Source organism: Roseomonas sp. HF4, assembly GCF_005222755.1.
Lineage (GTDB): Bacteria > Pseudomonadota > Alphaproteobacteria > Acetobacterales > Acetobacteraceae > Neoroseomonas.
Map to the genome: position 1 here is coordinate 55249 of NZ_STGD01000006.1, position 56225 is coordinate 111473.

Here is a 56225-nt window from a genome sequence, read left to right on the forward strand (position 1 = left end):
CGTCGAGGTCGAGCCCGCGGTGCCCGACGCGGTGCGCGGCGACCTCGCCGCGCGCGGGCACGACGTCGCGCGCCTGCCCCATGTCGGCGGCGGCATGTGCGCCATCGCCTTCCACCCGGATGGCGTCATGGAAGGGGCGGCCTGCTGGCGCGCGGACGGCACGGCGGTCGGCGTCGGCGGCGGGCTGGCACGGCAGGGGGTGCGGTTCTGGCCGGATTCGGCGGGAGCACAACGGGTATAGCAGGAGGGGCGCCGCCCCGCCCGCACCCTCCCCGCCAAAGAGCCGGAAGGCCTTTGGAAACCGGGACCTGGCTTTGCCTAGGCGGGGTCGAGCCGCAGGATGCGGCCCTCGGTCTCATCGGTCAGCAGATAGAGCCGGCCGTCCGGCCCGGCCAGGACATGGCGCAGCCGCGCCATCCCGGTCAGCAGCCGTTCCTCGCCGACCACGCGGTCGCCCTCGGTCGTCAGGCGCACCAGGCCCGGCGTGTTCAGCGCGGCCACGAACAGGCTCCGCCGCCAGCCCGGGAACGCCGTCCCGTCGTAGAAGGCGATGCCGGAGGGGCTCACCGCCGGCGCGAAGACATGGATCGGGTCCTCGAGCCCCGGCGCGCTGACTTCCCGCGAGATGCGCGGCCCCCAGTATTCCCGACCGTGGCTGACCACCGGCCAGCCGAAATTGGCACCGCGGCGGATCACGTTGATCTCGTCCCCGCCGCGCGGGCCAAACTCGGCTTCCCAAAGGCTGCCGGTCCAGGGGTTGAAGGCGAGGCCCTGCGGATGCCGGTGGCCATACGACCAGATCTCGGGCCGCACGCCCTGCTGGCCGACGAAGGGATTGTCGGCCGGCACGCGCCCGTCGCGCGTCAGGCGGATCACCTTGCCGGCCAGGTCGTCGAGCCGCTGCGCGCGGGCGCGCTCGTTGCGCTCCCCGGTCGAGAGGAAGACGTGCCCCTCCGGCCCGAAGGCAATACGGCAGCCGTAGTGCAGCTTGCCCGAGGACTGCGCCGGCGTCGCATCCAGCAGGCGGCGCAGCCCGACCAGCGCATCCCCGGCTGGCGAGAGCCGCGCCGCGACCAGCCTGGTCAGGGAACCGCCCTCGACCAGCGCCGCCTGGCAGAAGAAAACCTCCCGCGTGCGCGCGAAGTCGGGGGCGAGGGCGATGTCGAGCAACCCGCCCTGCGACCCGGAATCGACCTGCGGCACGCCGCCGAGCGGCGCCGAGACGCGGCCATCCGTGCCGACCCGGCGCAGCCGGCCGACGCGCTCGGTCACGAGCAGGCTGCCATCCGGCAGGAAGGCCCCGCCCCAGGGGCGTTCGAGCCCCGTGGCGAAGATCGTGACGCGGAAGGCAGCGCGCTCCGAGGCGACCGGCGCCTCCTGCGCCAGGGCGGGGGCGGCGAGGAACGGCAGGGCGAGAAGGGCGCGACGGATCATGCGCCGGAAGTGGCCCCGGCCCGCCCGCCGTGCAACCGCCCGCGGCTTCCGCCCCCGGCCATCCCGGTGCAGGCTGCCGGCAACGGAGGAGACCACCATGCAGGACAACACCCGCTTCGACGGCCGCGTCGCGATCGTCACCGGCGCGGGCTCGCGCCCCTCGGGCACCGACGCGACCACCATCGGCAATGGGCGCGCCATCGCCGCCCTTCTCGCGCGCCGCGGCGCGCGCGTGCTGCTGCTGGACGTGGAGCGCGACTGGCTGACCGGTACCGAGGAGATGATCCGCGCGGAGGGCGGCACCTGCGCCGCCGCCATCGCCGACGTCGCGAAGGCGGCCGACTGCGCGGCGGCGGTGGCGGAGGCCGTGCGGCAGTTCGGCCGGCTCGATATCCTGGTGAACAACGTCGGCATCAGCGGCCCGCCCGGCGACGCCGAGGCGGTGGACCCGGACGCCTGGGACCACGGCATGGCGGTCAACGTGAAGTCCGTAATGCTGATGGCGAAATACGCGGTGCCCGAGATGCGCCGCGCGGGCGCCGGCGCGATCGTCAACCTCGCCTCCATCGCCGGCCTCCAGGGCGGGCATCCCGGGTTGCTCTACGCCACCACCAAGGGCGCCATCGTGCAGATGACGCGCGCCATGGCCGCGCATCACGGCGGCGACCTGATCCGCGTGAACGCGGTGGCGCCGGGCTATGTCTACACGCCGATGGTCGCCTCCCGCGGGATGGGCGACGAACTCCGACAGCAGCGCGCCAGCGCGGGACTGCTGAAGGTCGAGGGCACCGCCTGGGACGTGGCGGAGGCGGCCTGCTTCCTCGCCTCCCCCGCCGCGCGCTGGATCACGGGCGTCACGCTGCCGGTCGATGCCGGGCGCTCGGCCGGCAATGTGGGCGCGACGCCGAAGCCCATGGGGCTCACGCGCTGACGATGGAGGCGCCGGCCCGCACGCTGGCCGTGACGCGCGCCGCCGCGCGGTTCTGCGCGCTGCGCGGCTGGGCGCCGCTCGAGCAGGTGCCGCTGCCCGACGGCCGCCGCGCCGACATCCTGGCGCTGCTGCCGGCCGGCGGCTTCGCGGTGATCGAGGTGAAGTCCTGCGCGCGCGACTACCTGGGCGACGCCAAATGGCCCGACTACCGCGCCTGGTGCGACCGGCTCTACTTCGCCGTGGACCTCGACTTCCCGCAGGCGCTGCTGCCCACGGAGGTTGGGCTGATCGCAGCCTGCGACGGCGAGGCCGCGCTGCTGCGCGAGGCACCGGAACACCGACTGGCCCCGGCCCGCCGCCGCGCGTTGCTGCACCGCTACGCGATGCTCGCGGGCGGGCGGCTCGCGGCGCTGGCGGACCCGGCGGGGGCGGCGGAGATGCGGGCGGCGCTTAGGGTCGAATGAGGGACGGGTCTGGAGCCCGGGAAGGCAGGTGGGGGGAGGAGAACCTCCCCCGAGCCCCCTCCCTTCTTTGGCACTTGGCGCAGGTCCTGGAAGGCGGGCGCCAAAGGACAAAAAAGGTTGAGGGGGGTCCGGGGGGAGAAGTTCCCTTCTCCCCCCGCATTTTCGTCGCAGGTCCATCCGGTATCGCCGCCACAGGCGGCCAGCATCACCCCTTGATGCGCGCGACCGTGGCCGTGGTCGAATTGCCCGGCAGCAGCGCGGCGAGGCGCACCTGCCCGCCGTAATCCTGGACGAGGTCGCCGCCAACCACCTGGTCGGGCGTGTAGTCCGCGCCCTTCACCAGCACGTCCGGACGGATCAGCCGGATCAGCTCGACCGGCGTGTCCTCGTCGAACAGCGTCACGCAATCGACGGTCGCGAGGGATGCCAGCACCGCCGAGCGCGCCGCCTCCCCCTGGATCGGCCGTGCCGCGCCCTTGAGGCGCTTTACGCTTGCATCCGTGTTCAGCCCGACGACCAGCCGGTCGCACCAGGACCGCGCCTGTTCCAGCAGGTGCACATGGCCCGGATGCAGCAGGTCGAAGCAGCCGTTCGTGAAGCCGATGCGCCAGCCGCGGCGGCGCCAGCGCTCCACCTGCTCGATGGCGGCGGAACGCGACATCACCTTGCGCAACGCGCCGCGCTCGGGCGTCAGCGCCTCGATGATCTCTTCCTCCCGCGCCACCGCCGTGCCGACCTTCCCGACCACGATGCCGGCGGCGATGTTGGCCAGCCGCGCGGCCACCGGCAGCGCCAGCCCGGAGGCCAGCCCGGCCGCGAGCGTGGCCACCACCGTGTCGCCGGCGCCGGAGACGTCGTGCACCTCCGCCGCCTCGGCCGGGAAATGGTGCAGGCGGGCACCGTCGAGCAGCGTCATGCCGTCCTCGCTCCGCGTCACCAGCACGGCGCCGAAGCCGTGCGCGGCCTGCAGCGCGCGCATGGCGGCGACGACGCCGTCCTCGGTGTCGACCGACAGGCCGGTCGCCTCGGCCAGCTCGGCGCGGTTGGGCGTGACGATGTCGGCCCCGGCATAGCGGGAGAAGTCGCGACCCTTGGGGTCCACCACCACCGGGCGGCCGGCGGCACGCGCCGCGTCGATCAGCTGCCGCGCGGTGTCGCCGTCGAGCACGCCCTTGCCGTAGTCGGACAGCACGAGCACGGCAGTCGCGGCCACCGCGTCGCCCGCGATCTTGATCATGCGGTCCGCGAGGCGCGGGTGGATCGGCTGCACGACCTCCTGGTCGGCGCGCAGGATGTGCTGGCCGTTCGCGAGGAAGCGCGTCTTGGTCGTGGTGTGGCGGCCGCCCTGCACCAGCAGCCAGGGCTCGACGCCCGGCTGGCCGCCGATCAGCCCGGTCAGGTCGCTGCCCGCTTGGTCGTCGCCCACCACCGAGACGAAGGCGACCGCGGCGCCGAGCGCCGTCAGGTTGCGCACCACGTTGCCCGCGCCGCCCGGCATGGCGAGCTCGCGCTCCACGGCCAGGACGGGCACCGGCGCCTCGGGACTGATGCGTCGCACCGCGCCGAAGACGTAGCGGTCGAGCATGGCATCGCCCACCACCAGCACGGTGCCGCGGCGGAGCTGCCGCACGGCGGCAACGAGGTCGGCCACGGGGATCTCCGGCATCGGTCGGTCGGAGTCGGTCACGGGGCCTTCCATACGGGAAGCCGTAGCCCGGCCATGTGCTGCAACGCAAGGTAACGGTCGCGGCCGAACCGTTCCGCGGGCAGCGCCGGAAGCCTTGGCGATTGCCGCCACCGACCGGCGCCGGATGCCGCGCCGATGGGCGCAGCCCCTTCCCGTCCCTCAGCCTCCCGCCATCGTCAGGCCCTCGACGCGCAGCGTCGGCGCGTCCGTGCCGCGGCGGAAGCGGAGGTCGTTCGCCGGCGTGATGTGCAGGAACATGTCCTTGAGGTTGCCCGCGATCGTGACCTCGCTGACCGGCTCGGCCAGCTGCCCGCCGCGGATCATGAAGCCGGCCGCGCCGCGGCTGTAGTCCCCGGTCACGCCGTTCACGCCCATGCCGATCAGTTCCGTCACGTAGAGCCCCTCGGCGATGTCCGCCATCAGGGAAGCGGGCGTCAGGGGGCCGGGCTCGAGCCAGAGGTTCGACGGCGCCGGGCCGGGCGCGCCGCCGGTCCCGCGGCTGGCATGGCCGGTCGAGGCGAGGCCCAGTTGCCGCGCGCTCCGCCAGTCGAGCAGCCAGGTGGTCAGCACGCCGTCCGCGACGATGGCGCGGCCCTCGCCCGGCATGCCTTCGCCGTCGAAGGGGCGGGACCGGAGGCCGCGCGGCCGCAGCGGGTCGTCGCGCACCGTCAGGCCCGCCGCCAGCACGCGGTCCCCCATGCGGTCCTTGAGGAAGGAGGTGCCGCGCGCCACCGCCGCGCCGCTGATCGCACCCGCCAGGTGGCCGAGCAGGCTGCCGGCGACGCGCGGGTCGAACACCACAGGCAGGCGCGCGGTGCGCGGCCGCGTGGGGTTGAGGCGGCGCACCGCCTGCTCGCCCGCCCGCCGGCCGATCGCGACCGGGTCGTCGAGGTCGGCAAGGTGCACGGTGGAGGACCAGTCGTAGTCGCGCTCCATCCCCGTCCCGGTCCCCGCCAGCGCGGTGGCCGATACGGAATGGGACGTGCGCGCGAAGGCGCCGGCGAAGCCGTTGGAGCCGACCAGCGCGATCCGCGTGCGGGCCCAGCCGGCCTCGGCGCCCTCGCTGTTGGTGACGCCGGCCACGGCCAGCGCGGCTTCCTCGGCCGCCGCGGCGCGCGCGAGCAGCACCTCGGCCGCGGGCTCGGCCGGGTCGTCGAGGTCGAGCGCCCGCGATGGCGTCGGGACCGCCTCGGGCAGGCCGGCGAAGGGGTCCTCCGGCACCACGCGGGCCATCGCGACCGCGCGCTCGGCCAGGGCGGCGAAGCCCTTCGGGTTGGGGTCGGTCGAGGAGACGATGGCGACGCGCCGGCCGAGGAAGACCCGGAGCCCGAGGTCGCAGCCCTCCGACCGCTCGAGCTGCTCGATCTCCCCGAGGCGACGCTTCACGGACAGCGAGGCGGAGGCCACGAGCAGCGCATCGGCGGCGTCGGCGCCGGCGCGCCGCGCCGCGGCGATCAGGTCGGAAAGGGTGCTGAGGCGGTCCATCTCGCGTCCTTGCTGGGGGCTGCCGCGCCCGGGGGTCAGTCGCGGCGGTCGCCCCTGTTACCTAGGCGAAGGCGCCGCCGCCGCCCAGGGCCAGCAGGCGACGGGCGCCGCCGGCCGGGGGCGGTTCGACCCGACCCGGCGCTGCTCTGGCGTTCCTGGCGCACCGCATGAGGGCCGGGATGCCGAAGCGCCGCGGGCCAGCCGCCCATCTCCCGCGCGCCGCATGACGGGCGCCTGGCGCGCCGCCCTCGGCGCGACGCTGCTGATGCAGGTCGTCGCCTCCTTCATGGCGCGGAGCCTGCCGGTCGTGGCGCCGCTGCTGACCGCCAGCCTCGGCCTGGCGGCGGCGGCGATCGGCAACCTCTCGGCGCTGAACGCCCTCGGCACCGTGCTGTTCCTCGCCTTCGGCGGGCCGCTCCTGGCGCGGCTGGGGCCGGTCAGGATGCTGCAGGCGGGGGCGGCCATTTCGGCGGCCGGGCTGCTCGCGCTCTCGCTCGGCAGCGTGCCCGCGCTGATGCTGGCCGCGATCCTGCTCGGCATCGGCTATGGGCCGAGCCCGCCGGCGGGCAGCCGCATCCTGGCCGCGACGGCGCCGCCGGCGCACAGGACGCTGATCTTCTCGGTGAAGCAGGCGGGTGCGCCGATGGGCGGCATGCTGGCCGGCCTCGTGACCGCGCCGGGCGTGGCGGCCTTCGGCTGGGGCACGGCGCTGGCGCTCTGCGCGGCGACGGCGCTGGCCTCGGCCGCCGCCATCCGGGGCCTGCGCCCGCGCCTCGATGCCGAACGCGACCCGGCGCGGCCGATCGGCCCGCGCGCCGTGCTGGCGCCGGCGACGCTCGCCGCGCCGCTCCGGGCGCTGCGAATGGCGCCCGCGCTGCTGCCGCTGACGGCGATCGCGGTCTCCTTCGCCATGGTGCAGGGCTGCCTGTTTGCCTTCACCGTGACCTGGCTGGTCGAGACGCGCGGGCTCTCGCTGGTCGAGGCCGGGGGTGTCTTCGCCGCCATGCAGGGGGCGGGGGTGGTGGCGCGCATCGCCCTCGGCTGGCTCGCGGACCGCACCGGGCGGCCGAGCGTCAATCTGCTGGCGCAGGGTGCCGCGGCGGCCGCGGCGGTGCTCCTGCTGAGGACGCTGCCCGCCGCCCGCGCCCGGCGGAAGCCTCGATCCTCGCGGGTCTCGCGGGCTTCGTGGCAGCCAGCTGGAACAGCATCCACCTAGCGGAGGTCGCGCGCCTGGGGCCGCGCGAGCAGGTCTCGGACGGCGAACCTCGGGTTCCACGCTGCTGACCTTCCTCGGCGACGTGGCGGGGCCGGCGCTCTTTGCCCTGCTGGTCCGGGCGAGCGGCGGCTGGGACCTGCCGATGATGGCCGTGGCGGTGCAACTCGGCGTCGTGAGCCTGCTGGTGGCGCCGGCGCTGCTGCGCGCGGGGCGGTAGGGCGCCGCCGCGTCAGGCCCGCGCCATGCGGATCACGAGTTGCGCATGCAGCACGCGCTCGGGCAGGCTGTCGCGCGCGACGAGGTGCCGCGGCGTATCGGCCTTCGCGACATGGCCGAGCGGCACGACCAGATCCTCCCGCACGCCGAACACAGCATCGCTGTCGAGGCAGGGGTCGTCCTCGGGAAAGAGCTCCGTCACCAGGGGGCGATATCCGGCGGCCTCGGCGATCACGTGCAGGTGCGCCGGCCGCCCGGCCTTGCGGCCGAGGGCGCGCAGCATGTCCCCGGCCGGGCCGTCCTCCGGCACGCTGTAGGGCTGCGGGCGCGTCGTGCTGAAGGCGAAGCGGCCATCGGGCGCCGCGTGCAGCGTGCCGTGGTAGTTCTTCGCCGGCTGGCCGGCATCCTGCACCGCATAGAGCCCGTTGTCGGCATTCTGCCAGAGGTCGAGCGCGGCGCCGGCCACGCCCTCCCCGGTCGCGGCGTCGAGCACGCGGCCGGTCACGACCATCACCTCCCCCGGCTGGCCCTTCCAGAGGTCGCCGCCGTCGGGCAGGGCCGGCGCGCCGCGCTGGTGGAAGGGGCCGAGGTTCGAGCAGCTTGTGGCGCCCGGCGGCGTGTTCACCATGTCGACCAGCGCCGAGACACCGAGCAGGTCGCTGAACAGGATGAACTCGTTGCGCTCGGGCGTCGTGATCTCGCCCGCACGCACGAGTGCCGCGAGGCCGGCGAGCCATTCGGCATGGGTCAGGCGCGTCTCCTTCACGAAGGCATGGAGGTGCCTGGCCAGGCTGCAGAACACCTCCCGCGCGCGCGGGTCCGCCGCGTCCGCGGCATAGGCGGCGAAGGCGTCGGTGATGGTCTCGGGTGTCACGTCGCGCATGTGCGTTCCTTCAATCGGCCTGTGCGCCGGAGGCGCGGACGACGCCGGCCCATTTCTCGATCTCGGCGCGGATATAGGTGCCGAAGGCGCCGCGCGACCGCGCATCCGCGACGAAGCCGAGCCGATCGAGCATCTGGCGCACCTCCGCCGAGGCGAGCGCGCGGTTAACCTCGGCATTCATCCGGTCGGCGATCTCGGCGGGCGTGCCGGCGGGCGCCATCAGGCCGAACCAGGTCAGGGCCTCGAAGCCCGGATGGCCCTGCTCGGCGACCGTGGGCACGTCCGGCAGGGCCGGGTCGCGCGCCAGGCTGGTGACAGCGATGCCGCGCAGCCGGCCTTCCCGCACCAGCGCCAGCGCCGGCGGCAGGGAGGTGCTGCCGATCGGCACCTGGCCGCCGACCACGGCGATCACGGCCTGCGCGGGGCCGAAGGGCACGTGCTGCACCTCGACCCGCTCCAGGGTGCGGAACAGCAGTTCCATGCCGAGATGCGTCGTCGTGCCGTTGCCCGAGGACCCGTAGTCGAGTGGCCTCGTGCGCGCCGCCGCGATCAGCTCCGGCAGCGTGCGGACATCGAGCCGCGCCGGGTTCACGGTGATGATGTTGGGCGTGCTGGCCAGCAGCGCGACGGGCTCGAAATCCGCCGCCGCGTCGTATCCGGCGTTGCGATAGAGGCTCGGATTCACCGCGAAGGCGACCGAATGGGCCAGGAAGACCTGGCCGTCGGCCGGGCTGCGCTTGACCTGGACGGTCGCGATGTTGCCGCCGGCGCCGGGGCGGTTCTCGACCACCACCGGCTGGCCGAGCACGGGTGTCAGCGCATTGGACAGCGCGCGCGCCAGCACGTCGGTCGAGGAGCCGGGCGGGAAGGCGACTAGGATGCGCACCGGGCGCTCCGGCCAGGCGGCATGGGCGACACGCGGGGCCGCGAGCAGGCCGGCCGCGGCGGACAGCGCCGTGCGGCGCGTAAGCTTGGACATTTGTTTCCTCCCTACCATTCGCCGATGATCACGCCGTTCGCGCGCGCGCCATCGGTGCGCGCCTCCACATCCGCGTCGCTGACGGTGATACGGTTGCGCCGGTCGGCCAGGCGCGCGAACAGCATCGCGTGCAGTTCGGCACGCACCGCCGCGTGCCCGGCGCTCCGGCCGAGGTCGGTCAGCTCGTCCGGATCGGCGTCCAGGTCGAACAGCTGCGCACGATCGAAGGCCTTGAAGGCCACGTATTTCCAGCGCGCGGTGCGGATCATCCAGCAGCGCGCATCCTGCACGCCGAGGCAGAGCGTCTTGCGCGCGCGGTAGAAGGCGAAGTCGAGCTCGCTGAACACCGCGTCGCGCCAGGGCGGGTCGGCGCCGTGCAGCAGCGGCAGCAGCGACCGTCCTTCCAGGCGATGCGTCGGCAGCGCGACGCCGACGGCGTCGAGGAAGGTCGGCACCAGGTCGATCGCCTCGACGAGGCGATCGTCAACCGTCCCGCGCGTCGCATCCGCCGCGGCCGAGGGGTCCACCACGATCAGCGGGATGCGCAGGCTGCACTCGTGGAACAGCTCCTTCTCGCCCATCCAGTGGTCGCCGAGGTAGTCGCCATGGTCGGAGGTGAAGACGACCATCGTGTCGTCGAGCCGCCGGGCGGCCTCGAGCGCCGCCATCAGCCGGCCGACATGGTCGTCGATCTGTTTCACCAGGCCCATGTAGGCGGGCAGCACATGGGCGCGCACCTCGTCGCGGCCGAAGGCCTGCGCGGCATCCATCGCGAGGAAGGCGCCATAGACCGGATGCGGGTCCTCGCGCTCGGCTTCGTGCTTGACGACCGGCAGGAACTGCGTGGGGCCGTACATCGCGTGGTAGGGCGCGGGCGCGATGTAGGGCCAGTGCGGCTTGATGTAGGACAGGTGCAGCAGCCAGGGCCGGTCGCCGCTGTCGCGGATGAAGTCGATGGCGCGGTCGGTCATCCACGCCGTCTCGCTGTGCTCCTCCCGCACGCGGGCGGGCAGGTGGCAATGGCGGAGCGACCAGCCGGACAGCACCTCCCCATCCGGGCCCTCGGCGGAATTCGCCCAGGAATGCCAGGGGTTGTCGCTGTCATAGCCCTGCGCGCGCAGGAACTGGTTGTAGCGCAGGTCGGGGCCGGTGCGGCGGTCCGGGTGTTCGCCGTCGTCGCGCTCGAAGGGCTCGAAGCCGCCCTCGGCGATGGTGATGCCGGGCTCGGCCTCCCGCGCGAGGCCGACGCGCGCCATGCCCTCGGCGTCCGCGTGGATGTGGGTCTTGCCGGCGACGGCCACGCGCATGCCGGTGGGGCGCAGATAGTCGCCGAGCGTGTATTCGCCGATCGGCAGCGGCACGAAGTTCCAGGTCGCGCCGTGGCTGTGCACGGTGCGCCCGGTGTAGAAGGACATCCGCGACGGGCCACAGACAGGGGACTGCACGAAGGCGCGCCCGAAGCGCACGCCGCGCCGGGCCAGCGCGTCGATATGCGGCGTGTGCAGGTGCGGATGGCCGTAGCAGGACAGGTGGTCCCAGCGCAGCTGGTCCGCCATGATGAACAGGATGTTGCGCGGCCGGGCCATGGTCGTGCTCAGTCCGCGGTCGCGCCGACGAGGCGCACCACCTCGCCCCAGGTCGTCGCTTCCCGCCGCACGAAATCCTGCGCCGCGGCGCCGGCCAGGCCGGTCGTCGTCAACCCGGCGGCGGCCAGGCGGTCGCGCAGCGCCGGGATGGCGAGCACCTGGGTGCAGGCCGCCTCGATCCGCGCCGCGCCGGCGGCGTCGAAGCCACGCGGCGCGAACAGGCCGTTCCAGGCGCCGACATCGAAGCCCGGGAAGCCCTGCTCGGCCACCGTCGGCACCTCCGGCAGCGCCGGATCGCGCTGCGCCGAGCCGACCGCGAGCGCGCGCAACTGCCCGCCGCGGATCAGGCCCATCGCGGTCGGCAGCGCCACCACCGCCATCGGCACATGGCCCGAGACCACGGCGGTGACAGCCTGCGCCGGCGGGAAGGCCACATGCTGGACCTCCACGCCGGCGAGCCGCCGGAACAGCAGCTCGGCACCCAGCCGCGGCACCGTCCCCGCGCCCGAGGAGGCGTAGTCGAGCGGGCGCGCGCGGGCCATCTCGAGCAGGTCGCGCAGGCTGCGCGCCGGGCTGTCCGCGCGCACCACGAAGGCCGCGGGCGTGGTGGCGATGATGGCGATGGCGGCAAAATCCTCGACGCCATAGCCGGCGGCGCGGAACAGCGCCGGGTTCACCGCGAAGGCGGCGCCATGGACCAGCAGCGTATGGCCGTCCGTGGCCGCGCGCACCGCGGCGGTCGCGATGTTGCCGCTTGCGCCGCCGCGGTTCTCGATCACGACCGGCTGGGCGAGCAGCGGCGCGATCGCCTCGCCGAGCAGGCGGGCCGCGGCGTCCGTCGCGCTGCCGGGCGGGAAGGAGACGACGAGCCGCACCGGCCGCTCGGGCCAGGCCGCCAGGGCTGGCCGCGGGCGGACGGCAAGGGCGGCGGCGGCGGCGGCAAGCGCAGTACGGCGCCCGAGGGCATTGCGCGACATTCTTGCTTGTCTCCTCCCGTGCGGGCGCCGTTATCCCGCGAAGGCGGGGTCGTCCGCGATGGTGTTGCGCAGCACGCCGATGCCCTCGACCTCGACCTCGACCACCATGCCGGGGGCGAGGAAGAGCGGCGGCTTGCGCGCATAGCCGACACCCGAGGGCGTGCCCGTGGCGATCACGTCGCCGGGCTCGAGCGTCATGACTTCCGACAGGATCGCGATGCAGCGGGCAACGGGGAAGATCATGTCGCCGGTCGTGCTGTCCTGCACCGTCGCGCCGTCCACGCGCGCCGCGATGCGCAGCGGCGCGGCGCCGGGCGGCAGTTCGTCGGGCGTCACGAGCTCCGGCCCGAAGGCGCCGGTCGCGTCGAAGTTCTTGCCCATGGTCCATTGCGTGGACCTGCGCTGGTAGTCGCGCACCGACCCGTCGTTGAACAGGCTGTAGGCGCCGACGTGATCGAGCGCCTCGGCCTCCGTCACGCAGCGCGCAGCCTTCCCGATGACGATGGCGAGTTCCGCCTCGTAGTCGAGCTTCGTCGAGCAGCCCGGCCGCAGCATCGGCGCATCCGGCCCGACGAGGGAGGACTGCACGCGCAGGAACACCGCCGGGTAGTCCGGGATGGGGTTGCCGCCTTCCCTGGCGTGCAGGGCGTAGTTCAGGCCGATGCAGACGACCTTGCCCGGGCGCTCGACCGGCATCAGCAGGCGCAGCCCGGCGAGCGGCCGCCGCGCATCCGACGCCCTCGCCGCCGCCAGCACGCGTGCCCGCATCGCCGGCCCGCCGGCCAGGATCGCGACGGTGTCCTCCGGGCAGCCCTGGAGCGCCGCGACCGGCACCACAGCATCGCCCAGGCGGACGCCGGTGGCCGCGCGGCCACCATCGTCGAAACGCAGGAGGCGCATGGCCGATTATTCCTCTCGGTGAAACTGGCGTAAGCAGATTTTTATCGATAAAATTAAAACATGCAAGCGATCCTCGACGACGGCCTGACCCTGCAGGTCCACCGCCGCCTCCGCCACGACCTGCTGCAGGGCCGCATCGCGCCGGGCACGAAGCTCAAGGTGCAGGCGCTGGGCGCGGCCTATGGCGCGGGCGCGAGCCCGGTGCGGGAGGCGCTCTCCTCCCTCGCCTCGGAAGGCCTGGTGCAGCGCATCGACGGGCGCGGCTTCCGCGCCGCCCCCGCGACGGTCGAGGATTTCGACGAGCTCGTCCGCGCCCGCTGCTGGCTCGAGGAAGTCGTGCTGCGCGAGAGCATCGCTGCCGGCGGCCCGGCATGGGAGGACGCGCTGGTGGTCGCGCGCTGGCGGCTCGCGCGCATCCCGCGCTCGGGCAGCACAGGGGGCTTCGCGCCCAACCCGGACTGGGAAGCCGCCCACACCGCCTTCCATCGGGCGCTGCTGGCCGGCTGCCCTTCCTCCACGCTGCGCGACATGGCCGAGACCCTGCGCGAGCGTGCGGAGCGCTACCGCGCGCTGGCGAACCGCATCGCCTATCCCGGCCGCGACGTGGCCGCCGAGCACGAGGCGATTGCCGAGGCGGCGCTGGCACGCGACGCGCCGCGCGCGGTCGCGCTGCTGCAGGCGCATTACCGCACGACGGCGGGCTTCCTGCGGGATGCGCTGGCGGGCTGAAGGCGGTTCAGGCCGCGAGCTTCTCCATGATCGCGGCCACGTCCGGCACATGCTCCGCCGGGCCCATGGCGGCCAGCGTCGGCCGCGCGCGGAACATCGCCGCCGCCGCCTGCTGCACCTGCTCGACCGTCACCGCCGCGATCTTCGCCTTGGTCTCCTCGACCGGGATGACGCGGCCGAAGACCTGGAGTTGCCGCGCGAGCTGCTCGCAGCGGCTGCCGGTCGATTCCAGCGACATCAGCAGGGAGGCGCGCAGCTGCGCCTTGGCGCGCGCCAGTTCATCCTCCGTCACGTCGCGGCTGACGGCGCGCAGCGCCTCGATCGTCACGGGCATCAGTTCCTTGGCCTCCTGCTCCCCGGTGCCCGCGTAGATCTGGAACAGGCCGCCGTCGCGAAAGGGGGAGGCGAAGGAATAGATGGAATAGACCAGCCCGCGCTTCTCCCGGATCTCCTGGAACAGGCGGGACGACATGCCGCCGCCGAGCAGCGTGGAGAGCAGCTGCGTCGGGTAGTGCATCGCGTCGCCGTGCTTCACGGACGGGAAGCCGAGAACGATGTGCACCTGGTCGAGGTCGCGCGTCTCGCGGAACTCGCCCCCGGTGTAGCGGGACGGCTCCGGCGTCGCGGCGGCGGTCGCCGGCAGGTCGGCGAAGTGCGTGCGCACGAGGTCGAGCAGCGCGTCGTGCTCGACGGCGCCGGCGGCGGCAACGACCATCGCCCCGGGCCCGTAATGCGTGCGCAGGTAGCCGGTCAGCGCGTCGCGGGTCATGGCCTTGATCGTTTCCTCGGTGCCAAGCACAGGGCGGCCCATGGCCTGCGCGGGGAAGGCCGTCTCCTGGAAATGGTCGAAGACGATGTCGTCCGGCGTGTCGTTCGCCTGGCCGATCTCCTGCAGGATCACGCCGCGCTCGCGCTCCAGCTCCTCCGGCACGAAGGTGCTGTGCGTCAGGATGTCGCCGATGATGTCGACGGCGAGGCCCGTGTCCTCCTTCAGCACCTTGGCGTAGAAGGCCGTCTGTTCGCGCGCGGTATAGGCGTTGAGGTGGCCGCCCACGTTCTCGATCTCGCGCGCGATGGCCGCGGCGTCGCGCCGCGCCGTGCCCTTGAACGCCATGTGTTCCAGGAAGTGGGAGACGCCGTTGACCTCAGGCGCCTCGTGCCGCGTGCCGGCGCCGACATAGGCGCCGACCGAGACGGTCTCGACGCGCGGCATGGTCTCGGAGACGACCGTCAGGCCGTTGGGCAGGCGGGTGACGCGGACGGCATCGGACATGGGCGGTGGGGGCTTCCTTCAGGCGGCGTTGCGGCGGGCATGGGCGCGGACAGCGGCCTCGACGGCGGCGAGGTCGTTCGGCAGGACGCCGAAGCGCTCCTTCCGGTCATATAGGTCGGCGAGGCGCGAAGGCAGGGGGGGACGGACGCCGGTCGCGCGTTCCACCGCATCGGGGAACTTCGCCGGATGCGCCGTTGCGGCGACGACGACCGGGATGCCGGGGTCCGCCGGCGCCAGCGCGCGGGCGGCCGCCGTGCCGACCGCCGTGTGCGGGTCGGCCAGGTATTGCTGCCCCTGCCAGAGGCGCCGGATCTCGGCCAGCGTGCCGTCATCGTCCAGGGTGAAGCCCTGGAACAGCGCGGTGGCGTCCCGCCAGGCAGCGTCGGGGACGGGCATGCGGCCCTCGGTGCGGAAGCGCGTCATGGCGCCGGCCGTGGCATCCGCGTCGCGGTCCATCAGCTCGAACAGCAGGCGCTCGAAATTGCTGCTGACCTGGATGTCCATGGACGGGGAGAGCGAGGGCTCGACCGGCCGCGCGCTCATGTCGTTGGAGGCGAGGAACCGCGCCAGGATGTCGTTGCGGTTCGAGCCCACGATCAGGTGGCTGATGGGCAGCCCCATCCGCCGCGCCGCCCAGGCCGCCAGCACATTGCCGAAATTGCCGGTCGGCACGCTGAAGGCCACTTCACGGTCCGGCGCGCCCAGCGCCAGCGCGGCCGCGGCGTAATAGGGGATCTGCGCCGCGATGCGCGCCCAGTTGATGGAATTCACAGCGGACAGCCGCATCTCGGTGCGGAAGGGCACGTCGTTGAACATCGCCTTCACCAGGTCCTGGCAGGCGTCGAAATCCCCCTGCACCGCGACATTGGCGACATTGGGGGCCAGCACCGTCGTCATCTGCCGGCGCTGCACCTCGCTGGTGCGGCCCTCGGGATGGAGGATGACAATGTCCACGGCGCTGCGGTCGCGGCAGGCCTCGATCGCCGCCGAGCCGGTATCGCCGGAGGTGGCGCCGACGATCGTCACGCGCTCCCCGCGCTTGTCGAGCACATGGTCGAACATGCGGCCCAGCAGCTGCAGCGCCATGTCCTTGAACGCGAGCGTCGGGCCGTGGAACAGCTCGAGCGCGAAGCTCCGGTGGTCGAGCTGCACCAGCGGCACCACGGCGGGGTGGCCGAAGCCGGCATAGGCGTCACGGCACATCGCCTCGAGCGGCATCCCGCCGGCGCCGAACAGCGCCAGGATGCGGGCGGCGATCTCCGGGTAGGGCAGGCCACGCATCGCGCGCCATTCGGCGGGGCTCAGCTCCGGCCAGGATTCGGGCACGAACAGGCCGCCATCCTCGGCGAGGCCCGCGAGCAGGACGGCCTCGAAATCACGGGGGGCGGCCTGGCCGCGGGTGGAGACGTAGCGCATGGGGGACGCATAGCGCGGCAGGAAAGGCGGGGGGAGAAGGGAACTTCTCCCCCCGGACCCCCCGCAACCTTTTTTGGCACCTGGCGCCTCCCTTCCCGGGGCGGCGCCAGGTGCCGAAGAAGGGAGGGCTTGGGGTCCCGGATCAGGGGAGGTTCCCCTCCCCCGACCTACGCTTCGAGATACCGCCGGGTCAGGTGCTCGGTGAAATCGGCGGGATCCAACGGCTTGCCAGTCGCCGCGCGCAGCAGGTCCTGGAAGCCGAGCAGCGAGCCCTTCCCGTGCACGTTCCGCCGCAGCCAGCCGAGCAGCGGCGCCATGTCGCCTTCCGCCAGCGCATCGTCGAGCCCGGGCTCGGCCATGCGCGCCGCCTTCATCAGCTGCGCCGCCGCCATGGCGCCGAGGGTGTAGGAGGGAAAGTAGCCGAAGGCCCCGTCGTGCCAGTGGATGTCCTGCAGGCAGCCGCGCGCGTCGTCGGGCGGCACGATGCCGAGCGACTTCCTGAGCCCCTCGTTCCAGGCGCCCGGCAGGTCGGCCACCTCAAGCGCGCCGCCGATCAGCGCGCGTTCCAGCCGGAAGCGCAGGATGACGTGGGCGGGGTAGGTGATCTCGTCGGCGTCCACGCGGATGAAGCCGCGCGCCACGCGCCGCCAGTTCGCGGCCAGGTTGGCCGGCGCATAGGGCGCGGGGGCGCCGCCGAAGGCCGCGTGCAACTCACGCCCGAGGAACAGAAGGAACGGGTCAGACCGGCAGGCCTGCATCTCGACGATGAGCGACTGGGATTCGTGCGCCGCCATGCCGGCCGCATCCCCCACCGGCTGGCGCGCGAAGGCTTCCGGCAGGCCACGTTCGTAGAGCGCGTGCCCCGTCTCGTGCAGCACGCCGAGCAGCGCCTTCGAGACGTCGTCCTCGTCGTAGAACGTCGTCAGCCGCACGTCGGCCGGCGTGCCGCCGCAGAAGGGATGCAACGATTCGTCGAGCCGCGCGTGGTCGTAGTCGAGCCCGATGCGCTCCGAGAGGCTGCGGCAGAGCATGCGCTGCACCTCGACCGGGAAGGGGCCGGGCAGCGGAATCGGCGGCGGCTTCGCGGCCTGGATCGCCTCGGCGCGCGGCAGGGCATCAGCCAGGAAGGCCTCGTAGGCGGCGAAGACCGGTTCCACGTCGGCCGCGGTCACGCCGCGCTGGTAGCCGTCCATCAGCGCGTCGTAGGGGTCCATGGACAGCGCGGCGCCGAGCGCCCGCGCCGTCTCGCGCTGCAGGCGCACCACCTCCTCCAGCGCCGGGCGGACCAGGGCGAAGTCGGCACGCGCCTTGGCCTCCCGCCAGATCTTCTCGCAGGCCGAATTGGCGCGCGCGGTCGCCTCGACCAGGTCGGTCGGCAGGGCGATGGCGCGGGCATGGGCGCGGTCCATCAGGGCGAGGTTCGCCTCCTCCCAAGCGCCATCTGACTGCGCGATCTCGAGATCCTCCTCGACCACCGGCGCCGTCAGCAGTTCGTGCGCGAGCCCAGCCAGCGCGGCCAGCTGCTCGCCACGTGAATGGCCCCCGCCCGGCGGCATCATCGCAGCCGCGTCCCAGTGCAGCATGGAGGCGGCCTCCCCCAGCGCGGCGATGCGCGCGAAGCGGGCCTTCAGGCGCTCATAGGCGAGGTTGTGCATCCGGTGTTCCATCCTTCAGCCGCCGCCGCGCCCAGACGAGGAAGACGCCGACCAGCGCAAGCGCGGTGCCGTACCAGGTGATGACATAGCCGAGATGGTTGTTCGTCGGGCGCGGCAGGGTGCGCGCGGGCGCCGGCAGCCCCGGCCCCTCGCCCAGCGCCACCAGCCCATAGGGCGCGACCGCGGGCAGGCCGAGCGCCACGCCGATCGCCGCCGGGTCGAAGGTGTGGAAGTGCCGGCCGGGGATGTCGTCGCGCGCGGCGGCGAGGCCCGCCGTCTCCGCCGGCCGCACCCAGCCGGTCACGCGCTGTTCGCCCTCGGGCCGCGCCAGGGGCCGGTCGCGCTGCAGCGGCACCCAGCCGCGGTCCACCAGCACCGGGGGCGCGTCGTCGCGCAGCAGCGGCGTCAGCAGGCGCGCGCCGAGCACGGTGCCACGCAGCTCGAGGCCGAGCAGCGCCTCCCGCCCATGGTCGAACCGGCCCGTCGCCTCGACCTTGGCCAGCGGCTGCGGCGGGTCGATGAGCGGCACGGGCGGCGCCGCCTCGGCCGCGGCGATGCGGGCAATGAGGTCGGTCTTCCAGGCCAGCCGCGCGACCTGCCACGTGCCGAGGCCGAGCAGCAGCGCGAGCACCGGCAGCATCACGAGGGTCGGCACCAGCAGCCGGCGAAACCCGGCATGGGAAGGGGCGGTCGGGGACATGTCCGGTCGCTATATGGGGTCGCGCAGCGGGCCGGAAGTCGGCTTCGTGCCCCGGCTCAGCCCCGGTCCTGCCGGTGGCGCCACTGCAGGAGGACGAGCGCGGCCTTCGCCACGCGCATGGTCAGGACCGAGAGCGGCAGCACCACCGCCGGCCACAGCACCGCGTGGACCCAGAGCGGCGGCTCGAAGCGCACATCCACCCAGATCGCCATGCCGACCGCGAAGGCGCCGATTAGGAAAATCGCGGCGACCGCTGGTCCGTCCCCGGCGTCATGGGCCCGGAGGTCGAGGCCGCAGGATTCGCAGGCGTCCCGTACATCCAGCAGCCCGCGGAACAGCCGCCCCTTGCCACAGCGCGGGCAGCGCCCGAGCAGCGCGGCGGCGATCGGCGAGGCGCCTTCGGTCATCGGGACCCCCCATCCAAAAGCCCACCGAGGGCAGCGACAACGGCACCGCCCCAGGAAACGCAATCGGCCGGTCCCCGCGGGGACCGGCCGGGAGCGCAAGGCGCGACCGCGCCCAGTTCTTCAGCTGGCACCGGCGTACCGGTGCGCTGCGCGAAGGCAAGCGGCCCGGACGGGTCGCGCCCGCCGCCTGAGGGCCAAAAGAATCAGTGCCGCGCGATTTCGCCGGCGCCGAACCAGTAGATGCAGATGAAGAGGAACAGCCACACCACGTCGACGAAGTGCCAGTACCAGGCCGCCGCCTCGAAGCCGAAATGCTTCTCGGGCGTGAAGTGGCCCTTGATGGCGCGGAACAGGCAGACCGCGAGGAAGGTGGTGCCGACGATCACGTGGAAGCCGTGGAAGCCGGTGGCCAGGAAGAAGACCGAGGGGTAGATGCCGCCGCCCGAGAAGGAGAACGGCGCGATCGTGTATTCCTTGACCTGCAGCGCCGTGAACAGCACGCCGAGCGCGACGGTCAGCGCCAGCGCCTGGACCAGCGCGCGGCGGTCGTTCTGCAGCAGCGCCGCATGCGCCCAGGTGACCGTGCAGCCCGACAGCAGCAGGATCATGGTGTTGAGGAAGGGCAGGCCCCAGGGGTCGAAGGTTTGGATGCCGGCGGGCGGCCAGATGGCCTGCGCCGCGCCCGAGACATGCTCCGGATACAGCGCGAAGTGGAACCAGGCCCAGAAGAAGGCAACGAAGAACATCACCTCGGACGCGATGAACAGCGTCATGCCGTAGCGCAGGCCGAGTCGCACCACCGGCGAATGAAGGCCGGGCGTGTGGCTCTCCTTCACCACGTCGCGCCACCACATGAACATGGTGCCCAGCGTCGCGGCCAGGCCGACGAAGAACACCCACTTCACGCCCATATGCGCCCAGAGGATGATGCCGAGCACGAGCGCGCCGCCGCCGAAGGCGCCCGTCAGCGGCCAGGGCGACGGATCCACAAGATGGTAGGGGTGCTTGTAGGGAGATGCGCCGTTGCCGTGCGCCGCCTCGCCGGAATGGGTGCTGGCCATGGGTATTCCTGAATTCAGGGTCGCGCGCGCACGGCTTTCGCCGCGGGCCCGCATCGCGGCGCATCAATCCCGAAAACCCCCGTCGGATCAAGCCCGGGGGCGGCACGAAGGCGCGGTTTTGTGGCCGGTCGTCGCGGCGCGGCGGGCGCGATGGGGTCGTCAGTTCGTCCGTGCGGCCGGACGGCCGACATGCGGCCCGGCATTGGCGAGGGCGCCGGCGCGCTGCGCATCCTCCATGGTGCGGAAGAAGGTGTAGTGCAGCGTGATCGTGGTGACGTCGCGCGTGTTCGGGTCCTCGGCGATGCGCGGATCGACCCAGAAGGACACGGGCATGTCGACGCGCTGGCCGGGGGTCAGCGTCTGCTCGTCGAAGCAGAAGCAGGCGACCTTGTGGAAGTAGCGGCCGACCTTCTCCGGCGTCACGTTGTAGAGCGAGACCCCCGTGACCGGCGTCTCGGCCCGGTTCGCGGCGGAATAGAAGGCGAGTCCCTCCTCCCCCAGCCGCACGGTCATGGCGGTCTGTTCCGGCTGGAAGCGCCAGGGGAGGCCCGGATGGGTGGTGGCTGCGAAGCGGACCGTGATGGTGCGGTCGGTCGCGCCGGGGGCGGCCAGGCCCCGCTGCGTCGTGCCGTTGTAGCCCGTGACGCGGCAGAACAGGTCGTAGAGCGGCACGGCGGCGAAGGAGACGCCGACCATGCCGGCGACGGTCCCGAAGGCGAAGATCGCGGTGCGGCGGTTGCGGCGGGAAAGGGCTACGCGATCCATGCGCATTGAATGGCGCTTCGCGGGCCGCTTCGCAAGACGTCGCGCGGCGTGGCGCGTCTCAGCCGCGCAGCACGCGCGCCATGCCGACGAAGTAGAACAGCGCCGAGAGGCCCACGAGCACCAGCAGGATGGCGATGTTGCGCGCCCGCCGCCGCTTCTCGAACACCGCGCGGTCCTCGGGCGTCATGCGCCGAAGGCCAGCCGGTCGGCGGCCAGCGCCGCGAACAGAACGAACAGATAGGTCAGGGAGAAGCGGAAGCACGCCTTGGCCGGCGCGTCCTTCGTCAGGCTGCGCCCGGCCTCGTCCTGCGCATCGCGCAGCACGGCCAGCGCGTGGCGAAGGAACATCGCGCCCAGCACCATCGCCACCGCCGCGTAGGCGAGGCTCGAGAAGCCCACCGCCCAGGGGGCGAGGCCGACCGGCACCAGTAGCACCGTGTAGATCATGACCTGCCGGCGCGTCTCCCGCGCCCCGGCGGTCACCGGCAGCATGGGCACGCCGGCGCGCGCGTAGTCGTCATGCGCCCAGAGCGACAGCGCCCAGAAATGCGGCGGGGTCCAGAAGAAGATGATGGCGAACATCAGGATCGGCACGAGCGTGATGTCGCCGGTCACCGCGGCCCAGCCGATCACGGGCGGGAAGGCGCCCGCCGCGCCGCCGATGACGATGTTCTGCGGCGTGCGGCGCTTGAGCCACATGGTGTAGACGAAGACGTAGAAGCCGATCGAGCCCGCGAGCACCGCGGCGGCGGCGACGTTGGTCGCCATCCACATCAGCACCACAGAGCCCACCGAGAGCCAGAGGCCGAAGGCGAGCGCCGCCGCCGGCGCGATCCGGCCATCCGGGATCGGCCGCTTCGCGGTGCGGCGCATCACCGCGTCGATGTCGCGGTCGTACCACATGTTGATGGCGCCCGCGGCGCCCGCGGCCACCGCGATGCAAAGGATGGCGGTCGCGGCCAGCACGGGGTTCATGAGCAGCGCGCCCGGCGCGACCAGCAGGCCAACCAACCCCGAGAAGACCACGAGCGACATGACGCGCGGCTTCAGCAGCGCGATCCAGTCGCGCACCTCGGACATGTCGTGGGCAACAGGAAGGGGGGCGGCGCCCCCCTGTCCCGGTTCCATGGCGGTGTCGCTCATGGGTCCTCCGTCAGGCCGCGTCCGTTACCGGATGCGGGGCAGTTCGTCGAAGGTATGGAAGGGCGGCGGCGAGGAGACCTGCCATTCCAGCGTGGTCGCGCCCGCGCCCCACGGGTTGGCCGCGGCCTTCTCGCCCGAGCGGAAGGTCAGCCACACCACGTAGATGAACAGCAGGAGCGAGGCCGCCGAGATGTAGGACCCCACCGAGGCGATGAAGTTCCACGCCGTCAGCGCCTCGGGGTAGTCCGGGTAGCGGCGCGGCATGCCCTGGTTGCCCGAGAAGTGCATCGGGAAGAAGGTCAGGTTCACGCCGATGAAGGTCATCCAGAAATGGACCTTCCCCCAGAATTCCGGGTACTGCCGGCCGCTCATCTTGCCGATCCAGTAGTAGAAGCCGGCATAGATGCTGAACACGGCGCCGAGGCTGAGCACGTAGTGAAAGTGCGCCACCACGTAGTAGGTGTTGTGCAGGATCTGCGTGATCGGCGCATTCGCCAGCACGACGCCCGTCACGCCGCCCACCGTGAACAGGAAGATGAAGCCGATCGCGAACAGCATCGGCGTCTTGAGCTCGATCGAGCCGCCCCACATGGTCGCGATCCAGGAGAAGATCTTGATGCCCGTCGGCACCGCGATGACCAGCGTCGCGGCCATGAAGTAGGCGCGCGTGTCCACGTCCATGCCGGACTGGAACATGTGGTGCGCCCACACGATGAAGCCCACGAAGCCGATCGCGACCATGGCGTAGGCCATGCCGAGGTAGCCGAACACCGGCTTGCGGCTGAAGGTGCTGATCACGTGGCTGATGATACCGAAGCCCGGCAGGATCATGATGTAGACTTCGGGGTGGCCGAAGAACCAGAACAGGTGCTGGAACAGCACCGGGTCGCCGCCGCCTTCGGGCCGGAAGAAGGCCGTGCCGAAGTTGCGGTCGGTGATCAGCATGGTGATCGCGCCCGCCAGCACCGGCACCGCCAGCAGCAACAGGAAAGCGGTAACGAGCATCGACCAGACGAACAGCGGCATCTTGTGCAGGGTCATGCCCGGCGCGCGCATGTTCAGGATGGTCGTGATGAAATTGGCCGCGCCCATGATGGACGACGCGCCCGCCAGGTGCAGCGAGAACAGCGCCAGGTCCATCGCCATCGACGGATGGTAGGTGCTGTCCGACAGCGGCGGGTAGATGGTCCAGCCCGCGCCCGGCCCCTCGCCCACGAACAGGGACGCGCCCAGCAGCAGGAAGGCCGGCACCAGCAGCCAGAAGCTGATGTTGTTCATGCGCGGGAAGGCCATGTCCGGCGCCCCGATCATGAGCGGCACGAACCAGTTGCCGAAGCCGCCGATCAGCGCCGGCATGACCACGAAGAACACCATGATCAGCCCGTGGGCCGACACGAAGGCGTTCCACACCTGGCCGTCGGGAAAGAACTGCATCCCGGGGGACTGCAGTTCCATGCGCATCAGCACGGACAGGCCGACGCCGATCAGCCCCGCGAACAGCGCGAAGATGATGTAGAGCGTCCCGATATCCTTGTGGTTCGTCGAGAACAGCCAGCGGTTCACGAAACCGGGCTTGTGGTCGTGGTGGTCGTGATGCGCGTCGGTTGCGGTCGCCATCGTCTGTCCTCTCGGTCGCGCCTTAGCGGCGCGCCTCCGCGATCTGAACGGTGTCTGCCTGGGCGGGCGCGGCGGCGAGCGCGGGCGTGCCCGGCTCGTCCGCGCGGGCGAAGCGCGTGCGCGCCTCGGCCACCCACTTGTCGAAATCCTCGCGGCTCACGGCGCGTACCGCGATCGGCATGAACCAGTGGTTGGTCCCGCAGATCTGGTTGCACTGGCCGTAGAAGACGCCCTCGCGGTCCGCGCGCATCCAGGTCTCGAGGCTGCGGCCAGGGATCGTGTACTTCTGCACGCCGAGCGCCGGCACGAAGAAGGAATGGATGACGTCGCGCCCCGTGGTCAGCACGCGGATATTGGCCCCCACCGGGATGACCAGCTCATTGTCGACCGCAAGCCGGAACAGGTGGCGCTGTCCGGCCGGCAGCTGGTCCTCCTGCAGCGGATAGCTGTCGAAGGTGAAGTTGCCGTGGTCGGGATAGGTGTAGTTCCAGTACCACTGCCGGCCCTGGACGCTGATGGTCAGGTCGGCGTTCGGCGTGCGGTCCTGATAGTAGATCAGCCGGAAGGACGGGATCGCGATCACGATCAGGATCAGCACCGGCACGACCGTCCACGCCACTTCCAGCAGCGTGTTGTGGCTGGTGGTCGACGGCGTCGGGTTCACCTCGGCGCGGAAGCGCCACACGCAATAGGCCAGCAGCACGAAGACGAAGATCGTGATGGCGACGATGATCCAGAACACCAGCGAATTGAAGCTGCTGATGGCGTCCTTGATCGATCCGCCCGATTCCTGCAGGCCCATGCCCCAGGAGGTCGGCGCGCCGACCATGCCCTGCGCCGCCGCAGGCCCCGCCATCGCCAGCAGCAGGGCCGCGGCGATTCCGCCCAACGCAGCCCAGATGCGCTTTCCGTCGCTCAACCGCATCACCATTCCCCGGGCGCGGTTTGCCGCGCCGACTTGCCAAAAACCCCGCGTCCCTCGCCGCGCCCGGCAGGGCCCGCCTGCGCCGCCACCCGGGCGGGCGGGACGCGCGCGGACCATAGTCGCGCCACCCTGCACCGCACAAGTGAGCATCCCCGAATGAAACTCGGAGCCCGTGTCTAGCGTGTCACCTTTGCACGAACGCGCCGGCGTCAACCTTCCGCCTCGGCCTGGTCTTCCTCGCTCACGTGGTCGACCATGTCGGTCAGCATCGATCGGATATGCTCGTCGCCCACCACGTAGAAGACCTGCCGCCCGCGCCTGTCCGCCTGCAGCAGCCGCGCCGCGCGCAGCAGCCGCAGGTGATGCGAGACCAGCGAGGCCGAGATGCCGAGCCGCTCCGCCATCTCGCCGACCGCCGCCGGGGCGTCGAGGCAGGCCAGGATGATCTTGAGCCGCGTCGGGTCGCTCATCAGGCGGAAGGTCTCCGCCAGTTCCACCACCAGATCGTCGCCGACCCTCATGCGGGCGCGCATGCCCTTTCCCTCCGCCGATCCGCGACCCTCGCCCGCGGCGCGACCCGCGGCAAGTGACCCCTTGACGCGGCGCGTGGCGGAGACAAGGTGCCATCCTATATCTAACATATTGAAATACAAGGAATTGCTGAAGAGATGAACACGTATTCATCCGTTCGCCGCCGCTCGGTCCTCGCCGCCGCGGCGCTGGCTGTTCCGCTGCCCGCCCTGGGCCAGGCGCGGCGCCCCCCGCTTGCGCTCTGCACCGTCGGCATGGTGGGCGACATGGTGCGCGCCCTCGGCGGCACTGCCATCCGCACCGAGACCCTCATCGGCGAGGGCGTCGACCCGCACCTGTTCCGCCCGACGCGCAACGACATCTCCCGCATCCTGGCCGCCGACATGGTCTTCGCGAACGGCCACCGCCTCGAAGGCCGCATGGGGGACGTGCTGGAACGCGCCCGCGCCAACGGCAAGCCGGTGATGATGGTGGCCGAGACGCTGCCCCGGGAACGCCTGCGCGCCCATGCCGACTATCCCGACGTCGCGGATCCGCATGTCTGGATGGACCCGACCCTCTGGGCCGAGGCCGCGGGGCCGGTCGCCGCCATGATGGAGCGCACCGTCCCCGGCGCCGCGACGACAGCCCGCCTCGCCGAGTTCCGCGCCCGCCTCGACAGGCTCGACGCCTACGGCCGCCAGGTCCTGGGCAGCGTCCCCGAGCGCCAGCGCGTGCTGGTCACGGCCCATGACGCCTTCTCCTATTTCGGCATGCGCTACGGGCTCGAGGTGGACAGCATCCAGGGCCTGTCCACCGAGGCCGAGGCCAACCTCGCGCGCATCGAGGCGCTGGTCGCCCGCCTCGTGGACCGCCGCATCCCCGCCGTCTTCGCCGAGAGCTCCGTGCCCGACCGCGCCGTGCGCGCGCTGATCGAGGGCGCCGGCGCGCGCGGCCAGCGCGTGGCCATGGGCGGCACGCTCTTCGCCGATTCGATGGGGCGGCCCGGCACCTACGAGGGTACATACGAAGGGATGCTCGACCACAACTTCACGACCATCGCCCGCGCGCTCGGCGGTACCGCGCCGGCACGCGGCCTGCACGGGCGGCTGGCCGCGTGAGCGGCACCGCCGCACCCTTCGAGGTTCGCGGCCTGACCGTGGCCTATGCGGAGCGCCCGGTGCTCTGGGATGTCACCTGGGCGGCGCCACCGGGCCTTACCGCCATCGTCGGGCCGAACGGCGCGGGCAAGTCCACCCTCATCCGCGCCGCGCTCGGGCTGATCCCGACGCTCTCGGGCAGCGCGCATTTCTTCGGGCGGCCGCTCGCTGAGGTGCGCAACCGCGTCGGCTACCTGCCGCAGCGCGCCAGCGTGGACTGGGACTTCCCGGCGACCGCGCTCGACGTCGTCTGCATGGCGCGCTACCCGCGCATGTCCTGGTGGGGCCGCGTGCCGCGGCGCGAACGCGACGCCGCCCGCGCGGCGCTCGCCGAGGTCGGCCTCGCGGACTTCGCCGAGCGCCAGATCGGCCGCCTGTCTGGCGGGCAGCAGCAGCGCGTCTTCCTCGCCCGCGCGCTGGCGCAGGACGCCGACCTTTACCTGATGGACGAACCCTTCGCCGCGGTGGACGCCGCGACGGAACAGGCGATCGTCGCCGTGCTGCGCCGCCTGACGGAAACGGGGCGGAGCGTCGTCGCGGTGCACCACGACCTGTCCACCGTGCCGGATTACTTCGCGCAGGTGTTGCTGCTGAACGGGCGCGCCATCGCGGCCGGGACAGTGCAGGACGCCTTCACGCCGGAGACGATCGCCGCGACCTATGGCGGGCGGCTCAACCTGCTGGAACACGCGTCGGTCACGGCGGGGGCGCGGGGATGACCGGCATCGGACGAACGGGGGGGAAAAGGGAACTTCTCCCCCCCGGACCCCCCCTCAACCTTCTTTCGGACCGGGTGCCTGACCTTGCCGTGGCGGCGCCGGATGCCAAGGAAGGGAGGGGGTTCGGGGACGATTCCCCTCCCCCGACCGTCCCATGACGCTCGGCTACAACACGATCGTCGTCCTGGCGGGCTGCGCCCTGCTCGGCCTGGCCGCCGGCACGGTCGGCTCCTTCGCGCTGCTGCGCGGGCGCGCGCTGGTGGCGGATGCCGTCGGCCATGCGGCGCTGCCGGGCGTGGTGCTGGCGGCGCTGCTGGTCGCGACCCTCGGCCACGACCCGCGCGCGCTGCCGCCGCTGCTGGCGGGCGCCGCCGTCGCGGGGCTGCTCGGCGTGCTGGCGGTGCAGGCGCTGGCCCGCACCCGCCGCATCCGGGAAGACGCGGCCATCGCCATCGTGCTGTCCTCCTTCTACGCGCTCGGCGTCGCGCTGCTGTCCTACGTGCAGACGCTGCCCGAGGCCGCCCAGGCGGGGCTCAACAAGTTCATCCTGGGCCAGGCGGCGGCAATGCGGGCGGAGGACGCCTTCTGGGCCGGCGCCGTGGCGTTGCTCGCGCTGCTGCTCTGCCTGCTGCTGTTCCAGCGTCTGCGCGCCGCCTGCTTCGACCCCGACTTCGCCCGCGTCGCGGGGCTGGACACGCAGCGGACGGACCTCGCGCTGCTGGCGCTGATCGTCACCGTCACCGTCGCCGGGCTGCAGGCGGTCGGGCTGGTGCTGATCGTGGCGCTGCTCGTGCTGCCGGCGGCGACCGCGCGGCTGCTGACCTTCCGCCTGCCACGGCTGCTGCTGTTCTCGGCGCTGATCGGCGCCTTCGCGGGGGCCGCGGGGGCCGCGGCCTCGGCCGTCGAGCCCGACCTGCCGACCGGCGCAGCCGTGGTGTTGGCCGGCGCCGCCTGCTTCACGCTGGCGCTGCTGTTCTCGCCGGACCGCGGCATGGTGCCGGAGGCGGTCCGCCGCGCCGGCCGGCGGCTCGACGCCGCGCAGGAGCATTTCCTGCGCGCCGCCTGGGAAGCCCAGGAAGCGGCCGGGGCCGGGCCGGGCACGGCCGGCGACCGCTGGACGCCGATCGCCGCGCTCGCCGCCGCGCGCGGCTGGGGGGAAGGCCGCGCCTGGTGGATCGCGCGATGGCTCGCCGTCCGGGACCTGGTCGCGCTGTCCGAACGCCAGGTCCACCTGACGCCACGCGGCGCCGCCGCCGCGCGCCGCGCCGTGCGCGCCCATCGCGCGGTGGAACACCACCTGCTGGCGCTTGGCGCGGCGGATACCGCCGGCGCCGACCGCCTGGCCGACATGGTGGAACACGGCCTGACCCCCGAGGCGGCATCGCGCCTGCTGCCCGAGCCCTCGGCGCTGCCCGCCTCGCCCCACGCCCTCGGAGGCAAGCCATGACGGCGGCCGACATCCTCCGCCTCGACCTGCCGGCGCTGACGGCCGCCGTGCTCGCCTGCGCCACCTGCGGGCTGCTCGGCTCCTTCCTCGTGCTGCGGCGGGAAAGCCTGCTGGGCGACGCGCTGTCGCACGCCGTCCTGCCCGGCATCATCGGGGGCTTCGCGCTGACCGGCGCGCGCGCAGGGCTGCCGATGCTGGCCGGCGCGCTGGTCGCCGCGCTGGCGGCGACGGCGCTGATCACACTGGTGCGCCGCGCGGCGCGCATCGAATCGGGCGCGGCCACGGGCGCGGTCTTCACGACCTTCTTCGCGCTCGGCCTCGTGCTGATGGAGGTGACGGGCGCGCGCAGCGTCGATCTCGACCTCGACTGCGTTCTGTTCGGGCAGCTCGAGACGATCGTCTGGCTGGAGGCGACCGGCTGGTCCTCGCTGCTCGACCCCGCGGCGCTCGCGACGCTGCCCCGGCAGCTGCACCTGCTGGCCGGCGTCGCGCTGGTGGTCGTGCTGACGGTCGCGCTGCTCTGGCGCCCGCTGCATCTGCTCTGCTTCGACCCGGATTATGCGGCGGCGATCGGCCTGCCGGCACGGCGGCTCGAACTGGTGCTGAACCTGCTGATCGCGGCGGCCGCCGTCGCGGCCTTCGAGGCGGTCGGCAGCATCCTGGTCGTCGCCATGCTGGTCTGCCCCGCCGCGGTGCTGCGGCTGCTGACCGACGACTACCGGCGCCAGGTGCTGGGCGGTGCGCTGCTCGGCGGCGCGCTCGGCGCCGTGGGCTACGCGCTGGCGGGGCCGGTGCCGGCCATGCTCGGCAGCGGGGTGGCGCTGAACGCGGCGGGCGTGATCGGCACGCTGGGCGGGGTGCTGGTGGCGGCGGCGGCGCTGCTCCGGCCGCGCGGGCCGCGGGTGGCGGCGGGCTGACGCACGCGGAGACGTTTCCTGCAATGTCGGGAAAGGGAACTTTCCCCGCACCCGCTCGCTTCACCGTCTTCAGGCCCCGGCATCCGCGGATCGTCGGCGCATGTCAGTGAAGGATGAGGGGCGTCCAGGGGCATGGTTCCGCGTCCGCCGGACCGCCGTCACGGCAGCCTCGCCGGATGCGACGGCGACATCCGGGAAGCGGGTCGAGGACCGGCAAGCGGGTCGACCCGCGCACAGGCCGACCAGCGCACGCCTCCCGGGACGGAAGGAAGCCGGACGGCGCCGACGGCAACACCCTCCCGCCCTGATGAGCCCGGAAGGGCGCGTGGAGCGCCGCGGCCGGTCAGGCGCGCAGCAGCCCCCCCTTCGGCGCTGCCGCCGCGCTGTCCGGGAAGGCCTGCGCCACCGCCTCCGGCGCCAGCCGCAGATGGTCGCGCAGCAGCGCCTTGGCGATGCTGCGCAGATCCGTGGTCGGCCGCAGGTCGCGGTCCTCGAACAGCGCGTCCCGGGTCAGGCCCGGGAAGTCGCCGGCCACCCGGCCGCCAGCCACCGCGCCGCCCAGCAGGAAGGCGACGGTGCCGGTGCCGTGGTCCGTCCCGAGATTGCCGTTCACCCGCGCCGTGCGGCCGAATTCCGTGACCACCAGCACCGCCGTCTGCGACCATTGCGCGCCCAGCGCCTGCCGCAGCCGCATCAGCCCGGCATCGAGCGCGCGCAGCGGCGCGACGATGCGGAGGTTCTGCACCGCATGGGTGTCCCAGCCGCCGATCTCGAGCGCCGCGACGCGCGGCCCGTCGCGTTCGGCCAGCAGCCGGCCGGCGGCGGCGGCCAGCCGCGCGAAGCCGTCCTGGCTCGCGGCGTCGCCCGTGGCGCCAAGCACGCCGTCCGCGACGCCGCGCGAACGCATCGCCTCCCGGAACGCCTGCCCGAGGGGACTGGCCGGGTCCTGCAGCGCGGCGATGCGGTGCACGAGGTCGGGCGAGGGGCGATCCAGGTCCGGCGGGGCGTAGGAGCCGACCGGCGTCGGGCCGCGCAGCAGCAGCGGCACGCCGGTGCCGACCGCGAGGCCGGGCCGCGCCTGGCCGGTGCCCGGCATGGCCTGCAGCGCGCGGTTCAGCCAGCCGCTGGTCAGCCGTTCCTCGGCGCCGGCTTCCAGCAGGTCCTGGCCGTCGAAATGCGAGCGGCCGCGATAGGGCCCGGCCACCGCGTGTACGATCAGCGCCTGGTCCTCGCGGTAGAGACCGTGCAGTCCGGCCAGCGCCGGATGCAGGCCGAAGCGGCCACCGAGGTCGAGCAGCCCGCCCTCTTGGCCCGGCTCCGGCAGGGTGAGCGCGCGGCGCAGCGAGGCCAGGGCCGGGTCGGCATAGGGCTGCACCACATGCAGCCCGTCCAGCGCGCCGCGCAGCAACACCACGACGAGGCGCCGCTCGCCCAGGGCCTGGGCGAAGGCGGCGCGGTTGCGGCCGATGGCGAGGCTGGCGCCCAGCCCGAGCAGCAGGCCGCGCCGCGTCGGGGCGAAGGAGGCGTGGGGGGCGGTTCCGATCGGCGCACTCATCGGTGCTGGAACTCCGTGCTGGTCAGAAGCAGGGTCAGGGCGTCGCGCACCGACCCGGCGCCGCGCAGGGCGCCGACCGTCTCGGCGCGCGCGAGGGGGCCGAGCGCGGCCTGCGTGACCTCGGCGAGGTCCACGCGGCCGAGCGTGCCGGCGAAGGTGTAGGCCCAGTCCACGCGGCGCATCAGCGCTTCCGGCCCCATCCATTCATCGGCCTGGTCCGGCCAGCCATTGGGCTGCGGCGCGCTCCAGAGCGGCTGGCCGAGCGCGGTGAGCCCGCCGAGCAGCAGTTCCGGCCGATCGAGTGCCACCGCCCGTCCGGCGGCAAGCACGAGGTCCATCGGCGTGCGGAACTTGCCGAGCGGCGGGTCCCAGGCCTCGGGCAGCCGGATCAGCGCGCGGGTCACGGCGCCGAGGTCGCCGTCGGTCCGGCGCAGCGTCTCCTGCAGCACGCGGACCGCGGAGGCCGGGGGATCGTCGGCGACGAAATGCCGCGCGAGCTTTACCGCGAGGTGGCGATAGGTGGCCGGGTGCGTGCCGAGCATGCGCAACGCCACCTCCTGGGTGTCCGGGCCTTCCGCGAAGCGGCGGCCGAGCAGCGTCTTGTCGCCTGGTTCGTGGCTCATGGGCCGCCAGGTGAAGCTGTAGGGCGCCTCCGTCGCGGCCACCGACCAGCCGGTCAGGATCTTCGCGAGCTCCTGCACGTCGGCCTGGCCGTAGCCGCCGGCCGGCGAGAGGCTGTGCAGTTCCAGCACCTCCCGCGCGAGGTTCTCGTTCAGGCCGGCGCGGGCGCGGCGGCCGCTGCGGGCGACCTGGCTGTTCGGGCCCACCGAGACGTGGTTGTCGAGGTAGATCAGCATCGCCGGGTGGCGCGTGACGGCCACCAGCATGTCGGCGAAGGTGCCGGTCAGATGCGGGCGGATCGCCTCGTGCTCCAACGTGGCGGGCAACGCGCCGATCGGGCCGTTGCGGCGGCTGACGGTGAAGTGGTTCATCCAGAAGTCGGCCAGCCGGTCGCGGAAGGGCGTCTCGGAGGCGAGGCGCTGCCGGGCCCAGCGGACCAGCTCCGCGCGCGCCAGGATGCCGAGCGGCGTGCGGCCCGCGGCTTCGGGTTCGGCCTGGTCCGTGGCGCGGGCGGCGCCGCCCTGAATCGCGGCGGCGCCGGCGCGGTCGCGCGCTTGGCGCTGGGCGATGGTCTCGGCGCGGGCCTGCACCGCCTGGGCGCTGGTCGCGCCGCCCGGCGGATCGGTGGCCGCGAGTTGCCGGTCGAGCCAGGCCAGCGGATCGGCGGGCGGCGATCCGCCGAGACGCAGGCCGTGGCCGAAGCGGATGGCTGCGATGTGGCGGCGATCACTCATGTGTGAAGTGTAGCGACCGCCATGGGCTCCATGTGCGTCGGCGCGCGCGCGAAGCGTAACGAAGCGTGACCCTCGGCGTGCGCAGGGCCGCCGGATATCAAGCGAGACGCTCCCGCCTCCCCCGACCTCCCGTACCCGGATCAGGCGGGCATTCGCCCGGCCGTGTCAGACCGAGGACGTCACCGCCGGCGCCAGTGCCGCCGACTTCCCCGCCGGATGCGACGGGTTGCGGAAGCGGAGTTCCCCGTCCGGCGCCGCATCGGGCGGCGCCATGCCGAACATCTCCATCCGCGACGCGCAGGCCGCGGCCACCACGCGCCGCGCCGCCGGCTCGGTCAGGAAGCGGCGCGCTGCGCCTTCCAGTTCCAGGGTCTCGCGCAGCGACCGCCATTCGCCCTTGTCGAGGTCGTCGACGAACATCGACAGGATGCCCGGGACCGCGCCGGTCAGGCGCGATTCGGCGGCGAGCCGCATGCGGGCCACGACGGCCCCGGCCACCGCGTTCTCCCGCCCCGCCCGCGCCGCCATCACGAAAACCGATCCGCCCCGCGGCCCGGCCGTGACGGCCAGATGCGCCTCGGGCCCGAACTGTTCGCGCAGCGTGCGCGGCAGGGCGGTGCCGGCCTGGGCGCCGGCCAGCAGCAACGGGTCGAGCTTCAGCACGGCGTCGGCGCTGGCGTCCTGGCGCTTCTCGGCCGCCAGCAGCGCCATGATGCGGGCATGCAGGCCGGCGGCCTGGTCGGGGCCGGCCAGCCCCTCGGGCAAGGTCATCTTCAGCAGGTAGCGGCCGGGATGCGCGGCGAGCCAGGTCTGCAGCTCGGGATGCACGCGGTCCACCAGCGCGCACCAGTCGCCGCGATGCACCGGCCGGCCGTCCTCGGCCGACACGGTTTCGCAAACGACCTCGGCCACCGCGCCGTCGCGCGCGATGCGCAGGTCGAAGGGCGCATCCTCGGCCAGGCCCGCGAATTCCACGGCGAAGCCGCGGGCGCGATGCAGCGCGGCCGTGCGCAGCAGGTGGAACAGCGGGATCAGCGTCTGCTCGCCGGTCAGGCCTTCCAGCACCAGGGCGCGCAGCCGGGCGCGCGGCCCCTCGGGCAGCGTGCGGGCGAGCTTGACGGCGTCCTGCGCGAAGGCGAGCACGCGCCGTTCCGCCAGGCCGAGCCGGGCACCGGGCGCCGCGGCACGCGCCAGCACGAATTCCAGCGCATGGCGCTGCTGCGCCGCGCGGCCTGACAGCGTTCCCGCCTGCGCGCGCTTCGCGAGGTCCGCCAAGCGCGCCGCCCAGGCCCGGCTGCCCGCGATCCTCACGAAGGCAGCGGGGACGGTCGGTTCGGGGCGCGGATCGGCGAACGGCATGGCGTACCTTCCAACGGCCGCGGCCCGAAGCGGGGCCGCGTTATGACGCCGACGGAAACGCCGGCGCTCGACTTGGTTTGCCTAGCCATCCTCATGCGCCCTGCCGCGAGGGGAGGGCGCCATGACCGGTCTTTATGCCGGTCAAGTGGTCTATCCGGGCTGCGGGGTCGCGCGTCAAGCACTCCCGCGGCCGCGGGCCTCAGGTGACGAAGGCGAGCGCACCGGTGAACTTCAGCGCCGGCTGGTCGTCGCCATCGACGACGGGATAGTAGAACGGCAGCCCGGTTGGCTGTTGCAGCCCGTGCGCGGGGTCGAGCACGGTGAAGCGGTCCAGCGCCGCATCGGCATGCGCGATGACGACGAAGTGACCGACCACGGTCGAGGCGACCTCCCATTCCGCGAAGGCCAGCGCCGGGCGCCGTGGCTGCACCCTGCGGTGCAGGGCGGTGCGGAACTGGCCGCCATCCGTGATCGTCTCCTGCACCGCGTTGAGCCCCATCTGGCGCAGCACCCGCGTCAGGTTGCCGATCTCGGCGCCCTTCTGGGCGTTCCAGGGCTTGTCGAACATGCGGCTGAGCGCGATGACGCCGCCCTCATCGGCCTCCGGGTCGCGGTCGCGGACGTTGGCCCACATGATGAGGCAGCAGGCCGGCCCGCAGGTGGTCTGCGTGGATTGCCGGCAGGTGCGCCAGCGGGCGCCCCGCGTGTCGGTCACGATGGTCATCCTCGCCATGGGTCGTCCTCCTGCCCGCCGGCAGGTTGCACCCGTTCCGGCGCGACGCGTGTGATGCGTTTCACATCGCGCCGGAGGCGTGTCCGCCACATCCGCGCCGGAGGCGCGGCCGCCACATCCCGCCGGAGGGGCGGCCGCCAAAGCGCGCCGGGAGCGTGCCCGTCACATCACGCGAAACGCGCGGCCGTCAAAGCGCGCCGATGGCGCGCAGCACGATGCCCTCGGTCAGGATCTGCGGCAGCACCTCGGGCGCGCCCGCGCCGGGGCGATACACCAGGTAGAGCGGCACCCCGTCCCGCCCATGCGCGCGGATCAGCGCGCCGATCGCGGCATCGCCGCCGGTCCAGTCGGCCTTGAGGTAGGCGACGCGCTGCGCCGCGAAGGCCGCCTGCACCGAAGCGCCGCGGAGCGCCACGCGCTCGTTGACCTGGCAGGTGATGCACCAGGCGGCGGTCGCGTTCACGAAGACGGTGCGTCCCGCGGTGCGGAGCGCGGCGACGCGCGCCTCGCTCCAGGCCTCGGCGCCGGGGCCGGGGGCGGCGGCCTCGGCCGGCGCGGCGGCGATCCGCGGCAGCAGCGCCAGCGCGCCCGCGAGCCCCAGCGCCGCGGCGGCCAGGCCGATCCGCGACCCGCCCGCGCGCTGCGCCTGGCCGAGCGCCCACGCGCCGAAGCCCAGCATCACGCCGCCCGCCAGCACGCCCAGCACCGCATCCGGCCCCGCCTGCTGCGCCAGCACCCAGACCAGCCAGGCAGCCGCTGCATACATCGGGAAGGCCAGGCCCTGGCGCAGCCGCTCCATCCACGGGCCGGGCCGCGGCATCCGCGCCGCCAGCCCCGGCGCGACCGCGAGCAACCCGTAGGGCGCCGCCAGCCCGAGCCCGAGCGCCAGGAACACCGCCATCGCCGCCGCCGGTGCCATGGCCAGCGCGGCACCCAGCGCCGCCGCCATGAAGGGCGCCGTGCAGGGTGTCGCCACCAGCACCGCCAGACCGCCCGTCGCGAAGCTACCCAGATGCCCGCGCCGCGCCGCGACGCCCGAACCCGCCCCGACCGCGCCACCGAACCCGAAGACGCCCGACAGGTTCAGCCCGACCGCGAGCATCAGCCAGGCCATGGCCGCGACGAAGCCTGGCGCGGTGAACTGGAAGCCCCAGCCCGCCGCGGCGCCCCCGGCGCGCAGCCCCAGCATCAGCCCGCCCAGCGCCGCGAAGCTCAGCAGCACGCCCGCCGTGTAGGACAGGGCATGCGCCCGCACGTGCCCGCGCGCCTCCCCCGACATCCGCGCCAGCGCCATGGCCTTCATGGCCAGCACCGGGAAGACGCAGGGCATCAGGTTAAGGATCAGCCCGCCGAGGAAGGCGAAGACGGCCGCCTGCCAGAGCGGCATCGCCGCCGGCACCACGGCCGTGACCGGCGCCGCGACCTCATAGGCCAGCCGCCGGCCGCCGCCGTCGGTCAGCAGCAGCACGCCCTCGACCGCGGTCGGCGCGCCGCCGGGCGCCGGCACCAGCCGGAGGTCGAGCCGCCCCGGCGCCACCGTCAGCCGTTGCGGCGCGGCGTGGTCGATCATGCCCGCCGCGCCAGCCAGGAACACGGCGTCGCGCACCGTCTCCCGCCCGATCCCCGGGCCTTCCAGCGTCAGCACGCCGGCGCCGCCGCCGAACCCCGCCCGCGCCTGCCAGGGGGAGGCCAGGGGCCGCGCCGCCTCGGCCGCCGCGAACAGGGGCGCGGTGGCCGGGTCCGGGCGGGGCGCGGCCTCGACCGGCAGGTCGATGCGGAAGGTGCCTTCCTCGGGGATGCAGACCTCGGCGCAGACGAGCCAGGTCGCGCGCGCCGTGACGGGCAGCGTGCCGCCGACCGGCAGGCCCTCCGGCAGGCGCACCGGGAAGGGCAGCAGCACCTCGTCGTGATAGCCGTAGTTCACGAGCGGCCCGTATTCGATCCGTTCCGGCGCCGGCCAGGCGATCGGCCCGGCCACGGCGCCCGCCGGCAGGTCGGGCAGGATCTCCGGCGCCGCCCCGGCATCCCCCGCATGCTTCCAATAGGTGTGCCAGCCCGGCGCCAGCCGGAGCCGCAGGCCGAGCATCACCGTACCGCCCGGCGCCACCGCCGCCTGGTCGGCCATGAGGGCCACCACGGCGCGGTCCGAACGCACGGGCTCGCTCTCGGCCGCGAGGCCGAGCGCGGGCAGCAGGGCGATCAACGCGGCAAGCAGGCGTCCCATGGCCCCATAGAACGGGCGCCCGCCCCGCCACCGCAAGGGCGAAGCCCGGTGACGGACCCGCAATCTTTGCGCCCCAGCATGGCGCCATGCGCCCGATCGCCTTCGCCCTGCTGATGCTCGCCCCGCTGGCCGTGGCCGCGCAGGCGCCACCCGCCTGCTCCCGCGCACGGGAAGGACAGCTTTCCTGCATGACGGGAAAGATGTGCGAATGTCGCTTCGAACGCGGCGGCAGCATGACCGGCCGGCCGGACCGCTTCACCTGGGATTGCGGGGTGATGCGGCCGAACTGCCCGCCGGACCCGACCATCGCGCCGGGCCAGGACGCGCCACCGGTGGGGATCTGGCTGCAGCCTCGGCCGGGGCGTCAGTAGCGCGGGCCTCTCCCGACAGAGGCGGAAGGAAGGTCGGGGGAGGTGAACCTCCCCGGAACACCCTCCCTTCCTTGGCACCTGGCGCCGCCCGTCGAAGGTCCGCGCCAAATGCCAAAGAAGGTTGAGGGGGGGCCGGAGAGAGAAGTTTCCTTCTCCCCCCGCCCTTCTTCGACCCGCAGGCGCGGCCATGGCATACTTTCCCCATGGCAGACGACACGACGCCCCCCGAACCGGCGCGGCGGGCGGCCGCCGCGCCCTCCCAGCGCCTCGACGCGGTCCTGTTCGACATGGATGGCGTGGTGGTCGACACCGCCGGGCTGCATGCCACGGCCTGGAAGCGGCTCCTCGATCCCGTGCTCGCCGCCGCGGCCGCCCGCACCGGGAAAGAGGTCGCCCCCTTCGACAAGATGGCGGACTACCTCCGCCACGTGGACGGCAAGCCGCGCCTCGCGGGGCTGCGCGCGCTGCTCGACGCACGCGGCGTCACGCTGCCCGAGGGCGAGCCCGCCGACGGGCCCGAGGCCGACACCCTGCACGGCCTCGCCGCCCGCAAGAACGCGATCTTCCACGACCTGCTGGCGTCGTCCGAGATCCGCCGCTTCCCCGGCACGCTCCGCCTGCTGCGGGACCTGCGCGCGGCGGGGCTGCGCCTCGCGATCTTCTCGGCCAGCCGCAACGCGGCGCGGGTGCTGGACCGCGCGGGCGTGGCCGGCCTGTTCGACGCCCGCCTCGACGGCGCCGAGGCGGCATCGCTGGGCCTGCCGGGCAAGCCCGACCCCGCCATGCTGCTGGCCGCCACCGGGCGGCTCGGCGCCGCCCCCGGCGCCACCGCCGTGATCGAGGATTCGCAGGCCGGCGTCGCCGCCGCGCACGGGGGCGGCTTCGCGCAGGCGATCGGCCTCGACCGCGGCGGCAATGCCGAGGCGCTCGCCGAAGCGGGCGCCGGCATCGTGGCCGAGGATGCCGGGGAACTCGCGCTCGACGCCGCCGGGCGCCTCGCGCTCCGCCGCATCGCGACCCTGCCCGAGGCCGATGCGGCGGCGGAGGCAGCGCGCCTCGCCGGCCGTCGGCCCATGGTCTTCCTCGACTACGACGGCACCTTGAGCCCGATCGTCCCCGACCCCGACAAGGCCCTGCTGCCGGGGTCGATGCGGGACGCCCTGGCCACGCTGGCCCGCACCTGCGACGTCGCCGTCATCACGGGCCGCGACCTCGCGCAGATCCGCCGCCTGGTCGACCTGCCGGGGCTCATCTACGCCGGCAGCCACGGCTTTGAGATCGCCGGCCCCGAGGGCTGGGGCGAAGGGCTGGAGCGCGGCACGGAATTCCTCCCCGCGCTGGACGCCGCGGAGGCCGCGCTGCGCGATCGCCTGGCGCCCATCGCGGGCACGCTGGTCGAGCGCCAGCGCTTCTCGCTGGCCGTGCATTACCGCCACGCCGCCGCCGATGACGCGCCGCGCGTGGCCGGGATCGTGCGCGAGGTGCTGGCCGAGACCGGCAGCCTGCGCGCCGGCGCCGGCAAGATGGTGCTCCGCATCCAGCCCGACATCCCCTGGCACAAGGGACACGCGGTGCGCTGGCTGCTCGCCCGTGCCGGGGACCGCGTGCCGGTCTTCGTCGGCGACGACGTGACCGACGAGGACGCCTTCCGCGAACTGGCCGGGGAGGGCCTGACGCTGGTGGTGCGCGGGGAGACGGACCGGCCGACCTCGGCCGACCTCGCGCTCGCGGACACCGAGGCGGTGCGAGGCTTCCTCCTCGCCCTTGCCGCGGCGCTTGCCTCATGACCGGCTGGGTCTTCGCCTGGGACGGCTACGACCCGGAGGTGGAAGGCCGGCGGGAGGCGCTCTGCACGCTCGGCAACGGCGTCTTCGCGACGCGCGGCGCGGCGCCCGACAGCGCGGCCGACGGCATCCACTACCCCGGCACCTACCTGGCCGGCGGCTACAACCGCCTGGCCTCGGTCATCGAGGGCCATGCGCTGGAGAACGAGGACCTGGTCAACCTGCCGAACTGGCTGCCGCTGACCTTCCGCATCGACGGCGGCGCGTGGTTCGCGCTGGACGCCGTCGAGATCCTGTTCTTCCGGCAGGAACTCGACCTGGCCGCCGGGCTGCTGCGGCGGGAGATCCGCTTCCGCGACACCGCGGGCCGCACGACGCGCTGGCGGGAACGGCGCCTCGTCAGCATGGCCGACCCCGCGCTGGCGGCGCTCGAGGTCTCGATCACGGCCGAGGACTGGTCGGGGCGCATCACCTTCCGCAGCGGCCTCGACGGCAGCGTGGTCAATGCCGGCGTGCCGCGCTACGCCGCGCTCGCCAGCCGCCACCTGGAGACGCTGGAGGCGCGCCACCTCGGCGCCGACACGCTGTTCCTGGCGAGCCGGATGGTGCAGTCCGGCACCGTCGTGGCGCTGGCCGCCCGCACCCGTCTGCTGGGCGAGGCAGGCGAGATCGCCGCCGGGCGCAGCACCGAGGAGACGGCCGCAGACCAGGTCCACCAGGACATCGCCTGCGACATCGCGGCGGGCGGGACGGTCGTGGCCGAGAAGGTCGTGGCGCTGCATTCCTCGCGCGAGCCCGCCCTCTCGGAGCCCGGCCTCGCGGCCAAGCGCAGCCTGGGCGACGCCGGCGGCTTCGACGCGCTGCTCGCCCCGCATGCGCTGGCGTGGAAGCACCTCTGGGAGGAATGCGACATCGCACTGGACAGCGAGGGGAATTCGCAGACGGAGCTCAAGCTCCGCCTCGACATCTTCCACCTGCTGCAGACCGTCTCGCTGCATGGCGCGGACCGCGACGTGGGCGTGCCGGCGCGCGGCTGGACCGGGGAGGCCTATCGCGGCCACATCTTCTGGGACGAGCTGTTCATCTTCCCGTTCCTGACGCTCCGCCTGCCGGTGCTGACGCGCGCGCTGCTGCTCTATCGCCACCGCCGCCTGCCGGAAGCGCGGCGCGCGGCGCGCGAGGCCGGCCTGCGCGGCGCGATGTACCCCTGGCAGAGCGGCAGCACGGGCCGGGAGGAAAGCCAGCGCCTGCACCTGAACCCGCGGTCCGGTCGCTGGGTGCCGGACACCACCTGGCGGCAGCGCCACATCAACGCGGCCATCGCCTACAACATCTGGCAGTATCACCAGGCGAGCGACGACCACGACTTTCTCTATGCCTACGGCGCCGAGATGATGCTCGAGATCGGGCGCTTCTTGGCCAGCATCGCGACCTACAACCCGGCGATCGACCGCTACGAGATCAAGGGCGTGGTGGGGCCGGACGAATACCACACCGCCTACCCGGATACGCCGGAGGAGGAGGAAGCGGGCCTCGACAACAACGCGTACACCAACGTCATGGCGGCCTGGGTGCTCTCCCGCGCGCTCGACGTGCTGGAACTGCTACCTCAGGCGCAGTGCCGGCGCCTCCATGAACGCATCGGGCTGACGGCGGAGGAGATCGAGCTCTGGCGCGACATCGCGCGCAAGGTCCGCGTGCCCTTCCACGACGACGGCATCATCAGCCAGTTCGAGGGCTACGGGGCACTGAAGGAACTGGATTGGGACGCCTACCGGGCGAAGTACGGCGACATCCAGCGCCTCGATCGCATCCTGGAGGCCGAGGGCGACAGCGCCAATGCCTACCAGCTCTCGAAGCAGGCCGACGTGCTGATGCTGTTCTACCTGTTCTCGGCCGACGAGCTGCGCGGGCTGTTCGAGCAGCTCGGCTACCCCTTCGAGCCCGACACCATCCCGAAGAACGTCGAGTACTACACGGCGCGCACCTCGCACGGCTCGACGCTCAGCCGCATCGTGCATGGCTGGGTCGTGGCGCGGTCGGACCGGCCGCGATCGTGGCACCTGTTCCAGGGGGCGCTCGACAGCGACATCGCCGACATCCAGGGCGGCACGACGCGGGAGGGGATCCATGTCGGCGCCATGGCCGGCACGGTGGACCTGGTCCAGCGCTGCTGGCTCGGCATCGAGATGCGCGCCAACGTGCTGCACTTCGACCCGGCGCTGCCGGCGCCGCTCGGCTGCGTGCGGGCGCGCCTGCGCTACCGGCGCCAGGTGCTCGACATCGTCGCCGACCATGACGTGCTGCGGGTGGAAAGCCGCCCCTTCACGGCCGACCGCGTGACCATCGCCTATCGGCACCACGTGCGCGAGATCGCGCCCGGCGAGCGCTATGAATTCCGCCTGCTGAAGCCCGAGGACCGGAACCGGGACGAGAACCGGCGCGCGGCGGAGTAGCGCGTCATACCAGCGATCGAAGGCCTCGACCGCTGGTACTCGCATGTCCATGCCCTCAAGCGCCGGGCGCAAGCCTCCGGTTCGCTTGGCTTTCGCCGGACTTCCGGCGGGCCGCAGTCGCGGCCGCGGGACGAGTCGAAGCCTCGTGCCGTTCTTTCTGTCCGATCAGGCGGGATCGCCCCGCGCTTCCAAGGCGCGGCCGCACGCGGCATGCTGCGCCGTGGCCTATCTGCTGGAAGCCCTCCTGTTCCTGCTGCCCTTCGCCGCCTACGGGCTGTGGCGGCGCGCGAACCCGAACACCGAGCCGAGCACAATCCTGCTCGTGCTCGGCGCTGTCGGCATCGTGCTGATGGTGGCCGGGTCCTTCTGGTACGGCACGCAGCGGAGCATGCCGCCGGGGACCGCCTACGTGCCGGCGCAGATCGAGGGCGGGCAGATCACCCCCGGCCACGCGGAACCCTTCCGGTGAGCCCGGCGCCGGCCGGGGCGATCCCGCGCCCCGGCTTCCTCGACATCCCGGCCGTCGCGGCGGTGCTGGCCGCCCTGCCGGGCGCGCGCGCCGTCGGCGGCTGCGTGCGGGACGCACTGGCCGGCCTGCCCTCGGCCGATGTGGACGTTGCGGCGCCGCTGCCACCGGAGGAGATCGCCAAGCGCCTCGGCGCCGCCGGCCTCAAGGTGTTCGAGACCGGCCTAGCGCACGGCACGGTCACAGCGGTGCTGGAGCATGTCCCGGTCGAGGTCACGGCGCTGCGGCGCGACGTGCTGACAGACGGCCGCCACGCCGTGGTGGAATGGACGGTCGACTGGCGGGAGGACGCGGCGCGGCGCGACTTCACGATCAACGCCATGTCGCTGGCGCCCGATGGCGCGCTGTTCGACTATTTCGGCGGCCGGGCGGACCTCGCGGCGGGGCTGGTGCGCTTCGTGGGCGACCCGGACACGCGGCTGGCGGAGGACTACCTCCGCGCGCTCCGCTTCTTCCGCTTCCAGGCGCGCTACGGGCGCGGCGCGCCGGACGCCGCCGCGGTCGCCGCCATCCGCCGCGCGGTGCCGGGGCTGGCGCGCCTGTCGGTCGAGCGGGTGTGGATGGAGGTGAAGCGGATCCTGGCGGTGCCGGACCCGGTGCCGGCGGTGGCGCTGATGGCAGAGACGGGGGTGCTGGGGGCCGTGCTGCACGAACCCTGGGACCTGGATGCCCTACGCCGCCTGCAGATGCTCGATGTGTCGGCCGATCCCCTGTTTCGCCTCGTCGCACTGGTCCCGGGCGAGGGAAAGGCCGATGCGGTCGCGCAACGCCTGAAGGCATCCTGGAACGAGCGGATGTATCTGCACCACTACATGCAGAACAGCACGCGCCGGCCGTACGGTGGGGCCATGGCGCTCGTGCCGCCGTTCGACACGGCGGAAAACGCCGCCCGGTGGAGTCTCTTCATCGCCTACTCGGAGGTGCGGAAGGAGGCCGGAGCGCGGGACTTCGCGGACCGCATCCTGCTCATGCGGGACTTCGCCGAACGGGGGGCGCGGCATCGCTATTGGACGGAAGCGAGACGTCACGCCGCGATCCTCCCGGTACCGCATTTTCCGCTCAGCGGCGTCGACGCCGTAGCCGAAGGGGTGCAGCCAGGGCCGCTGATGGGCGAATTGCTCGGCCGGACACGCCTGTGGTGGCGCGAACGCGGCTGCACGCCGACCCAAGACGAATGTCTCGAGGAGTTCCGTCGGCTCCGAGCTGAGCGCCTCGGCGGGGGCGGCGGCGGGGGCGGCGGCGGGGCCGCACTCGGGGGATGAGTGGGGGATCGACCCCGCCGCCTTCACCGGAACGAAACAAGAACTAGCATGGCCGCGCCGCCGGATGCAAGTCCGTTAATGTGACATCGCTGGCCCCGCGCCGGATACCGCCGCCCCGGCTTCCGGGCTATGCCCGGGCCATGGCCCCTGCCCTAGACACCACCGCCCGCGCCCTGCTCGGCCGCCTCTGGCGCGCCTATGTCGCTGGGCATCGCCGCGGCATCGCGGTGGCGTTGCTCTGCACCCTCGGCGTGGCGGGGATGACGGCGCTCTATCCCGTCGTCATCCAGCAATCCTTCGACCTGTTCACGGCCGACCGGCAGGACGTGCTCTGGGTCATCCCGCTGGTCATCGTCGTCGTCACGGCGCTCAAGGCCGCGGCGCAGTACGGCCAGGCAGTCGCGATCCAGGAGGTCGTGCTGCGCGTCATCGAGGCGATCCAGAACGACCTGTTCCGGGCCCTGACGCGCGCCGACCTGGCAGTGGTGGCGCGCGAGGCGCCCGCCCGCCACGCCGCCCGCTTCACCACCGACGCCGCCCTGATCCGGGAGGCGCTGACGAAATCCATCAACGCCGTGGCCGACGCCCTGACCGTCGTCGGCCTCGTGGCCTCGATGGTCTACCTCGACTGGCAGATGTCGCTGGTGGCCGCGCTGCTCTATCCGCTCGCGGTGGTGCCGATCCTGCGCCTCGGCAAGCGCATCCGCCGCGCCTCGGGCGGCATGCAGGAACGGGTGGGGGAGGCCGCCGCGGCGCTGACGGAGAGCTTCGGCGCCGCCCGCGTGGTCCGCGCCTACCGCCTGGAAGCGGCCGAGGAGGCCCGCGCCGCCGGCCTGTTCGCGCGCCTGCGGGAAAGCCTGACCGGCATCGCCCGCACCCGCGCCTCGCTCGACCCGATCCTGGAGGCGCTGGGCGGCCTCGCCGTCGCCGCCGTGCTGGTCTTCGTGGGTTGGCGCGTCGCATCAGGCACCGGCACGCTCGGCGAGTTCACCGGCTTCGTGGCCGCGCTGCTGATCGCCTCGCGCCCCGTGCGCGCGCTCGGTTCGCTCAACGCCGCGCTGCAGGAAGGGCTGGCCGGCCTGACCCGCGTCTTCGGCGTCATGGACACGAAGCGCAGCATCCTCGACGCACCGGGCGCCACCCCCCTGCCCGAAGGCCGCGGCCGCATCGCCTTCGAGGACGTCGGCTTCACCTACGAAGGAGTGCCCGACGCCGCGCTGGCGGGCCTCAGCTTCGCCGCCGCGCCGGGCGAGACGGTCGCGCTCGTCGGCCCCTCCGGCGCCGGTAAATCCACCGCCATCGCGCTCGTGCCGCGCCTCTATGATGCGACGGCCGGGCGCGTGCTGGTCGACGGCGCTGACATCCGGGGCGTCGCACTGGCCGCGCTGCGCGACGCCATCGCCTATGTCGGGCAGGACGCCGTCATTTTCGACGACACGGCGCTGGCCAACATCGCCGCGGGCCGCCCCGACGCCACGCGCGCCGAGGTCGAGGACGCCGCCCGCGCCGCCGCCGCGTACGACTTCATCGTCGCCCTGCCGCAGGGCTACGACACGGTGCTCGGCCCCGGCGGGTCGCGCCTGTCGGGCGGGCAGCGCCAGCGCATCGCCCTCGCCCGCGCGCTGCTGCGCAACCCGCGCATCCTGCTGCTGGACGAGGCGACCAGCGCGCTCGACGCCGAGAACGAGGCCCTGGTGCAGGACGCCCTGGCGCGGCTGCGCGCCGGGCGCACCACGCTGGTCATCGCCCATCGCCTGGCCACCGTGCGCGACGCGGACCGCATCGTGGTGATGGAGAAGGGCCGCGCGGTCGAACAGGGCACGCATGGGGAGCTGATGGCGGCGGACGGGCTCTATGCGCGGCTGGTCCGGACCCAGGCCTTCGCGGGCGGCGGGTAGAGCGGGGGAGGGCTTTGCCCTCCCCAGGAACCCCCACCCACCAAAGGCCGAAGGGCCTTTGGAAACCAATACTTCAGGTCGAGGGTTCCAAGGGCCTGAGGACCAGACGCACGAAGTTCCGACTTTCGGCCCGAAGGGCTGAGGCCGCGACTTCGGCCCGCCCGGCGCTTGAGGGGCACGAAGGTGAAACCTTCGTGCGCCAAGTATCAAGCCCGTGGTGGGGAGAGGTCCGGAGAGGGGCGAAGCCGCTCTCCGGCCACGCCCTACGCGAACGTCAGCAACCGCCGCGGCGTCTCCACCAGGATCTCGCGGATCTCGGCCTCGGAGAAACCGCGCCGGCGCATCAGTGGCAGCACGTTCCGGTGGATATGCGCGTAGCCCCAGCCGCCCCAGCGCGTCATGTGCGACCGGTGGCAGATGTCGTGCGCGATCACGACCTGCCCCCGGTGCCCGCGGTCCAGCACCTTGCGGATCGCCCGCAGGCGGCCCGCGTCGTTCGGCATGTCGACGTCCCAGTTGTGCGGGTAGAGGCAGCTTTCCTGGCCGAACAGGTCCCATTCCAGCACCACGCCCGTGTCCGCCAGGCGGAACAGCGCGTCATCGTCCATGATGGTGCGGTCGATGTGGTCCATGATGGTGCGGGACGGGTCGCCGCCGCGGGCCGCGATGAACTCCATCACCTCCTGCGGCTGGTCCTGGCGCCGGCCGGGGTGGATGGTCAGCGCCGCGCCGGTTTCCTGCTGTGCGATGAGCGCGGCTTCCAGCACCCGGCGCTCGAGTGGCGTCCACGGGTTCTGGCAGCCGATCTCCCCGATCAGGCCGGCACGGACCGCCGTACCCCAGAGGCCCTCCTGCACCTGCGCCACCATCTCGGCCGCGAAGTCGTCCACGCTGCGATGGTGGTTCTCGGGGAACTGGTATTCCTCGACATAGTGGCCGCAGCCCATGACGATGTGACAGCCGGTGGCGTCGCTCACGCGGAGCAGCCCCTCGGGGTCGGGGGAGATGCCGCCGATCGTCAGTTCCACGATCGTCTCGCAGCCTGCCGCCACCGCCTCGGCCACCGCCTCGATCGCGACCTCCGCGCTCGGCTGGTGGAGGTTGGCGGGCGAGCCTGCCATCGAGGTCGTCATGCCCCAGTGGTTCGCAAGGCCGGGCTCCTCCCCCTGGTCGCCACTGCGCAGCGGCGGCGGGCGGAGGTCCCAGATCAGGTGCTCGTGCATCAGCGTCGAGCCGAGCACGGCGGGGTCCACGAGGCCGCGCACGGTCTGCGCGCGGCCCCGCATCTCGTCCCGGGTCAGGCGCGGCATGACGCTCAGCCGCGCCGGATGTTCCAGGGATAGGCGGCGGTACCCTGGAGGAACCCGGACAGCCCCGCGCGATAGGCGCTGGCGATGAAGAACTGGCCGAGCGGCAGGATCGGCGCATTCTCGAAGGATTCCCGCTGGATCACGTCGGCCAGGCGCTTCTGCTCCGCCTCGGTCTCGGCCAGCAGCCACTGCGCCGCCGCTTCCTCGACGCGGGGGTTCTCGTACCAGCCGAACCAGCCGCGCTGGCCGAGCCCGCGCAGCGTCGCGTTCACCGCCGGGTTGATGATGGACACCGACGGCCACCAGGTGTGGAAGATGTTCCAGCCGCCGCGCTCCGGCAGTTCCTTGCTGGCGCGGCGCTGCACCACCGTGCCCCAGTCGGTCTCGACCAGTTCCACATTCATGCCGAGCCGGCGCAGCAGGTCCGCCGTGACCTGGCCGAAGGGCCCGATGGTCGGGAAGTCCGTCGGGTTGATGATGACGATCTTCTCGCCATTGTAGCCGGCGGCGCGGAGGTCCGCGCGCACGCGGTCAAGGTCGCGCGGGCCGCGCAGCGCGTCGTTCGCCGTCGCGCTCTCGTAAGGCGTGCCGCAGGGCCACATGGACGGGCAGACGCGGAAGGCGGCCGGGTCGTTGCCGGTGACGGCACGCACGTAGTCTTCCTGGTTGATCGCGCCGAGCAGGGCGCGGCGCACCGCCGGCTTGTCGAAAGGCGGATGCAGGCAGTTGAACCGGGCGACGCCGATGTAGCCGAGGGTGTTCAGCACCTTCACCTCGACGCCGCGGTTGCGGCGCAGCAGCGGCGCGAGGTCGGCGTTGATCTGCTCCCACCAGTCGATCTCGCCGGCCTGCAGCGCGGCGGCGGCCGTCGCGCTGTCGGGCATGATCGTCCACTCGACACGCTCCATGTGCGCGACCTTGCCGCCCGCAGTGCGGGACGCCGGCTCCTGCCGCGGAACGTAGCCGTCGAACTTGGCATAGGCCGCGCGGCTGCCCGAGACGTATTCGTCATTGAGGAAGCGATAGGGGCCGGAGCCGATATTCTCGCTGATCTGCTGGAACGGGTCCGTGCGCGCGATGCGCTCGGGCATGATGAAGGGTACCACCGCGGCCGGCTTGCCCAGCGCCTGCAGCAGCAGCGGGAAGCGGGACTTCAGCCTGATGCGGATGGTGCGGTCGTCCTGCGCGCCCCATTCCTCGACGACGGCGCCGAGGGACTGGCCGAAGGTGTCGCGCTTGCTCCAGCGTGCGAGGCTGGCCGCGCAATCCCGCGCGCGGACGGGCTCGCCATCGTGGAAGCGCAGCCCCTCCCGCAGGCGGATCAGCCAGGTGAGGCCGTCGTCGGAGACGGTGTGCCCCTCGGCCATCTGCGGCGCGACGCGAAGGTCGTCCGTCAGTCCGTAGAGGGTGTCGTAGATGTGCCAGCCATGGTTCTCGGTGACCGCGGCGGTGGTCCAGACCGGGTCGAGCGAAGTCAGGTTGGCCTGCGGCACGAAGCGCAGGACGCGCGCCCGGTTGCCCTGGGCCAGCGCCGGTGCGGCCTGCGTGGCGGCGGCGGTCGCGGCGGTGGCGGCGAGGAAGTCTCGGCGACGCATGTCACTCTCCCTGGGTTGGGCCCGCTTCGAGGCAGGCGCTTCCCGGCCAGACTGGCACCCGCGGCACGGGCAGGACAAGGCGAGGCGGCGCGACGCCGGCTCGCGCGACGCTCGGCTGGACTTGAAATAGGATTAATTTCCCTATACGCTGCGGGACGGTCGTGCAGGAGGCGCCCCGGTGGCATGCGACGCGCACGGCGCCCACCAGGGCGGGGACAAGGCGACGTCGGCGGCGCCGCGCCGCGTGCGGCCGGGTCCGACGGCATGGGGCCCTGCGAAGCCGAAGGCGGCGGGCAGCGTGCGGCGCCGGATCATCCGGGTGCCACGCGCGCTCGCGCCTGGACCGCCCCGGCATGCCGGTGCCGCCCACGCGGGTCGTTCGGTTCCGGCCCATCCGGAGCCTCCTCGCCCTGAGGCCGGCGGCGGATCTGTCCGATACCTGCCGGCACCCCCGGGGAGGCGAAGTGGATATGTCCGAAACCCGCAGGCGCCCCTCGCCGCGTGCCCCGCAATTGTCCGAAGCCCGCCGCGCGGCCTGCGCGCCATCGCAATGCGCTCCGGCGCCGCCGTCAGCCCGCGCCGCCGCAGAGCCCGATCGCGGCCGCCATGTGCGGCGGCACCGGCGCCTCCGCCTCGGCCGGCGGGTCAAGCGGCAGCACCAGCCGCCGCGCCAGCAGGTGCAGCCCGCCCGCCCCGCCGGCGCCGTACACCGGGTCGCCCAGGATCGGCCAGCCCGCGGCCGCGCAATGGACGCGCAGCTGGTGCGTCCGCCCCGTCTCAGGCCGGAGTTCCAGCCAGGCGAGGCCCCCGCCGCGCCCGAGCACGCGCCAGGCCGTCGCGGCGGGTTGCCCGTCGGGGTGCGGCTCCATCCGCCAGCCGCGCGCGGCGCTGCTCACCTTCCGGAGCGGCAGCGCGATGCGCCCGTCCGCCCCCCTCGGGCCGCCGGCCACGACGGCCCAGTAGGTCTTGCCCGCCAGGCCGGCCGCGAAGATTCGCCCGAGCGCCGCCAGCGCCGGTTTGGTGCGGCCGAGCGCCAAGCAGCCGGCCGTGTCGGCGTCGAGGCGATGCGCCGGCTGCGGCAGGTGCCGCTTGCCCATGCGCAGCGCCTCCAGCCAGTCCTCGAGCGAGGCGCCGCCGCGCGGGCCGCGATGCACGGGCAGCCCCGCCGGCTTGTCCAGCACGATCACGTCGTCGCGCAGCAGCAGGATGTGCCGCGCGATCTCAGGTGGCGCTTGGCGCGACACGGGGCTGCGTGGGACGCTCGGGCGTATCATGTCGGGATCATCCAGGCCGCCCCTCGTCATCTGCCTCGGCAACGTCGTGGCGGACCACACCTTCCGCGTCGAGGACATACCCCAGCCGCCGGCCAAGGTCCCGGCGCGCGGCTACAGCATCGGCCCAGGGGGCATGGCCGCCAATGCGGCGATCGCGGTGGTGCGCCTCGGCGGCCGCGCCGCCTTCTGGGGCCGCATCGGCGACGACCTCAACGGCGAGCCGCTGGCCGAGGCGCTGGAGGCCGAGGGCGTGGACGTCACGGGCCTGCGCCGTGTCCCAGGTGGGCGCACCCCGGTCGGCGCCGTGCTCGTGGACCCTCGGGGGGAGCGCACCATCATCTCCTTCCGCGGCTCGGGCCTCGGCACGGATACCGACTGGCTGCCGCTCGACATGATCCGGGACGCCGGCGCGCTCTGCTGCGACCCGCGCTGGCCCGAGGGCGTCACGGTGGCGGCGGCGGCAGCGCGGGAGGCCGGCGTGCCCGTGATCCTGGACGGGGAGCGGAGCGAGACGCGCATCCTGGTGGACCTGGTGCCGCGGGTGGACCATCCGATCTTCTCGGTCCCCGGGCTCGCGAACTACGCCCCCGGCCGCGATCCGGAGGAGGGGCTGCGCCAGGCGCTGGCGTCCGGCCCCGTGAAGGTCGCGGCGGTGACGCAGGGGGAGAAGGGCGTGCTCTGGATGGCGGCCGGCGACGACAAGCCGACGCGCACCCCGCCGCTCCCGGTCGAGGCGACCAACACCACCGGCGCGGGGGATGTGTTCCACGGCGCCTATGCGCTGGCGATGGCCGAGGGGATGGCGGTCGCGGATGCGATGCGCTTCGCGGCCGCGGCCGGGGCGCTGCGCGCGCGGGACGGGGCCACGCCGACGCGGGCGATGGTGGACGAGGTCCTGTAGGGACCGGCTTCCCGCAACCCGCCGCGCCGTCAGGGCCCGGCAAGCCGAGCCTTGCCGAACGGCATCGACCGCAGGCGCTGCCCCGTCAGCGCGAACACCGCATTCGCCACCGCCGGCGCGACGCCCGGCGTGCCGGGCTCCCCCACGCCGCCCATCGGCGCGCCGCTGTCGACGATGCGCACATGCACGCGCGGCATGCAGTCCCGGCGCAGCACGCGATAGGTATCGAAGTTGCGCGTCGCGACCTCGCCGCGCGCGAAGACCACCTCCTCGGCCAGCGCGGCAGAAAGCCCGAGCGCGGCGGCGGATTCCACCTGCTCGGCGATGGTGCGGGGATTGACCGCGCGCCCCGGATCGATCGCGATCCAGAGGTCGTGCACCACGACCTCGCCGTCGCGCACCGAGACCTCCGCGATGGTCGCGACCTCGGACCCGAAGGGCGACGCCATGGCGAGGCCGCGCGCGCGCCGCGTGCCGTCCTCCGCCGTGAAGGGGCCGGGCCGCCAGCCGCCCGAGAGCGCCGCCACCTCCTGCAGCAAGGCGCGGTGCCGTTCGCTCCAGGACAGCAACGCCAGGCGGAAGCCCAGGGGATCGCGCCCCGCCGCATGGGCCACCTCGTCGAGGAAGCTCTCGAGGAAGAAGTCGTTCATCGAGTGCCCGACGGACCGCCAGAAGCCGAGATTGACGCCGGGCGGATGCGGCACGGGCACGAATTCCATGCGCTTCGCCGCGAAGCGATAAGGCTTGCCGGTCAGCCCCTCCATCACCGAGCCGTCCACGGGCGGGCTGCCGAGCCGCGCGGCGCCGAAATGCCGCGTGACCGGCCCTTCCCCGTAGCCCGAGGCCTGCAGCGCCACGACCTCGCCAGACGGGTCGAGCCCGGCGCGGAAGGTCGCGAAGGACAGCGGGCGATAGGCGTCGCGGGCGAATTCCTCCTCGCGGCTCCAGATCACCTTGACGGGGCGGCTCGCGGTCCTGGCCAGCAGGATCGCCTGGGTGTGGGCATTGGCGCTGCCATAGGCGAAGTGCCGCCCGAAGAAGCCGCCGAGCGGCGGCGAATGCAGGCGGACCTTCGCTTCCTCGATCCCCGCGGCGCGCGCGGCGGAAGCGCGAAAGAGGTCCGGCGCCTGGTTCGGCACCCAGACATCGAGCGTGCCGTCCGCAGCGAAGCGCGCGGTGGCCGAAGGCGGCTCCATCTGCGCGTGCGCCAGGTAGGGCGCGTCGTACTCCGCCTCGATGACGCGCGCGGCACCGGCCATGGCGGTGCGGAGGTCGCCCGCCTCCTCCGCCGTGTTGCCGGGCGTGCCGGCGGCGGCCTTGAGGCGACCGAGCATGGCGGCGGCATCGAAATCCGCCTCCATCACCGGCCCCTGCAGCGCGGCCCAGGCGACCTGCGCCTGCGCCACGGCGGATTTCGCCCGCCACCAGGTATCGGCGAGGACAGCGACGGCGCCGGGCAGGCGATGCACGGAATGGACGCCGGGCAGGGCGCGCAGCGCGTCCTCGTTCGTCACGGCGGCAGGCTGGGCCCCGGCGCGCGGCGCATGCAGCACGGCGGCGAGCAGCATGCCCTCGACCTTCACGTCGATGGCATAGGCGACCCGGCCCGTGGATCTCGCCCGAACGTCGAGCCGCGGCAGCGGCCGCCCGATGACACGGAAGCGCGCCGGATCCTTGAGCGGCGCGCCGGCCGGCGGCGCCAGCGCGGCGGCGGCCTCGGCCAGGTCCGCGTAGTCGATCGCGCGGCCGGATGAGGCGTGCAGCACCCGCCCCGCGCCGGTCGAGAGCGTCGATGCCGGCGCGTCGAGCCGCGCCGCGGCGGCCTCCACCAGCATCGCCCGCGCCGTCGCGCCGAGCGTGCGGAAATGCGCGAAGGAGGACCGCACGGACAGCGATCCGCCGGTGAAGCGCGCATTGCCCCCCTGCATGACGCGGTACGCCTCGCCCGGCGGCGCGCAGGCGACGACGAAGCGCGCCGGGTCGGCGTCGAGTTCCTCGGCGACGATCTGCGCGACGGCGCTGTCGATGCCCTGGCCGCCCTCGACGAAGGGGTTCTGCAGGTGGATCGTGCCGTCCGGCGCGATGCGGAGATACGCCGCGACCCGGGTCGCATGGCGCAGCGCCGCCGCGGCCGAGGCCTGCGCGTGCGGCGCCCGGACCGGAATGGCCAGGCCGAGCACGAGCCCCGCCCCGAGCAGCCCGCGGCGCGAGAGGTTGGCGGGGGTCGCCCGGTGCATCTCAGCCGGCCTCCGCCGCCGCGCCGATCGCGCGCGCGACGGCGTTGTAGGTGCCGCAGCGGCAGATGTTGGTCATGGCGTCGCGGATCTGCGCGGCCGAGGGCTTCGGCACCGCGGCCAGCAGCGCCGTCGCGGCCATCACCTGGCCCGACTGGCAGTAGCCGCATTGCGGCGCCTGGTGCTCGACCCAGGCCTCGACCACGCGCCGGCCGACGGGATGCGCCTCGATCGCCTCGATCGTGGTGACGCGGCGGCCGGCGACCGCCTCCGCCGTGACCGCGCAGGACCGCGCCGCTTCCCCGTCCAGCAGCACGGTGCAGGCGCCGCAGGCGGCGATGCCGCAGCCATACTTCGTTCCGGTCAGGCCGAGCTGCTCGCGCAGCACCCAGAGCAGGGGGGTGTCGCCCTCGACCTCGAGGCGATGGGTCGTGCCGTTGACGTCCAGTTCGATCATGCGCGCCTCCGCTTCGACCCCGCCCTGGTCAAGATGATGCTCAGGCGGGGCAGGCGGAAGTCCAGGCCCGCGTGCGGCGGCATTCCGGGAGATGAAGTTGACCTGAACGAAAAATTGCCGGATGGTAATATTCAGTGACGACCTCGAAGCGGGCGCACGGGACGTTGTTTGACCGCACGAATACCATCCGGGAGGAACAAAACATGACCAAACTCACACGCCGTGCTCTCGGCCTCGGTGGCACCGCCGCGCTTCTGGCAGCACCCGCGGTCGCTCAGCAGCGCCAGGCGCGGTCCTACGTGCTGACCACGGCGACGACGGGCGGCACCTACTATCCGGTCGGCGTCGCCATCGCGACGCTCGCCAAGGTGCGGCTGCAGTCCTCCCAGGGGCTCGACCTCAGCGCCATCTCCTCGGCCGGGTCGACCGAGAACGTGAAGCTGCTGCGCGAGAACCAGGCCCAGTTCGCCATCCTGCAGGGCCTGGTCGCGCAGTTCGCGGGCAGCGGCACTGGCGCCTTCCAGGCCGAGGGCGTGCAGCGGAACCTGCGCGGCATCCTGCCGCTCTGGTACAATTACGAGCAGTACGTGATCGACCGCAGCCTCGCCACCACCGGGCGGATCGGCGACATGGCGAACCTGTACGGCAAGAAGTTCTCGATGGGTGCGCGCGGCTCGGGCCTCGAGACCATGCACCGCTGGATCTTCCCGAACCTCGGCATCGACTACGAGAAGTTCGACCTGGTCTACCAGGGCTATGGCCCGACGGCGGAGAGCCTGCAGAACGGCTCGATCCAGGGCGGCAACTTCGAGGCCGGCCTGCCGACCGGCGCGCTGACCCAGGCGATGGCCAATGCCGGCACGCGGCTGAAGATCCTGGCGTTCAACGAGGAGGATGTGCGGCGCGCCAACGGCAACACCTCGCTGCTGTCGCTCTCGACCATCCCGGCGAACACCTATCCGAACCAGCCCGAGGCGGTGCCGACGGCGCGGCTGCCGAACTTCTTCGCCTGCAACGCGGCGGTGCCTGAGCAGGATGTCTACCTGGTCACGAAGTCGATCTTCGAGAACCTGCCCTTCCTCAACAACATCCACGCTGCGACGCGGGAGATCAGCCTGGCGGATTCGCTCGGCGGCTATCCCTTCCCGCTGCATCCGGGCGCCATCCGCTACTATCGCGAGAAGGGCATGACCGTGCCCGCGGCGCTCATCCCGGCGTGATCGCCGGCGGCTGATCAGGCGACGGCGGCCGGGCAGCGACCCGGCCGCCGCACCCGCGCCCGACGGCGCGGCGGAGGCAACCCCTGGGGCCGAGGCTCCGGGCCCGCCCGCAACCGGGAAGCGGCGCGGACCCGGCGCGCGCGGCGGGCATGACAATGGCTGGAACACTGGAAGCGGCCCCGGCCGCGCGCGCGGTCGACATCGATACGGGGCGCGTGCTGCGCGGGCCCGGCACGGTCGCCGGACAGGCGGTGATGGCGGGCGGCGCGCTGCTCGCGATCCTGCACATCTACGTCAATACGCTCGGCACCTGGTCCGAGACCTGGCTGAACGTCGTGCACTTCGGCGGCTTCGGGGCGCTCTGCGCGCTCGCCTACCCGGCCTTCGAGGCACGCACGGCGCGCGGCGCGCGGGTGGCGCTCGCGATCGACGTCGTGCTCGCGCTGCTGGCGCTGTCCTGCATCGGCTACCTGATGCTGACCGAGACGGCGTTCTTCGAGCGCAACGCCGCCTATCACTGGCAGGACTGGGTCTTCACCGCGCTGGCGCCGCTGCTGGTGCTGGAATTCGTCCGGCGCACCACCGGCCTGCTGATCCCGGCGATCATGATCACGGCCTTCACCTATGTCGTGGTCTGGGGGAAGTACGTGCCGGGAATGCTGACCTTCCCGGGCCTGACGCTCGAGACGATGCTCTACCGGACCTTCTGGACCGATGACGGGATGCTGGGCAACATCGCGTCGATCTCCGCGACCTACGTCTTCATGTTCGTGCTGTTCGGCGCCTTCCTGAACCGCTCGGGTGCCGGCGAGTTCATCATCGACTTCGCGCGCGCCCTTGCACGGCGGATGATCGGCGGGCCGGGCTATGTCGCGGTCATCGGCTCGGCGCTGATGGGCACCATCTCGGGCTCGACCGTCGCGAATGTCGCGGCGACCGGCGTCATCACCATCCCGATGATGAAGCGCGCAGGCTTCCGCCCGCGCTTCGCCGCCGCGACCGAGGCCGCGGCCTCGACCGGCGGGCAGATCATGCCGCCCATCATGGGCGCGGGCGCCTTCGTCATGGCGTCCTACACGGGCATCCCCTACCTCACGATCGTCGCCGTCTCGGTGCTGCCGGCGATGCTCTATTTCTGGTCCGTCGCGGTCTATATCCGCATCGAGGCCAAGCGCGAGGGCCTGACCGCCGCCGACCCGGATGCGCCCACCCTGGTCGAGGCCTTCCGGCGCGGCGGCCTGCAGTTCTTCGCCCCGATCGGGGTGCTGATGGGCCTGCTGATCGCGGGCTATACGCCGACCTATTGCGCGGGCGCGGGCATCGTCGCGCTCATCGCCTCCTCCTGGTTGCGGAAGGGCTACGGGATGGGGCCGCGCGCGGTTTTCGAGGCGCTGGCCAAGGGCGCTTCCGACATGATCCTGACGGCGGTGCTGCTGGTGGGCGTCGGCGTCGTGGTCAATGCCATCGCGACGACCGGCATCGGCAACACCTTCTCGCTCATGATCAACCAGTGGGCCGGCGGCAGCCTGTTCGTCGCGCTGGTGCTGATCGCGCTCGCCTCGCTCGTGCTCGGCATGGGGCTGCCGGTGACGGCGTCCTATGTCGTGCTGGCCACGCTCTCGGCGCCGGCACTGGCGGAACTCATCGCGCAGTCGAGCGTGATCCAGGCGGTGGCCGCAGGCACGATCGGCGACCAGGCCAAGGGCATCCTGATGCTGGTGGCGCCCGACCGCATGGCGGAGATCGGCCAGCCCATGAGCCTCGCCGCTGCCACCGCGCTGGTGGCGCTCGTGCCGCCCGACATCGCGCGCACCTTCACCGAGGGCGCGCTGTCGACGGAGGCGCTCACCATCGCGCTGCTGTCCGCGCACATGATCATCTTCTGGCTGAGCCAGGACAGCGGCGTCACGCCGCCGGTCTGCCTGACCGCCTTCGCCGCGGCCGCCATCGCGCGAACGCCGCCCATGGCGACCGGCTTCACGGCCTGGAAGGTGGCGAAGGGCCTCTACATCGTGCCCTTCCTCTTCGCCTACACGCCGCTGCTCGGCGGCAATCTCTGGCACGACCTCGAGGTGTCGTTCTTCGCGGTCTTCGCGATCTATGCGCTGGCCGGCGCGATCGACGGGCACCTCGAGGCGCCGGTCTCCTGGCCGCTGCGCGCCGTGCTGTTCGCGGCGGGCTGCGCGCTGATGTGGCCGGAGATGCGGGTCGCGCATCTCGGCGGGCTGGCGGTGTTGGCGGCGGTCTTCGCGCTCAACCTCCGCGCGGCGCGGCGAGGAGCACGGATGGTCGTGGCCTGACGCGGCGGGGGGGGGGGGGGAACCTCCCCCGCGCCCCCTCCCTTCTCTGGCACCTGGCGCCGGTCCTTGAGGTTCGGATACCAAGTGACAAAGAAGGTTGAGGGGGGTCCGGGGGGGGAAGTTCCCTTCTCCCTCCGCCCGCGCTCAGGGCCAGGCGACCTCCGGCGGCAGCGACATCAGGATCGCCTCCACGTTGCCGCCGGTCTTGA

General features: G+C 73.0%; 50 protein-coding genes (2 of these 50 only partly in view). 19 read left to right on the top strand and 31 right to left on the bottom strand.

The genetic code is table 11. The annotated features are described in order from the left end of the window. Window positions 1-241, top strand: the 3' end of a protein-coding gene (gene ggt / locus E8M80_RS11035; RefSeq protein ID WP_137125751.1) for a gamma-glutamyltransferase. 1457 nt of this gene lie to the left of the window's left edge; only the last 241 of its 1698 coding nucleotides appear in the window; the start codon falls outside the window, past its left edge; the stop codon is at window positions 239-241. 77 nt (window positions 242-318) lie between these two features. Here the strand turns inward: ggt and E8M80_RS11040 are convergent, their stop codons facing one another. After that, window positions 319-1434 carry a PQQ-dependent sugar dehydrogenase gene (locus tag E8M80_RS11040; protein ID WP_137125752.1) on the bottom strand — a complete coding sequence of 372 codons (1116 nt, stop codon included), beginning with the start codon at window positions 1432-1434 and terminating at the stop codon, window positions 319-321. Window positions 1435-1531: 97 nt separating this feature from the next. Between E8M80_RS11040 and E8M80_RS11045 the strand changes: the two genes are divergently transcribed. Together E8M80_RS11045 and E8M80_RS11050 are read left to right on the top strand one after the other, a co-directional pair. Next, window positions 1532-2365: an SDR family NAD(P)-dependent oxidoreductase gene (locus tag E8M80_RS11045; protein ID WP_137125753.1), complete on the top strand. Its 834-nt coding sequence runs from the start codon at window positions 1532-1534 to the stop codon at window positions 2363-2365. A gap of 2 nt (window positions 2366-2367) precedes the next feature. Continuing rightward, complete coding sequence (locus tag E8M80_RS11050; protein WP_137125754.1) at window positions 2368-2829, top strand: MmcB family DNA repair protein; 462 nt, start codon at window positions 2368-2370, stop codon at window positions 2827-2829. Between the two features lie 205 nt (window positions 2830-3034). Here E8M80_RS11050 and rfaE1 read toward each other — a convergent pair whose 3' ends face one another. Continuing rightward, window positions 3035-4495, bottom strand: coding sequence for a D-glycero-beta-D-manno-heptose-7-phosphate kinase (gene rfaE1, locus E8M80_RS11055; RefSeq protein ID WP_137125939.1), 1461 nt, complete (start codon window positions 4493-4495; stop codon window positions 3035-3037). 180 nt (window positions 4496-4675) lie between these two features. After that, window positions 4676-6001 (bottom strand): TldD/PmbA family protein, encoded by a 1326-nt coding sequence (locus E8M80_RS11060; RefSeq protein WP_137125755.1) that lies wholly within the window; start codon window positions 5999-6001, stop codon window positions 4676-4678. 223 nt (window positions 6002-6224) lie between these two features. Between E8M80_RS11060 and E8M80_RS11065 the strand changes: the two genes are divergently transcribed. Together E8M80_RS11065 and E8M80_RS26845 are read left to right on the top strand one after the other, a co-directional pair. Beyond that, window positions 6225-7217 carry an MFS transporter gene (locus E8M80_RS11065; RefSeq protein WP_137125756.1) on the top strand — a complete coding sequence of 331 codons (993 nt, stop codon included), beginning with the start codon at window positions 6225-6227 and terminating at the stop codon, window positions 7215-7217. Window positions 7218-7299: 82 nt separating this feature from the next. Further along, window positions 7300-7434 (top strand): hypothetical protein, encoded by a 135-nt coding sequence (locus E8M80_RS26845; protein WP_255467520.1) that lies wholly within the window; start codon window positions 7300-7302, stop codon window positions 7432-7434. A gap of 12 nt (window positions 7435-7446) precedes the next feature. Here the strand turns inward: E8M80_RS26845 and E8M80_RS11070 are convergent, their stop codons facing one another. Genes E8M80_RS11070 through E8M80_RS11090 form a run of 5 tightly spaced genes read right to left on the bottom strand, consistent with a single transcriptional unit; the run spans window position 7447 to window position 12758 of the window. Beyond that, window positions 7447-8316, bottom strand: a complete 870-nt coding sequence (locus E8M80_RS11070) for a dioxygenase (RefSeq protein WP_170979339.1) — start codon at window positions 8314-8316, stop codon at window positions 7447-7449. Window positions 8317-8326: 10 nt separating this feature from the next. After that, a complete protein-coding gene (locus E8M80_RS11075) occupies window positions 8327-9295 on the bottom strand; it encodes a tripartite tricarboxylate transporter substrate binding protein (RefSeq protein WP_170979340.1) in 969 nt (322 codons plus the stop codon). 11 nt (window positions 9296-9306) lie between these two features. Continuing rightward, window positions 9307-10881: a sulfatase-like hydrolase/transferase gene (locus E8M80_RS11080; RefSeq protein ID WP_137125759.1), complete on the bottom strand. Its 1575-nt coding sequence runs from the start codon at window positions 10879-10881 to the stop codon at window positions 9307-9309. An 8-nt stretch (window positions 10882-10889) separates the two neighbouring features. After that, complete coding sequence (locus E8M80_RS11085) at window positions 10890-11858, bottom strand: tripartite tricarboxylate transporter substrate binding protein (RefSeq protein ID WP_137125760.1); 969 nt, start codon at window positions 11856-11858, stop codon at window positions 10890-10892. A gap of 30 nt (window positions 11859-11888) precedes the next feature. After that, window positions 11889-12758: a fumarylacetoacetate hydrolase family protein gene (locus tag E8M80_RS11090; RefSeq protein ID WP_137125761.1), complete on the bottom strand. Its 870-nt coding sequence runs from the start codon at window positions 12756-12758 to the stop codon at window positions 11889-11891. Window positions 12759-12818: 60 nt separating this feature from the next. Here E8M80_RS11090 and E8M80_RS11095 point away from each other — a divergent pair, with 60 nt between their 5' ends. Then, window positions 12819-13487, top strand: a complete 669-nt coding sequence (locus E8M80_RS11095) for a GntR family transcriptional regulator (RefSeq protein ID WP_137125762.1) — start codon at window positions 12819-12821, stop codon at window positions 13485-13487. Between the two features lie 7 nt (window positions 13488-13494). Here the strand turns inward: E8M80_RS11095 and E8M80_RS11100 are convergent, their stop codons facing one another. The 12 genes from E8M80_RS11100 to E8M80_RS11150 form a co-directional block, all read right to left on the bottom strand. Next, complete coding sequence (locus E8M80_RS11100; protein ID WP_137125763.1) at window positions 13495-14760, bottom strand: pitrilysin family protein; 1266 nt, start codon at window positions 14758-14760, stop codon at window positions 13495-13497. An 18-nt stretch (window positions 14761-14778) separates the two neighbouring features. Then, a complete protein-coding gene (thrC, locus tag E8M80_RS11105; protein ID WP_137125764.1) occupies window positions 14779-16176 on the bottom strand; it encodes a threonine synthase in 1398 nt (465 codons plus the stop codon). Between the two features lie 167 nt (window positions 16177-16343). After that, a complete protein-coding gene (locus E8M80_RS11110; RefSeq protein WP_137125765.1) occupies window positions 16344-17831 on the bottom strand; it encodes a carboxypeptidase M32 in 1488 nt (495 codons plus the stop codon). Next, window positions 17812-18531: an SURF1 family protein gene (locus E8M80_RS11115; protein WP_137125766.1), complete on the bottom strand. Its 720-nt coding sequence runs from the start codon at window positions 18529-18531 to the stop codon at window positions 17812-17814. Before E8M80_RS11115 ends, E8M80_RS11110 begins: the two co-directional genes overlap by 20 nt. Window positions 18532-18587: 56 nt before the next feature. Continuing rightward, entirely contained in the window at window positions 18588-18938 is a 351-nt protein-coding gene (locus tag E8M80_RS11120) for a DUF983 domain-containing protein (RefSeq protein WP_137125767.1), read from the bottom strand. Between the two features lie 203 nt (window positions 18939-19141). Continuing rightward, window positions 19142-19999: a cytochrome c oxidase subunit 3 gene (locus E8M80_RS11125; protein ID WP_137125768.1), complete on the bottom strand. Its 858-nt coding sequence runs from the start codon at window positions 19997-19999 to the stop codon at window positions 19142-19144. A gap of 159 nt (window positions 20000-20158) precedes the next feature. Further along, on the bottom strand, window positions 20159-20764 hold the full coding sequence (locus E8M80_RS11130) for a cytochrome c oxidase assembly protein (RefSeq protein ID WP_240789990.1): 606 nt from the start codon (window positions 20762-20764) through the stop codon (window positions 20159-20161). A gap of 58 nt (window positions 20765-20822) precedes the next feature. Then, window positions 20823-20951 carry a hypothetical protein gene (locus E8M80_RS26850; protein WP_255467521.1) on the bottom strand — a complete coding sequence of 43 codons (129 nt, stop codon included), beginning with the start codon at window positions 20949-20951 and terminating at the stop codon, window positions 20823-20825. Continuing rightward, window positions 20948-21907, bottom strand: a complete 960-nt coding sequence (locus E8M80_RS11135) for a heme o synthase (RefSeq protein WP_137125770.1) — start codon at window positions 21905-21907, stop codon at window positions 20948-20950. The genes E8M80_RS26850 and E8M80_RS11135 overlap by 4 nt, the downstream gene beginning before the upstream one ends. 24 nt (window positions 21908-21931) lie before the next feature. After that, window positions 21932-23524, bottom strand: a complete 1593-nt coding sequence (gene ctaD / locus E8M80_RS11140; RefSeq protein WP_137125771.1) for a cytochrome c oxidase subunit I — start codon at window positions 23522-23524, stop codon at window positions 21932-21934. 22 nt (window positions 23525-23546) lie between these two features. Next, window positions 23547-24449 (bottom strand): cytochrome c oxidase subunit II, encoded by a 903-nt coding sequence (gene coxB, locus E8M80_RS11145; protein ID WP_137125772.1) that lies wholly within the window; start codon window positions 24447-24449, stop codon window positions 23547-23549. A 209-nt stretch (window positions 24450-24658) separates the two neighbouring features. Beyond that, window positions 24659-24982 carry a metalloregulator ArsR/SmtB family transcription factor gene (locus E8M80_RS11150; RefSeq protein WP_137125773.1) on the bottom strand — a complete coding sequence of 108 codons (324 nt, stop codon included), beginning with the start codon at window positions 24980-24982 and terminating at the stop codon, window positions 24659-24661. A gap of 135 nt (window positions 24983-25117) precedes the next feature. Here E8M80_RS11150 and E8M80_RS11155 point away from each other — a divergent pair, with 135 nt between their 5' ends. The 4 genes from E8M80_RS11155 to E8M80_RS11170 all read left to right on the top strand — a co-directional run bounded on the left by E8M80_RS11155 (window position 25118) and on the right by E8M80_RS11170 (window position 29202). Continuing rightward, window positions 25118-26080: a metal ABC transporter solute-binding protein, Zn/Mn family gene (locus E8M80_RS11155; protein WP_137125774.1), complete on the top strand. Its 963-nt coding sequence runs from the start codon at window positions 25118-25120 to the stop codon at window positions 26078-26080. Next, window positions 26077-26838 carry a metal ABC transporter ATP-binding protein gene (locus E8M80_RS11160; protein ID WP_137125775.1) on the top strand — a complete coding sequence of 254 codons (762 nt, stop codon included), beginning with the start codon at window positions 26077-26079 and terminating at the stop codon, window positions 26836-26838. Before E8M80_RS11155 ends, E8M80_RS11160 begins: the two co-directional genes overlap by 4 nt. 154 nt (window positions 26839-26992) lie before the next feature. Further along, entirely contained in the window at window positions 26993-28285 is a 1293-nt protein-coding gene (locus tag E8M80_RS11165; RefSeq protein ID WP_170979341.1) for a metal ABC transporter permease, read from the top strand. Beyond that, on the top strand, window positions 28282-29202 hold the full coding sequence (locus tag E8M80_RS11170) for a metal ABC transporter permease (protein ID WP_137125776.1): 921 nt from the start codon (window positions 28282-28284) through the stop codon (window positions 29200-29202). The genes E8M80_RS11165 and E8M80_RS11170 overlap by 4 nt, the downstream gene beginning before the upstream one ends. 343 nt (window positions 29203-29545) lie before the next feature. On the opposite strand, the gene E8M80_RS11175 is transcribed toward E8M80_RS11170, so the two are convergent. The 5 genes from E8M80_RS11175 to E8M80_RS26940 form a co-directional block, all read right to left on the bottom strand. After that, window positions 29546-30757, bottom strand: coding sequence for a DUF1501 domain-containing protein (locus tag E8M80_RS11175; protein ID WP_137125777.1), 1212 nt, complete (start codon window positions 30755-30757; stop codon window positions 29546-29548). After that, window positions 30754-32112, bottom strand: coding sequence for a DUF1800 family protein (locus E8M80_RS11180; RefSeq protein ID WP_137125778.1), 1359 nt, complete (start codon window positions 32110-32112; stop codon window positions 30754-30756). Before E8M80_RS11180 ends, E8M80_RS11175 begins: the two co-directional genes overlap by 4 nt. 165 nt (window positions 32113-32277) lie before the next feature. Continuing rightward, window positions 32278-33471 carry a hypothetical protein gene (locus E8M80_RS11185; protein WP_137125779.1) on the bottom strand — a complete coding sequence of 398 codons (1194 nt, stop codon included), beginning with the start codon at window positions 33469-33471 and terminating at the stop codon, window positions 32278-32280. A 199-nt stretch (window positions 33472-33670) separates the two neighbouring features. Beyond that, window positions 33671-34204 (bottom strand): papain-like cysteine protease family protein, encoded by a 534-nt coding sequence (locus E8M80_RS11190; protein ID WP_137125780.1) that lies wholly within the window; start codon window positions 34202-34204, stop codon window positions 33671-33673. Between the two features lie 187 nt (window positions 34205-34391). Next, window positions 34392-36428: a protein-disulfide reductase DsbD gene (locus E8M80_RS26940; RefSeq protein ID WP_137125781.1), complete on the bottom strand. Its 2037-nt coding sequence runs from the start codon at window positions 36426-36428 to the stop codon at window positions 34392-34394. 86 nt (window positions 36429-36514) lie between these two features. Between E8M80_RS26940 and E8M80_RS11200 the strand changes: the two genes are divergently transcribed. From E8M80_RS11200 to E8M80_RS11215, 6 genes are all read left to right on the top strand, one after another. After that, window positions 36515-36799 carry a hypothetical protein gene (locus E8M80_RS11200; protein WP_137125782.1) on the top strand — a complete coding sequence of 95 codons (285 nt, stop codon included), beginning with the start codon at window positions 36515-36517 and terminating at the stop codon, window positions 36797-36799. A gap of 203 nt (window positions 36800-37002) precedes the next feature. Further along, the gene (gene otsB / locus E8M80_RS25905) at window positions 37003-38586 is read left to right on the top strand and encodes a trehalose-phosphatase (protein ID WP_170979342.1); all 1584 of its coding nucleotides are present in this window, start codon (window positions 37003-37005) and stop codon (window positions 38584-38586) included. Beyond that, window positions 38583-41039 carry a glycoside hydrolase family 65 protein gene (locus tag E8M80_RS25910; RefSeq protein ID WP_170979343.1) on the top strand — a complete coding sequence of 819 codons (2457 nt, stop codon included), beginning with the start codon at window positions 38583-38585 and terminating at the stop codon, window positions 41037-41039. Before otsB ends, E8M80_RS25910 begins: the two co-directional genes overlap by 4 nt. A gap of 220 nt (window positions 41040-41259) precedes the next feature. After that, the gene (locus E8M80_RS26610) at window positions 41260-41508 is read left to right on the top strand and encodes a DUF6111 family protein (protein ID WP_240789991.1); all 249 of its coding nucleotides are present in this window, start codon (window positions 41260-41262) and stop codon (window positions 41506-41508) included. Further along, window positions 41505-42827 carry a CCA tRNA nucleotidyltransferase gene (locus E8M80_RS11210; RefSeq protein WP_240789992.1) on the top strand — a complete coding sequence of 441 codons (1323 nt, stop codon included), beginning with the start codon at window positions 41505-41507 and terminating at the stop codon, window positions 42825-42827. The genes E8M80_RS26610 and E8M80_RS11210 overlap by 4 nt, the downstream gene beginning before the upstream one ends. A gap of 140 nt (window positions 42828-42967) precedes the next feature. Further along, on the top strand, window positions 42968-44725 hold the full coding sequence (locus tag E8M80_RS11215) for an ABC transporter ATP-binding protein (RefSeq protein ID WP_137125784.1): 1758 nt from the start codon (window positions 42968-42970) through the stop codon (window positions 44723-44725). A 263-nt stretch (window positions 44726-44988) separates the two neighbouring features. On the opposite strand, the gene E8M80_RS11220 is transcribed toward E8M80_RS11215, so the two are convergent. The 3 genes from E8M80_RS11220 to E8M80_RS11230 all read right to left on the bottom strand — a co-directional run bounded on the left by E8M80_RS11220 (window position 44989) and on the right by E8M80_RS11230 (window position 48904). Next, window positions 44989-46035 carry a phosphotriesterase gene (locus E8M80_RS11220; protein WP_137125785.1) on the bottom strand — a complete coding sequence of 349 codons (1047 nt, stop codon included), beginning with the start codon at window positions 46033-46035 and terminating at the stop codon, window positions 44989-44991. 5 nt (window positions 46036-46040) lie between these two features. Further along, the gene (locus E8M80_RS11225) at window positions 46041-47630 is read right to left on the bottom strand and encodes an ABC transporter substrate-binding protein (protein WP_137125786.1); all 1590 of its coding nucleotides are present in this window, start codon (window positions 47628-47630) and stop codon (window positions 46041-46043) included. A gap of 569 nt (window positions 47631-48199) precedes the next feature. After that, window positions 48200-48904: an RluA family pseudouridine synthase gene (locus E8M80_RS11230; RefSeq protein WP_137125787.1), complete on the bottom strand. Its 705-nt coding sequence runs from the start codon at window positions 48902-48904 to the stop codon at window positions 48200-48202. Between E8M80_RS11230 and E8M80_RS11235 the strand changes: the two genes are divergently transcribed. Beyond that, entirely contained in the window at window positions 48903-49805 is a 903-nt protein-coding gene (locus E8M80_RS11235) for a PfkB family carbohydrate kinase (RefSeq protein WP_170979344.1), read from the top strand. The genes E8M80_RS11230 and E8M80_RS11235 overlap by 2 nt on opposite strands. A 29-nt stretch (window positions 49806-49834) precedes the next feature. On the opposite strand, the gene E8M80_RS11240 is transcribed toward E8M80_RS11235, so the two are convergent. Further along, complete coding sequence (locus tag E8M80_RS11240) at window positions 49835-52042, bottom strand: xanthine dehydrogenase family protein molybdopterin-binding subunit (RefSeq protein WP_137125789.1); 2208 nt, start codon at window positions 52040-52042, stop codon at window positions 49835-49837. 1 nt (window position 52043) lies between these two features. Then, on the bottom strand, window positions 52044-52496 hold the full coding sequence (locus E8M80_RS11245) for a (2Fe-2S)-binding protein (RefSeq protein WP_137125790.1): 453 nt from the start codon (window positions 52494-52496) through the stop codon (window positions 52044-52046). 203 nt (window positions 52497-52699) lie between these two features. On the opposite strand from E8M80_RS11245, the gene E8M80_RS11250 reads away from it, so the two are divergent. Further along, a complete protein-coding gene (locus E8M80_RS11250) occupies window positions 52700-53716 on the top strand; it encodes a TAXI family TRAP transporter solute-binding subunit (protein ID WP_137125791.1) in 1017 nt (338 codons plus the stop codon). A gap of 155 nt (window positions 53717-53871) precedes the next feature. Further along, window positions 53872-56016, top strand: coding sequence for a TRAP transporter fused permease subunit (locus tag E8M80_RS11255; protein ID WP_240789993.1), 2145 nt, complete (start codon window positions 53872-53874; stop codon window positions 56014-56016). Window positions 56017-56160: 144 nt separating this feature from the next. On the opposite strand, the gene hemF is transcribed toward E8M80_RS11255, so the two are convergent. Then, window positions 56161-56225: the 3' end of an oxygen-dependent coproporphyrinogen oxidase gene (gene hemF / locus E8M80_RS11260; protein ID WP_137125793.1), read on the bottom strand. 847 nt of this gene lie beyond the right edge of the window; 65 of the gene's 912 nt are visible here — the last part of the coding sequence; the start codon falls outside the window, past its right edge; its stop codon occupies window positions 56161-56163.

Coding starts and splice junctions, on each gene's coding strand:
- E8M80_RS11240 (WP_137125789.1), bottom strand. CDS start 52,042: ATGCACCGGGCGACCCCCGCCAACCTCTCGCGCCGCGGGCTGCTCGGG.
- E8M80_RS11095 (WP_137125762.1), top strand. CDS start 12,819: ATGCAAGCGATCCTCGACGACGGCCTGACCCTGCAGGTCCACCGCCGC.
- E8M80_RS11190 (WP_137125780.1), bottom strand. CDS start 34,204: ATGGCGAGGATGACCATCGTGACCGACACGCGGGGCGCCCGCTGGCGC.
- thrC (WP_137125764.1), bottom strand. CDS start 16,176: ATGCGCTACGTCTCCACCCGCGGCCAGGCCGCCCCCCGTGATTTCGAG.
- E8M80_RS11085 (WP_137125760.1), bottom strand. CDS start 11,858: ATGTCGCGCAATGCCCTCGGGCGCCGTACTGCGCTTGCCGCCGCCGCC.
- E8M80_RS11100 (WP_137125763.1), bottom strand. CDS start 14,760: ATGTCCGATGCCGTCCGCGTCACCCGCCTGCCCAACGGCCTGACGGTC.
- E8M80_RS26940 (WP_137125781.1), bottom strand. CDS start 36,428: ATGGGACGCCTGCTTGCCGCGTTGATCGCCCTGCTGCCCGCGCTCGGC.
- E8M80_RS11125 (WP_137125768.1), bottom strand. CDS start 19,999: ATGGCCAGCACCCATTCCGGCGAGGCGGCGCACGGCAACGGCGCATCT.
- E8M80_RS11235 (WP_170979344.1), top strand. CDS start 48,903: ATGTCGGGATCATCCAGGCCGCCCCTCGTCATCTGCCTCGGCAACGTC.
- E8M80_RS11255 (WP_240789993.1), top strand. CDS start 53,872: ATGGCTGGAACACTGGAAGCGGCCCCGGCCGCGCGCGCGGTCGACATC.
- E8M80_RS11045 (WP_137125753.1), top strand. CDS start 1,532: ATGCAGGACAACACCCGCTTCGACGGCCGCGTCGCGATCGTCACCGGC.
- E8M80_RS25910 (WP_170979343.1), top strand. CDS start 38,583: ATGACCGGCTGGGTCTTCGCCTGGGACGGCTACGACCCGGAGGTGGAA.
- E8M80_RS11220 (WP_137125785.1), bottom strand. CDS start 46,035: ATGCCGCGCCTGACCCGGGACGAGATGCGGGGCCGCGCGCAGACCGTG.
- E8M80_RS11155 (WP_137125774.1), top strand. CDS start 25,118: ATGAACACGTATTCATCCGTTCGCCGCCGCTCGGTCCTCGCCGCCGCG.
- E8M80_RS11175 (WP_137125777.1), bottom strand. CDS start 30,757: ATGAGTGCGCCGATCGGAACCGCCCCCCACGCCTCCTTCGCCCCGACG.
- E8M80_RS11110 (WP_137125765.1), bottom strand. CDS start 17,831: ATGCACAACCTCGCCTATGAGCGCCTGAAGGCCCGCTTCGCGCGCATC.
- E8M80_RS11170 (WP_137125776.1), top strand. CDS start 28,282: ATGACGGCGGCCGACATCCTCCGCCTCGACCTGCCGGCGCTGACGGCC.
- E8M80_RS11040 (WP_137125752.1), bottom strand. CDS start 1,434: ATGATCCGTCGCGCCCTTCTCGCCCTGCCGTTCCTCGCCGCCCCCGCC.
- ctaD (WP_137125771.1), bottom strand. CDS start 23,524: ATGGCGACCGCAACCGACGCGCATCACGACCACCACGACCACAAGCCC.
- E8M80_RS11245 (WP_137125790.1), bottom strand. CDS start 52,496: ATGATCGAACTGGACGTCAACGGCACGACCCATCGCCTCGAGGTCGAG.
- E8M80_RS11200 (WP_137125782.1), top strand. CDS start 36,515: ATGCGCCCGATCGCCTTCGCCCTGCTGATGCTCGCCCCGCTGGCCGTG.
- E8M80_RS11090 (WP_137125761.1), bottom strand. CDS start 12,758: ATGCGCCTCCTGCGTTTCGACGATGGTGGCCGCGCGGCCACCGGCGTC.
- E8M80_RS11215 (WP_137125784.1), top strand. CDS start 42,968: ATGGCCCCTGCCCTAGACACCACCGCCCGCGCCCTGCTCGGCCGCCTC.
- rfaE1 (WP_137125939.1), bottom strand. CDS start 4,495: ATGCCGGAGATCCCCGTGGCCGACCTCGTTGCCGCCGTGCGGCAGCTC.
- E8M80_RS11070 (WP_170979339.1), bottom strand. CDS start 8,316: ATGCGCGACGTGACACCCGAGACCATCACCGACGCCTTCGCCGCCTAT.
- E8M80_RS11185 (WP_137125779.1), bottom strand. CDS start 33,471: ATGCCGTTCGCCGATCCGCGCCCCGAACCGACCGTCCCCGCTGCCTTC.
- E8M80_RS11115 (WP_137125766.1), bottom strand. CDS start 18,531: ATGTCCCCGACCGCCCCTTCCCATGCCGGGTTTCGCCGGCTGCTGGTG.
- E8M80_RS11225 (WP_137125786.1), bottom strand. CDS start 47,630: ATGCGTCGCCGAGACTTCCTCGCCGCCACCGCCGCGACCGCCGCCGCC.
- E8M80_RS11060 (WP_137125755.1), bottom strand. CDS start 6,001: ATGGACCGCCTCAGCACCCTTTCCGACCTGATCGCCGCGGCGCGGCGC.
- E8M80_RS11180 (WP_137125778.1), bottom strand. CDS start 32,112: ATGAGTGATCGCCGCCACATCGCAGCCATCCGCTTCGGCCACGGCCTG.
- E8M80_RS11230 (WP_137125787.1), bottom strand. CDS start 48,904: ATGATACGCCCGAGCGTCCCACGCAGCCCCGTGTCGCGCCAAGCGCCA.
- E8M80_RS11250 (WP_137125791.1), top strand. CDS start 52,700: ATGACCAAACTCACACGCCGTGCTCTCGGCCTCGGTGGCACCGCCGCG.
- otsB (WP_170979342.1), top strand. CDS start 37,003: ATGGCAGACGACACGACGCCCCCCGAACCGGCGCGGCGGGCGGCCGCC.
- E8M80_RS11065 (WP_137125756.1), top strand. CDS start 6,225: ATGACGGGCGCCTGGCGCGCCGCCCTCGGCGCGACGCTGCTGATGCAG.
- E8M80_RS11075 (WP_170979340.1), bottom strand. CDS start 9,295: ATGTCCAAGCTTACGCGCCGCACGGCGCTGTCCGCCGCGGCCGGCCTG.
- coxB (WP_137125772.1), bottom strand. CDS start 24,449: ATGCGGTTGAGCGACGGAAAGCGCATCTGGGCTGCGTTGGGCGGAATC.
- E8M80_RS11165 (WP_170979341.1), top strand. CDS start 26,993: ATGACGCTCGGCTACAACACGATCGTCGTCCTGGCGGGCTGCGCCCTG.
- E8M80_RS11080 (WP_137125759.1), bottom strand. CDS start 10,881: ATGGCCCGGCCGCGCAACATCCTGTTCATCATGGCGGACCAGCTGCGC.
- E8M80_RS11150 (WP_137125773.1), bottom strand. CDS start 24,982: ATGCGCGCCCGCATGAGGGTCGGCGACGATCTGGTGGTGGAACTGGCG.
- E8M80_RS11135 (WP_137125770.1), bottom strand. CDS start 21,907: ATGAGCGACACCGCCATGGAACCGGGACAGGGGGGCGCCGCCCCCCTT.
- E8M80_RS11130 (WP_240789990.1), bottom strand. CDS start 20,764: ATGGATCGCGTAGCCCTTTCCCGCCGCAACCGCCGCACCGCGATCTTC.
- E8M80_RS26850 (WP_255467521.1), bottom strand. CDS start 20,951: ATGACGCCCGAGGACCGCGCGGTGTTCGAGAAGCGGCGGCGGGCGCGC.
- E8M80_RS11050 (WP_137125754.1), top strand. CDS start 2,368: ATGGAGGCGCCGGCCCGCACGCTGGCCGTGACGCGCGCCGCCGCGCGG.
- E8M80_RS11120 (WP_137125767.1), bottom strand. CDS start 18,938: ATGACCGAAGGCGCCTCGCCGATCGCCGCCGCGCTGCTCGGGCGCTGC.